The organism is Novosphingobium sp. Leaf2 (assembly GCF_001421325.1).
Classification (GTDB): Bacteria; Pseudomonadota; Alphaproteobacteria; order Sphingomonadales; family Sphingomonadaceae; genus Novosphingobium.
Map to the genome: position 1 here is coordinate 1 of NZ_LMJY01000020.1, position 57,671 is coordinate 57,671.

The window sequence follows — 57,671 nt, forward strand, 5'->3', positions numbered from 1 at the left end:
CATTCCTTGTCCGTCAGTTCATACCGCCGTCGCGTCATACATCCTCCGTTTCCGAAGGGCGCCTGAATCACGACAATGCCGACAGCTCAACCCAATTTATGAGTTCGCGCCCTAGTACACCCCCCGCGCGGCCAGGACTGCAGGAATCGTGCGCAGGCAGATCGAAACGTCGTATAGCGTAGACTTTCGCAGCGCATATAACGCGTCCAGGCGAACACGGGCATCGTAGGATACTTCGTTGCGACCGCTCACCTGCCACAATCCGGTCAAGCCAGGTCGAACCGAGCAATACGCATCAAAGCGCCTGCCGTAGCGGCGTATTTCCGCTTCCACGATCGGACGAGGGCCGACCACGCTCATATGACCTGCCAAGATATTGAAAAGCTGGGGTAGTTCATCGAGGCTGCTTTTGCGCAGCAAAGCACCGACCGGTGTGATGCGCGGGTCTGCCCGCAGCTTCTGGTCCCGTTCCCATTCCGACCGCGCTCCCGGCGAAGATTCCAGCAACGCTCTCAGCACGTCCGACGAATTGACAACCATACTGCGGAATTTGAAGCATGGAAAAAGCTTACCATTGCGGCCCACGCGGGGCTGCACGAAAAGAACGGGGCCTGGGGCGGATGCCTTGATCGCAATGGCCGCGAGGATCAGCAGCGGCAGGAAAACAAGAATTGCCAGCGTCGCGACCAGGATATCGAAGCACCGGGTCAGATTTAAAGCGCCCAGCCGCGTCGAAGGGCCTTGTCTCGCCTCATCCGAGACGGGCGGATTGCCTACAAAAAGCTTCAGCGGGGAGGTAGAACGGATCTGTCCGCGAATGTCCGATGGTTGCGCGTGCACATCGCGCAGCCCATCCCTGCTTTCCCTCAAAGCCGCTTCCATCATTCCACCCTTTTGAATGCCCCAGCGCCGACAAAATCGCGGCGCTTATGGTTTACGCCATGTTAATTAGCAATAAAGGTTGGTCAATACGGCTATGCTGCAATGCATTATGATATTGATCCAATGTGGACGATTAATATATATAATTTCGTGAATGTAATTATGGATTAATACATAAGATAGTAATGGAGATATACGTAGAGAATGGCGATAAATTCAAAAGTCACAGTGTTCATTCGATCGTCTGCTTCATCCCTCGCGAAACGCGCGTGCCAACTGGTCGCCCAATGGCTTCAGAATATAGCGCAACATCGTGCGTTGACCGGTCTGGATGAAAGTTTCAGCCGGCATGCCCGGCCTTAGTTTGAGGTCGCCCAGTTTTGCGATCTCTGCTGGGCTGAGGGCAATCGTGACGCGGTAAAAGGCGCTGTGGGCGGTGCGGTCGTCTGTCCGGTCCGCCGATACATGCGTAACCGTGCCCTGCAGTTCCGGTGTCGTTCTGGACGAAAACGCACTCAGCCGAACGATGGCTTTCTGGCCCGCATGAACCTGGTCGATATCGACGGGGGAAATCGTGGCCTCGACGATCATCCGGTCCTCATCGGGAACAAGCTCCATTATGGTTTGGCCCGGGGGGATCACGCCGCCCACAGTCCGGTAAGCGAGCTTATCGATCACGCCCGACTGCGGTGCGCGGATTACTGCGCGGTCGTAGCTGTCGTCTGCCGCCACCTTCTGGCGGCGCAAGTCGCTGATCTTCGCCGTGACATCGAGCAATTCGGATGCGGCGCTGCTGCGCGCATCAGCGTCCACCGATCCCATCTGCAGCTGCAGTTCTCCAATCCGGGCGGCACCCGCCACCGCACTGTCCCGAGCGCTACGGGCATCAGCGGAAAGACCGGAGGCCGAGCGTTGGAGTGAATTGAGCCGATCGAGCGTGGTGTAGCGCTTTTCGTACAGTTTACGAGTGGCGTCGAGCTCGTCATTGATCAGTCGCGCCTGGTCGGTGAAGCTTTGCGCTTTGGTGCGCGCGCTGGAAACGTCGGAGCGGGTCTGGCTGATCCGTTGGCCGAGTTGCGCCTTTGCTGCGCGGCGCGCATCGCGGCGCAGCACGAACGTGCGGCGTTCTTCGCGCATCAGGGCGCTAATGTTCGGGTCGGCGGACCTACGCATCAACTCGGCCGGAAACGTGACATCCGGGGCATTGTCGCGTTCCGCTGTGAGCCTGGCCGCGCGCGCCAACAACTGGTCTACGTTTTCGCCGGTGTAGTTCGCCGTCGCTCCCGACACCGTGGTATCGAGACGCATAAGGGGCTCACCTTTTTTGACCCGGTCGCCGTCACGCACCATGATATCCGCGATCACGCCTCCGGTAGGATGGCCGATTTCCTTGACGTATGTGGAGACGGTGACCTCGCCAGGCCCGATCACAGCGCTCGTCATCGGCAGAAAGGCTGCGAGCCCACCGAGCCCGAAGACAAGCGCCCCACACAACCAAAAACCGCTGCGAACATCCCGGCGCGCGCTGGTGGCCGGGTCATAGGCGGCTGATTTCGCCAGCGATTGGCGCTGATCTGGAATGACGATCTGACTGGCCATCGGGTTATACCTCTTCAGGCTGTGGTGGCCGCTGTGGCTCGGGTTTGAAATTGATGCGGCGCAGGACCTCGTCGCGGCTGCCCATCTGCGCCACCTGCCCATCAGCCATGATCATGATGTGATCCACATGGGCGAAGATCGTCGGCCGATGCCCGACGATGATGATTATCGCGCCTCTTTGCTTGGCGGCATGGATGGCCGCCAGCAAAGCGTCTTCGCCAGCCGCGTCGAGATTGGAGTTCGGTTCGTCGAGCACGATGAGAAACGGATCGCCATATAGCGCGCGGGCCAAGGCTATTCGCTGTTTCTGGCCTCCGGACAGCCCTCCGCCGGCAGGGCCGCCAAGCGCATATTCATAGCCGCCGGGCAAGGCCACGATCATGTCATGCACGTCGGCCGCGCGTGCGGCGGCAATTATCGCATCGGGGTCTGGGTCCGGTTCAAAGCGGGATATGTTCTGAGCGATAGTGCCTTCAAACATTTCGATCGATTGCGGCACGTAGCCCATCGCTATCCCCAGTTGCACCGGGTCCCATTGTTCCAGAGAAGCGCCATCGAGCCGCACCGCACCGCGCAGCAGTGGCCACGCCCCGGTAATCGCACGTACGAGTGACGATTTACCCGACCCGCTGTGACCGATCACGGCCAACGCCTCGCCCGGCGCAAGCCGGAAGGACACATTGGCAACGGTAACTTTCTGTCGGCCGGGCGGACCGCACACGATATTTTGCGCTTCCAGGTGGAGATGCGGGCGCGGCAGCGGCATCGGCGCTTCGCGCAGCGGCACGCTTTCCAGCAGCGCAGACAGGCGACGCCAGGCCTGGCCCGCTTCGGTCATGTTCTTCCACTGGCCGATGATCTGCTCGACCGGCATCAAGGCCCGCGCGCTCAGGATAGAACCTGCTATGATCACGCCGCCGGTGGCGTATCCGTCTATGACAAGGAACGCGCCTACAGCGAGCACAAATGACTGCAGAAACATGCGGAAAGCCTTGCCCATGGCCTGGATGCGCCCGGAGACATCGGAAAGCTCGTCATAGGCGGAGATCAGCTTGAAGCTTATCGAGTCCCAGCTGGAACGGCGGCGACCGGACATGCCCAGAACACGCAGCACCTCACCGTTGCGACGAACGTCCTCGGCCATAGTGAAACGGGCAGCAGCGATGGCGGCTGCCTGCAAGGCGGGAGACCGGGTGCGCCGGTCCCCGACGATCATCAGGGCGACCATCACGGCAACGCCCACCAATGTGGCTAAGCCCAGGGCCCAGTGGAACAGCACGAGAATGGCGAGAAACAGCAGCACATACGGCAGATCGAATATGGCAAGCGGCCCAGGCCCCGTGATGTAACCGCGCACCACGTCCAGGTCGCGCACCGGTGCAGAGCCTGAGGGCATTGGCCCCACTTCTTGCTCATAGCGGCTGATTACGTCGTAAAGCCGGTCACACAATCGTCGGTCTGCTTGCGCCCCGGTATGCAGCAGCACCCGCGCCCGGGTGACGTCGATCGCGCCTTGAAACGCATAAGCGACGGTTACCATGATCAGCAGTCCTGCCAGCGTGGCGCCGCTGCGACTGGCAAGCACATCGTCGTAGACCAGCAACATGAAGAACGAACCGGACAGCAGCAGCACGTTGAGCACGGCGCTGAACGTCACGATCGGCCACAGCACCGGAACTACCGTGCGCAACATGCTGCGCACGTCCGCAACGAGGTTTTGGCCTGCCGGCTTCATTCAAATGCCCTTTGAAGTTTGAAAAGAGGATGCCCGATAGCCGGCAGAGGCCGGTTGGCTGAAGGTCTTACTGGACATGATCATTGGCCAATCGGATCAGGCGCCATGTCATGGCCCGCCTCATCGTCATTTTCATGAGCTACAGGCAAGGACTTGAAACGGCCATCGATGGCGACTGAATCCATCGCCTGTATGACCGGCCCAGTCGGCAGGCCAACAAAGGGCAGGGTATCATAAGCGTACGGATCGAAAGGCGGTGTACCGGGTGCGAAGCTGTCAGCACGCAATTGCCCCATCGCGCCAAGCAGTAGCGCATGCTGGACATAAAGCTGTGCCTCCGCTTGGGCGAGCGCCTGCCGGGATGTTAACAGATCGCGCGCGGTGTCCAGCACGTCGAGCGAGGTGACCTGCCCTGCGAGTTGCTGCTGACGCACGCCATCCAGCGCTTGCTGCGCGGCCGCAACGGCGCGTCCGTAGGCCGGGAGCGCCCGTCGAGCCGCAGCGAGCTGATCCCAGTAACTGGCCACGTTCTCGCGCAAGTCACGCGCGGTCTGTTCCAATTGCTGCGAGGATGCATCAGCCAATTGTCGCGCTTCACGCACGCGCGATGACAAAAGTCCTCCTGAATAAAGCGGGACGGTCAAGCCAAACTGTACTTGCGCCACAAGTTCGCTGGGATCATCGGCAGCGATGGACAAAGGAGACCGGGCAAGGCTGCCTTGCAACCCGACATAAGGCCGGGAATTGCCACGGGCTTGCGCAAGACGCCCTTGCGCGGCGGCCAGTTCATAGCTGGCCCGCTCGATCTGCGGGCTGGACGTTACGCCTTGCGCCTGTGCATCCTCCACCGTTCGTGGCAGCGGCGGCAGCTGAGGCAGTTCTGCCAGATCTGCCGGATAGTGGCCTGTCAGGTTGCGGTACGTGTTGCGGCTGGCGAGCAAATTGCCCTTGGCCAGTTCCAGTTGCGCCTGCCCGCTGAAGATGCGGTTACGCGTTTGCTGCAGGTCCGTTTCGGTGGCGTAACGCGCCGCATAACGCGCACTCGTTTGGTCAAGCTGTTCGGTTAACTGCGACAGGTTTTCCTGTGCGATCCCGACAAGCTTCTGGTCGCGAAGCACCGCGCTATAAGCGATAATGACATTTGCCATCAGATCCTGCTCTGCAGAACGCATGTCCGCAACCGAAGCGCTATACCCCGCGCGTGCGGTTCTCAACTGCCCGCCAAGACGCCCGAATGTGAAAAGCGGTTGATCTACAGACAGTGAAAGCTGTGTTGTGGACCCGTTCTGGCGCAGAACGGTCATCTCGTTCTGCCGCACCCGACGCCACCCGAGCAGATAGCTTGCATCTGCGGTTACGGTCGGACCGAACTGGGCCTTCGCCTGTCCCACGCGTTCTTGCGCCGCGCGGGTGGAGGCGCGGCTTGCCTCGACCGCAGGGTTTTGACGATAGGCAATGGCTATCGCTTCCCCGAGGGTTTCTGCCTCCGCCTTGGGCGATGGTTCAAGGATTGTCGATGCCAGGGCCGTCGCAAGTATGGGCGCGGTTGCCGCACGCAATGCACAACGCATATGGCGCTTCGCCAATTTGGAGCACGACGTCAAAACGACTGATTTACGATTCATGTGACAAGTTCCCCTGGAACTTGATCCAACGGCGGTTGGCATCGGAAAGACACTGTGCATCGACCGGGCGGTTGTACCGCGTGCAATCCCACAGGACGACTTCTACCTTCGTGCGTTGATCGCGCACGTATAGGAATGCCACGCTGCGGATAAGCGGCTTTTCCGGCGATCCGTAGAGAATTGCATGCCGGTCCCACCCGACAACCTTACAGTACGTCTGGTTGCTACACTGCCTGAGGCCTTGCATCGCCAAAGTGCCACCGTCACCGCCGGCATCGACGAGGATGAAATGATCGCCTGCCACCGTAGCAAGCAATCCGTTGTTATCGCTTGTCGATCGCGCAGGCAGAACGGTCGGGCTTGGCAAAGGAGCAGCAATGGGACCGTCTCGGTGCGCGTCGGATAGGGTCGCCAGCTTGATTTCCTGCGGTTCGCCTCCCGCGTAGCGTGACGAAAACGCGGCGCGTTGGCCCCAAAAGCCGCGCCACCGGAAAAACAGGTGTGTTTGGTGGCGAGCGATCTTGTCCAGGGAGGGGCTCCAGTAAGGATGGACCCAGTCGGTGTGGTAATGGGTGGCCATTCCCACGCTCGGGTCAGTCGCTCCGGCCAGAAAACGCGCTGCGTTCCGGCGTGCACGCTGCCAGGCGGCATTGGTGGGCGCTCGCTGCAGGGCTCCGTCACACGTGAAGGTAAACTGACATCCCGTCGGCCGTTCGAACCCCTGATAGACAACAGCGCACACGGTGTGGGGAAAGGCGGGATGGCGCACACGGTTCAGAACGACCTGCGCAACCGCAGATTGCCCCTCGGCATCGTCGCCCGCTTCGTATGACATCGCGCTCGCCAGGCAATCGAGGGCACGCAGATAATCAGGTGAAGCAAGCGCCAGATGGAATGGAATAGGTTGATCTGCTCCTAACGGTGCAAACGGAAACGATGCGTTTACCGTCCGCGCCGTTTGGGGGCTGACTCTCTCAAGAACCAAGGCCTGGACCGTTGGGGGGGTACTGGTCAGGTGTCTGTTGTTCGAGAGGAGGACGGCTGCAACATGATCTGAAGTATACTGCCGAACAGGTGATTTGTTGGTCAAGAATGTGGCAACTATGATGGCGATCAATACCACAGCCACACAAAACTTGGTTACCGCCGGGACCCTACGGCGGGCCCGACCCGACCGGTCGGCTTGCACGACGTGGTCCTGGAGCCGCTGCGCTGGGGGCATGAACGCCCCCGGGGTGCCAGGGATTGTCGAAAATGCCGTCATCGCGCCAGAACCACCGAAACAAGGCCGTAGACTTGAGAGTACTTCTCGAACGGTGCCGCGCCGTTGACGAACCGTTGTGCGTAACCGCCGGTTACGTCCATCGATAGCCAGCGGTTGAAACGCAGGCGCGGGCCGCCGTTTATCTCCAGTCGCCTCGCCGAGTATTTTTGCTTTGCGTAGTCTTCAAGTGTAAATTTGATAGAGGATAGCCAAGACATGCTTCTGCGCATCTCGTATTCAACATCCAGTTTTGCTGTTGTTAGGGTAACTGCACCCACCAGATCGTATGGACTGGTAGTATTGCTCTGCTCGACAATTCCACGGACGGCCAGCAGCTTCGTAGGGAAATACCTGAGGTGAGCCGAGACGGCAACGCCGCTCACGTTGCCGAGCGTTCGATCCTTAAAATCGTACCGGCGATAACCTACAGATGCTTGGGCATATAGAACCCGGGTGATTTCGTAACGCAGCCCGGCCGTGACGCTGGAATTATGGGCATCCCGATTGATCAGGCCGCTGACACGAACGTAATCGAATTTGTCAAATTCGACGCTTCCAAAAATCGCGGTTCTGCTGCTTGCATCAAAGCTTACCACGCCATGCAGGCCGTAACGCGACACGTTGCGAAATTTTTGGTCAATGATACCCGAGGAACTTTCAATATTTTCGTAGCTTTGGGCTACAATCAGGGTTTGTGCGTCAATAGAGAGGCGATTGAAGCGCTTCCGTCCCGTAAGCGATCCTTGAGCGACTCGTCGCAGCAGAGGTCCGCTGTCGACAAGATCGTTTTCGACAGTCCCTCGTTGTATCGCCTCGCGGCGATAGCCTGCGTTTAAAGTCAATGAATTCGGAGTGGTGGTGCCGCGCGTATACGTGCCCTCAAAATGGTATTCGGCAGCGCTTTGATTCGGAAGTTTTAGGTACGAACTTTTCCTCGCTCCCAGATCAATCACAGCAGCTTGTCTGCGGTCTTCGCGACGGAGGCGCACACGTGGCTCGAACACCAGTGCCACATCTGCTTTTTTTACACTATTGCGAGAAAAAACATTGGTGTCCGCGTAGGCTCCGAACGCGACCGTGGGAAAAATATCGAATCCCTCAAGATTGTAACCTACGGCGCTGTATTCTGGGAAAGTCCGCTGGCCGGGAACGTCTTTCGGCTCTGCGATGAGCGGGCCGATTGTTTGCGCCTGGGTTGCATGTGAGCCGGTAATGCAGACGGCAACGACGGCCAAGGAGCCGCCACGATATATACGTCTCGTGCCTGCGACGGAGGCCAAGGCTCTGCAAACCGACAGCATCAGAAACGGCGCTCAAGCACGCGAATGGTGTCGCCCGGCTGAACAGGGGTCATTCCGTCGAGGCGGTACAGGATCTCTGCATCGCCGTTCTTGTGTCTGATGACGACACGTTTCTCATCCGCTCGGTACGTAAAACCTTCCGACTTCGCGACCGCACTGAATACCGTAAGACCTTCCACGAATGGATATTCCCCGGGCTTGTTCACTTCGCCTAAAATATAATATGGTCGGAAGTTAAGTACATCGATTGCAACGCTGGGGTTGTCGATATAGCCGTTCTTCAGTGCGTCAGTGATTACCTGGGCAAGTAAGGGGGGTGTTAGCCCTTTTGCCTTGATTGCACCAAGGAGAGGAAAGGCGATTGCGCCCGACCCATCGACCAGATATTCTCCGGTTAGTTTTTCTTCCCCGTACACAGTGATGCGCAACTTGTCTCCGGCGCCGAGGGTGTAGGCCCCTTCAGCAGACGAAATAGCCATATCCGGCAGCGGTCTACTGCCCGCGCAGCCGGTAACCGCTCCAAGCAAAAAAATCCCCGTTACTATGGTTCGGCTTACAAGCATGATTTATCCGGTCACAATCAATTGAAAAATTGGTGAATGTACGGAGGGATGTTTGTCATGAACGCGCATGTGTTTCAAAACAATCAACGTTCGATTATGCGCAAATTTTTAGATTTTATTGCCATATCGGATGAGATTCGATGTCTGAGTGAAAACCTTGTCTGGCGATATTCTGGAGGTCGCGCTGGTCAGGCGAATCCAGGCTGGAAAAATACCAAGTCGAGGGAAGCTGACGCTTCCCTCGACCATTTGTGCGTTCGAATTGACTTCGATCGATCAATTGTAAAAGTTGTAGTCGCCGATTATCAGCTGATTTCCGTTCACCGATCCCAAAGAGATGATGTAGGACTGTTGGGTCGTGGTGCTGTAAATTGAATAAAACTGTGCATGCACGTCGCCGTTCGGATTGGTGTCGTTGTAGCCGTAGCCGGCGAACGAGATAGTCGATCCTGCCCCGAATCCTTGAAGGTACAGGAAGTCATTGTTGCCTGCTTCATAAACGCCGGCACCATGAAAGTCGTAGATGACGTCCTGGGCTTTGCCGCCAAGTCCGCTGTTTGCATTCAACGATGAATCCATGTCGGACAGCCGGATGACGAATGCGTCGTTGCCGGCGCCGCCGTAGAAGTAATCGACGCCCTTGCCGCCCACCAATGCATCGTTGCCGCTGCTGCCACCGATGTGGTCACTACCGCTGGTCCCCGTAAAAGTTGGCATGTATTCCTCCTGAGTATAGATACTTAAAAGTTAAGCTCTATCGAGCTAAGTAGACCAATATCCGGATTAGTTGTTAAGGCAAAACGGCCTGTTTTAACGATTTCACGGACTGTTAATTATAGATCATTACAAAATTTAAACTCAAGGTTTTAACCGACCCATTTCCGATCCGGAGTGGTATTGATGGATCCGTTCTGGATTTAATCGGATGCGACCTATTGCGGTTCGCGATATATGTATCCAGACATAAATTGTCTGCGGTTTATTCTTGCGGCCGGCTAGTAGCTTGGCAAGTAAGTGTCACGTAAATCAGCTTTGTATGGTGATTTTACGATATGCGGCGAAAGAAAATAATGTGAAGTTGCTGAATTATTCACCACCGGTTCCCAACTTCGGCGACGATCTTAATCTTAAACTGTGGCCTGCAATGGCGCCTTCGTTTTTTTCGGATGAGAGCGGTGAAGAGGCCGAAGACGAGGCATTCGTCGGTATAGGCACGATCATCGGCATAGATCCTGGGCGCGCGACCAAGCTGCACGTATTTTCAAGTGGCGTTGGCTACACCCGGTTAGATCGCTGGCGGGGGCTTGCCGTTCGCTACCACTGTGTGCGTGGGCCGGTTTCGGCACGGATCTTGGGTCTGGAGGAGCGCTGTGCACTGACTGACGGCGCAATCCTTGCTCCGCTATTCGGCAATTTCGAGTGTTCGAGCAACGCGGCCCGGGGCGATGTCGTGGTGGTGCCGCATTTCGAAAGTATGCAATTTGCCGGTTGGGATAACGCCGTAGCGATGGTAGGCTTCAAACTGATTGATCCGCGTGGGTCTCCCGCCGAAGTCATTAAGGCGCTGGCTGGAGCACGTTTGGTGCTTACCGAATCGCTTCATGGCGCCATATTGGCCGACGCCTTTAACGTGCCGTGGCGCGGTTTTGCTGTATCCCGGAATTTCTCGACGGCGAAGTGGGCGGATTGGGCGGCATCGGTGGGTGTGGATGCGACAATAACGATGGTGCCACCACCAGATCCCATGCCGCTTTTGCAATTCGGAAAGCGTGCGGAACCATTCGGTGCGCGGTTGGAGCTTTCGCTTGAAGTTGCCATGCGCGAATTTACTGCCAGAGTGTCCAGTCCGGGGCAGGTTCCTTACCTCAAATTGCAGGCGAAGCGGGTGCTGCGCAGCGTTCCCGCGATGCGCAAGGTGCTCGGCTTCAATCCGGAGCGTACGGCGCAGGCCCTCGCAAAGCTTGCGGACGAAGCCCCGTATCTGAGCCACGAAGGATTGCGGCGCTCGCTAAGGGAGGAAATGCTCGAAAGGCTGCGTGCGTTGGAGCGCGAATATAGTGGCACTTCGGATGCTGTTTCGTGAGCTACGCGTTTCGCTGGCCGGCCATGACGCCGCAGGATCCTGACGATTGCTGCTTGATTGAAACCACATAGGTAAACATCCCAGGCACTGCGCTACCCGCAAGTTATTCTGAATTTATCTGGGTTTACCAGGATCGTTACGCCGACATTGGGAACAGCAATTCTAAACCACCGCCAACACGGAAAGCAATTTTGCTCTTGTGGTGGGGTTCCAGATCATGCCTTTTCCTTACATCAACGCGCATGGCGTTCAGCTGAGAAGTTCTGCATCTGCCGTCAAAACCTTTTTAGGGACAGCATCAGCTGAGGTGCTCAGAGGCACAGCGCAAGCAGATATCTTTCGCGGCTATGGCGGCGGAGATAGCTATTATGGCGGGCTGGGCGACGACACGTACATAATCTCGTCCGAAAAGGACAAAGTGTTCGAAATGGCGGGCGAGGGTGTCGATACCGTGCGCTCGTCGGTCTATCACATCCTCGGCGCCAACATCGAAAACCTTGTCCTCGAAGGAAAAGGTTCCTGGTACGGTGGCGGGAACGACCTCGACAATGTTATCATGGGCAACGAGTTTGACCAGCAGCTCAACGGCGGCGCAGGCAACGACGTGCTAATCGGCGGCGGCGGCGCTGACACCTTCATCGTCAATTCCGGGAACGGCAGCGACGTCATTGTCGACTTCGCTAGCGGGACGGACAAGATCCGTCTTGGCGGATATGGCGTAAGCAACTTCGGCCAGATCCAATCGATGGCCCGGCAGGTGGGAGCAGATACAGTCCTGCACTTTGGCAATGGCGAAGAACTGACCTTGCGCGATGTGAAGGCCACCAGCCTGATCGCGTCTGACTTTGCTTATGAAATCAACCGATCGGCACTGACTCTCAATTTCAACGACGATTTCAACGGCCTCAGCCTGTATTCCAAGGGTGGGACCTGGCGCACCGAATATGGGCATGGGGGCCCCGGCACCGTAGCTAGCCGCACGCTGAAGACCGAGTCCGAAGTTTACATGGACACAGACTGGGCGGGCACGGGCACGAAGGCGTTGGGAGTCAATCCGTTCGCTGTGAAGGATGGTATTCTGACCATTACGGCAAAGCCGGCCACAGCGGACGTCCTTCCGTATATCGACGGACACACTTGGACGTCAGGATTGCTGACCACCAAGTTCACGTTCGCCCAGCAATACGGCTTCTTCGAAATCCGCGCCGCGCTGCCGGCCGGGCAGGGGCTGTGGCCCGCATTCTGGTTGCTGCCTACGGATAATACCTGGCCGCCGGAACTGGATGTTTTCGAGATGCTCGGCAAGGATCCCAACGTGATCTACTTGTCCACCCACGGGATCGAGAAAGGCGCTAATACGCTGGCGCAGGACCGGGCGGTGCTCGATACCACCCAGTTCCATACGTACGGTGTCGATTGGAACAAGGACCGGGTGATTTACTACATCGACGGCGTTGAGGTTGCTACGCAAAAGACGCCGGAGGTGATGAACAAGGAAATGTACATGCTCGTCAACCTGGCGGTGGGCGGCAATGGCAGTTGGGGCGGCGCGGCCGACGCCACCACGCCGGTTGGCGAGATGAAAGTGGATTACGTGCGCGCCTATCGGACTGCCGATACCGTCTCGGCAACGATTAACGGCACGCATACCGTCTATGCCGGCGGCGAGGCCATTTCTAGTCCGATAGGTGGCGAGGAAACTGCGGTGACCGCGCCCGGGCCGGTGACCGGCACGCCGACGGGCAAGACCTACACCGGCACCGCAGGCAATGACACGTTCCGTGTGACCTCCGTGCTGGACAAAGTGGTGGAGACGGCGAACGGCGGCACAGATGCCGTCATATCCAGCGTAACGTATACGCTGCCGGATCATGTGGAGAACCTGTCTCTTACCACCGATCAGGCGATCAACGGCACCGGCAACGGTCTGGACAATCGCATCGTCGGCAATAGCGCAGCCAATGTGCTTACCGGGCTTGGCGGCAACGATTTTCTGGATGGCGCAGGCGGCGCGGACACCCTCTATGGCGGCTTGGGCGATGACACTTACAAGGTGGACAGCAGCGCGGTTAAAGTCATCGAACTTGCCGGCGAAGGCAGGGATTCGGTGATCACCACAGTGACCTACACCTTGACCGCGAACGTCGAAAACCTGCGTCTCGACGGCGTTGCCGACATTAACGGTACGGGCAACGCCGAGGACAATCGCATGATCGGTAATGCCGGCGCAAATGTGCTGACGGGGCTTGGTGGCAACGATTACCTGGATGGCGGCGCCGGCATCGACACGCTGGTCGGCGGCAAGGGCGATGACATCTATGTGGTCGATAACACCCGCGACAAGGTCGTCGAGCAGGCCAGCGAAGGGACCGACACTGTCATGGCCAGTGCGACGTATACTTTGCCCGCCAATGTCGAGATTCTGCGACTTACCGGAAGCGGGTCGATCCACGGCTCCGGAAACGCGCTGGCGAACAAGATCTATGGCAACGAGGGCGACAACAAACTGTTCGGATGGGCCGGCAACGACCTTTTGGAGGGCGGCGCAGGCAATGATATTCTCAATGGCGGCGCGGGCGATGACACGCTCACCGGCGGCGCCGGTGCGGATACCTTCGTGTTCGGCAGCGGCTACGGCAAGGATACCGTGACCGATTTTCAACATGGCATGGACAAACTGGTGCTCGTCAACGTGAAGGCTGCGGCAGTGTCAATCACCCAGACCGCGCTGGCCACTGTAGTCTCGATCGGTGCGGACACGATCACGCTGACCGGCGACCCGCATTTCGCTGCTTCCGACATCACGTTCCTGACCTCTGCGGCGTATGATGGAGGCCTTGGCCTTATGGTCTGAGCGCTCGCACAAAGTCGATCGGGATCGGACATAACTTCGGGCAGCGCCAGTCGACCCAGCCTGATGGTGGGACTATCAAAACCACGGCGCGTGCCTGCGTGCCGTGGTTTTCAAGGTTTCCGTCATGTCCGCAAGCATTTCCGATACGCAGTCGAACGGGCGGAGATCTTATCTATCCCCTACGAGCGGCACCAGCCAACTGGGGTTGCTGTTGCCCGATGTCGCGGTGCAGGACGGTGTGTTCGCCGGCCTGATCGTGTTCACGCGCATTCCAGCGAACTGGGGCATGCCCGGCGCGGCTGCCTGTCTGCTGCTGACCGCACTGTATGCCCTGATCCGGCCAAGCCAGACAGGACAAGCAGTAGTGCGAAGCTGGGTGCAGTTCGCCTTCCCGGTGTTCGCGCTGCTTTCGGTTACATGGGCCGTCTATCCCGTCGTTTCGCTGCGCGCCGCAGTACAGATGACGTTGACGGCATTTGCCGGACTGCTTCTGGCGCAAGCGCCGCGCCCGCGCGCCGTGCTGACCGGGCTGTTCGTCGCGCACGCGGTCTACACGGTCGCCTCTCTTCTGGCTGGCCAGACCCGACCCGACGGGATCGCAGGATTTCCAGCGCTGTACGGGCTTGGCGGAGAGGCGAAGAACTACTTTGCCGATACCTCGGGAACCGCGACGCTGCTGGCAATGGGCATGTTCGCGGTAAGCTTGGAGCGGCGGCGCCTGATTTGGTCGGCGTTGACGGCCATCACGGCGATCCTGTGCGCACTGGCGACCGTGCGCGCGCATTCGGCCGGCGCGGTGGCATCGCTTGCTCTAGCTGCTGCGCTGATGGCAGCGATGCTGGTGCTGCGGGGGCGCTCGGTTACGGCAAAGTTGATTTTTGCCGCATGTTTGATGTGCGCCTTACTATTGTGCGGATTGCTGTTCGAGCCGCTGATGGCAATCGTGCAAAACCTCTCCGCCAAGGATGCCGGCCTCACCGGGCGCGGTTACTTGTGGTACAGGGCTGATTTCATCATTGCCCAGCGTCCGTGGCTGGGGATGGGGTATTTCAGTTTCTGGACGCCTGCCAATCCGGACGCCATCGGCTTGTGGCGTTACTTCGACATCAGGCAGGAAGGCACGGCATTCTCATTCCACAACAGCTACATCCAAACGCTGGTGGAGACGGGTCGAATCGGGCTGGGGGTGATGCTCGCGTGCTGGCTCATCGGCCTTGTCGCGCTGCTGCGGCGCTTTGTGATGACCCCTTCGCTCGCGACTTGTTTTTGGGTGGGCTATCTTGCCTTGCAGCTTAGCAAGACCCCCGTCGAACCGATCCGGCCCGCAGCCCTCGTTGCGCCGACAATCATGATTTTCGCAGCATTGGGCTTCGGTAACTTCCCGGTCTATCTGCGCCGCCAAGCTCGCGAGCATTCGTGAAATGCGGATACCCTCAGCATCCAAAACGGAGATGCTTGAGGTTCTTATGGCGCACCCCCTGTTCTACGGATCCGGGGCGTTACCGGTATCGGAGACTTCCCATTTTCAATAGCCAGCTGCAATGAGCGCGCCTGTGGTGTCTGTCTTGATGGTCGCACGCAATGCTGCGCCATTTATCGATGCGGCAATCGGCTCGGTGCGTGAACAGACATTTTCCAATCTGGAAATCATTGTCGTGGATGATGCGTCCTGTGACGACACCGCCAAGATCGCATCGAATCACGCTGCAAAAGACCAGCGGGTCCGCGTCATGGAAGGACCTTCGGCGGGCCTAAGTGCTGTGCGCAATGCCAGCCTCGACGCCGCGCAAGGGCGCTTCGCTGCCGTTGTAGATAGCGACGATATTGTGCATCCTCGGCATGTTGAATGGTTACTCGATGGTCAGAAGACCTCGGGCGCGCAAGTCTGCGCGACCAACATGATCGTATTTCAGGACGGCGCTCCGGCAGCGGCTTTTGCCCAGGGCCTGGAGTGGCGGCAGCCACGCAGGATTGACGTGGGTGAGTTTATCGATGGGGGTATGATCGGCCGGGAAGGGGTGTCGCTGGGCTACCTGAAACCATTGTTCGATCTGGCCTTCTTGCGGCGTCATCGGCTCCGTTACGATCAAAGCCTTCGCATCGGGGAAGACTTCGATCTGGTACTGCGCGCGATGCTGGCAGGGGCCCAGTTTCAATTCCTGCCGCCTGCCACGTACTATTATCGCAAACACGCAGCATCAATATCCCACAGGCTCGCCGTGCATGACCTTGAAGGCCTGCTTGGCGCAATGGCCGGCTATAATCCAGGAGAGCGTGTATGCGCCACCGCATTGCAGGCGCGCCGCACGAATCTTGAAGCGACGTTGCAACACCTGAGGGCGATAGAAGCGATCAAAGCTGGACGGCCGTGGCGCGCGTTACCTTCGCTCATCAACAACAGCATGGCGCGCGCAATGACTTTCGCGGCAGGCAAGGAAGCTGTTGGCAAGCGAATAGCCGCCAAGCATGCCTTCAGACGGCGCATAAGCCCGGTCGATAATGCGTATGGCGCAATTGAACAGCTTCATGGCCTAACCAGCGTGCTTGGACGTATCGTTTCATGAGAGAGTCGCGATGCGTCCGTTGATCTTCCTGTTCCCCCATGATCGCATGGATATCGGCGGCAATTCCGCCCAAGTGCGCTTCATGAAGGCGTGTGGCCGTTTCACGCGCGCAGAAGCTGCGTTCTATGGTGAACCGGTTCAAGAGCAGCCGGATCTAGAGCAGATCCTGTCCGACTGCCGCAGCTTGGAAGCAGCACATCAACCTATCTTCATAATCCATTGGGGGCCTGACGTTGCCAGGTTGCTCAGCCGCTTGACCGGGTACGATGTCGTATATGTTGCCCATAGCACGGGCTGGGGCTTTACGCCGCCTGCCCACGTGCCCATTCTGTGCGTCAGCCGGCATACGATGGCCTACTGGGGTCGCCATGCGCCCAATTCGTACATAGCCTTGACGCCGAATGTAGTGTCCACCGTTGGGCACGCTTCACAAGAAGCGCGCGATATCGACGTGCTTGTGCAAACCCGCAAATCTTCGCACTACCTGCTGCATCGGCTGGTACCTGCATTGCGCACGCATTGCCGAGTCCAACTGCTCGACGGTTGGGTCGATGACTTGGGCGGCTGGTTTGAAAGATCCAAAGTATATCTCTACGATTCTGTGGAACATTGGATCGATGTTGGCGCCACGGAGGGCTTTGGCCTCCCGCCACTGGAGGCAATGGGGCGCGGTTGTGTAGTGTTTTCCAGCGTGAACGATGCGCTTGCAGACTATTGTGATCCCGGCGTTAACTGCCGCAAATTGCGGGTCCACTCACTGGCGTGGGACAAGAATGCGATATTACGAGCCGTTGCCGAAAGGGTGCCCTCGCCCCTGCCTACCCAATTGTTCGAGGCCTATTCTGAAAATGCGATCGCAGCGCGGTTGGAAACCCAGCTTGCGGAGATCGAACGCTTTTTTGCAGCAACCTCTCACACCAGCACCGACATTGACGATCTTTGGAAGGCCCGCAGACCCGGCGTACTTCAACGCGCAAAACGCGCGGCCAAGCTGCTTGCTGGCGTATAGTACGACGGTCCGCCAGCACGGCTTAAGCGCCTGTCATCGGTTTTATCGACACTGTATTTATACTGGTGTGACAATTGAAAACCGCGCTGACGGGGACGACTGGGTAGCACATAGGGTGTGTTGACACAGGGGCTTCCCGGTTCGTGTCGACTTTGGTTCGTGATTGAGCATGGCGCGCGGAGTGGACGGCGCCCGACGGATCACAGGCTTGTCGTGGGATTGTCTGGATTGCACGGACAGCCCTGGGTTGAGTAGCTCCTAGATTTCCGGACGCTTTCGATCCTGATTTTGAGGACAGGATACGATGAACGGGAGGCCTAATCTCGGCGATGAGTTCAAGCGTGATGCGGTGGCCCTGATCACCGAACTTGGGTATCCGGTAGCAGAACTTTCCGAACGGCTCGGCGTCAGTCAGCATTCGCTGTATGCCCGAAAGCGGCAGCTGGCGAAGGCGGTGCCGGGCGACGACGGCAAGGATGCAGATATCCGCCAGTTGAAGCGAACTGGCCCGGGTGACCGAGGAGCGCGACATCCTAAAAAAGCCACCGCGTATTTGACCTGCGGTCACTTCGTTCTGCCAGGGATGCAAAGTGAGATACGCATTTATTGCCGAGCATCGTGACCAGTGCGGGGTTCGATCGATGTGCCGGCGCCTGCGCATCTAGCTCAGCGGCTTCTATGCTTGGCAGAAGGGTCCGCTGAGCCAGCGAGCCCAGGAAGATGCTCGGCAGACAGAGTTTATCCGGCGGGCCTAGAACGACAACGGCTCAGAAAGTCTCTTGGGTCGATGGCTATCGCAAGCTGGGCAACGACCTGATGGATCAAGGCGAAACCTGCTGCCCCAACCGGGTCGCCCGACTGACCAGACTGACGGGTATAAAAGCGCAGATCGGCTACAAGCGCCGACCGGGCGGACATGGTGGCAAGCTATCCCCGGAGTCCGCCGATAACACTCTGGATCGACAGTTCGCCGTCGCTGCTCCCGATCCGGCCTTGGTGACGAAGCCGCAAGCCCGCGACGCTACATCACCTACATCCGCACACTTGAGGGCTTTGCCTATCCGGCTGCTGTGATCAATCTCTGTTCCCGCCGCGTGGTGAGTTGATCGATGCAGAGCAGGCGGACTACCGACGTGATGTTGCAGGCGCTGCACAAGGCGGTATTGCGACCCAAAGGGGGACTCATCGACCGCTCTTGGCCGCTCGCGGGGCGGGTTCACCAGTAAGCTTCACTACCCCGGCCGATGCCATCGGACGACCGCTCGCTTTCGATCTGACGGTCGGCGAGGCAGCAGATTGCGGTATATGATGCTTTGATTGGCCTACCCGAGCGCGCGCCTGAAGCGTTGCTCGCGGATAAAGGCTACGATGCCGACACCATTCGCGCCGATCTCGCCGAGCGCAACATCGAGGCCGTCATTCCGGGCCGATCAAACCGACGCGTGAAGATCGAGCATGACCGGCCGCTCTACAATCAGCGCAACCGCACCGAGCGCATGTTCGGTCATCTCAAGATCAACCGCGCCATCGCCACCCGGTACGGCCAGTTGGCCAATAGCTTCCTTAGCATGGTCCATCTTGCCACCATCAGATACTGGATCAAATTTTTCCACGCCGCCGAGGAGCTACGCAGCTTTAGTGTTTTGCGGGCTTTAATGACCGACCCTCGTAATTTTCCGGCGCGACGCCAGAATATCGCGCATTTGAACTATGATCTCGCGATCCTGCAGGACATAGACGCCTAAATAGATGCCAGCGCCGCATGTTCCCCAAAGGACTACGGTGAAGGCGTTATGCAGTATGCCCGCTGTTTTTGTCACACCCCCAATCACTGCAATTGCCATGACGGCAGCACTGCACAAGGCCGGTCTGACGCTTGCGATGACGTCTCTGAAACGGATGCCGGCGTGTTTTTTCAGTAGGTAAAACCCGTATGGCAGAATAAGGTAGCCCCGCGCGACGCCAGTCATCAGCATGGCCTGCCAGCCCCATTTATGAACAGCCCATGCGGCCAAGAGGCCTAGTGTGATTTGTGTCGCGGTCCATGACAGGACTTTGCCGGAATGCCCCAGCGCGGTAATCGCCGATACGATGAGGTTGTTCATCTGTGCCGCTGCAACCGCGCACGCGAAAATGCGGATGGCATCGGCCACAGCTTCCCATCCCGGCCCGAATACGACTGCTACCACAACGTCTGCTAAAGCCATGCAGCCCAGAAAAGCCGGGAACATGACGAATGCGGATAGCCGGCTCAAACGCAGGTACGTGGCTTTCAGTTCTTCGTTATTGGCACAACTGCGGGCCAGCAGAGGCATCGCGATCTGGTGGAAGGGTGCGTATGTAACCTGGTTGAGGACTTCGACGATCCGCGAGCCGGCACGAATGAACGCGACGGCCACCGGGCCGACCAATGCGCCTGAAATCACTTCTGCGATGCGGATGTTGATCTGGTTCAATGTCCCTGAAAGTCCGATATAGGCGCCAAATCTGACCAATTCGCGAAACGCATGGTACCGAAATCGCAGGCGGGGAAGCCACGGAAGACTGATCCAGGCGCAGGCCGAAAGTGCGATGATCACGGCAATTCTTTGTGCCACCAGCGACCAAATACCGTAGCCCGCCAGCGCCAGCGGCAGGCCCACGCCGGCGCCGACCAGAGCGGCAACTATGTTGCGCATTGCCACCGCATGAAAGTTGAGGCTACGTGTCAGCCGCGCCGTGTGGATCGCTCCCAACGGATTGATGACGAAGATCGTCGCGAGCGCCCGGATGATTGATGTTAGCTTGGGCTGGTCGAAGGCGCCGGCGATCAAAGGCGCAAACGCCATCGTCGCGATGCAAAAGAACAGTCCGCACAACAGGTTGGTCCAGAACGCAGTGTCTGCATCATCTTCACTGAGCGCGGGGCGTTGGACCACGGCTTCTGCAATCCCGGCGTTGCTGACGACCAGCAGCAGGTCGATGACCAGGGCGGCCAGAGCCACCAGACCGAAAGCTGGTGCGCCCAGGAGCCTGGCAAGGACGGCAAAGGTTGCGAAGGCAAGTGCCTGGGTGCCCAGGCTCGATGCGGTTGACCAGAGGAGCGGCGATGCGATGCCGGGGCGCGCGGTGCTCATGCAGCTTCGCCGACAGATGCAGACGTGATTGGACGATGGCGTTCAAGCCAGGCGACAAAATCTCCGTGGCAGGCCCGAGCCGAAAAATGCTGATCGGCGGCAGCAAGCGCCGCCGTTGCCATTTCCAGTCGGCGCGTATCGTCCATCAGCGCCACGATCCCGTTCATGAAATCGCGGGGGCTATCTGCCAAAATGACCACGTCTCGACATTCGTTTTCCACGCCTTGTAAGGTCACGCTTGTAACGACCAGAGCCTTCCCTTGCGAAAGCCCTTCGATCAACTTGATCTTGAGCCCCGAACCGAAGGTTAGAGGTGAAATGACGATGCCGGCCCGCGCGTAGAAAGGCTCTATGGCATTGACCTGACCATGAAATACGACGCCGGGAGGGGATTTGCCGAAGGCGTCGGACACAGAACCGACAATATCCAACGTAAGGTTGGGGATCTGGCGCCGGAGGTCAGGCCAGACGGCCTCAAACAGCCATTCCAGCCCCACGACATTAGGCGCGGTATTGCTACCCACGAACAACACGCGCGCCGCCTCACCGGGTTGTGGGTGGATGACCGGATTGGCAGCCATCGGCGCGAGGATCGGCTGGGCGGAAACATGTTGCTCGATAAAGCGCCGCTCGCTTGCCTGAATGGCGATCACCGCGTCTGCCTTCGATAGCAGGGCAACTTCCGTTTCGCGATCCAGAACTGCAACGGAATCGCGGCCGTTTGCGTCGGGTATGCGCGCATGGAAAAGATCGTGCATCACGATGGCGCGCGGCGCATCGGCCACCTCATCGAACGCCGGCGCTTGGAAAGCATAATCCGCGATCACGATGTCCGTGGCATCGCGGGCGTGGCGGCGAATATAGGCACGGTCCTTTTGGGTCCAAGGAGCCGAAATCGCATAAGGTGCCGGGCGGTCTCCCGCCCATCTGGCGGTGACGCCCGCTCGCCGCGCGCATCTGCAGACGACCGCGCGAATGGCCCGTGCCAAGACCGCCGGATTGGTCGAAAAGACCAGACATCCCAGCTTCATAACGCCGCGGATGCGGTGGGTTGCGAAGATATGGGTTGCGTGCTGAAGTCTCATGTACGGCCAGCGTCCCATCAGCGTGGGGGAGGGCTGAATCAGATGCGGTGTGAAGCCGGCGTCGCGGACCGCTTGCGCAAGATCGAGCAGATAGACGCTGCTGCCATTCGTGCGCCCCACGATCCGTTGGCGGCTTACGAACAGGACATGCCCTTTTGTCGCGGCTGGCTTTTTGACGCGCGGCCACTTCATGCGCGGTCTCGCATAGGCATGAGGTCGCGCGACGGCGCCCGCAATCGTGTCCGCTCACAGATCCAGGCACGCAGGGCCGGGTCGATCACGTAGCCGACCACGATTGCCACCAGCACCGAAACGCCGGCGCTCAAGGCTAACAACGACAGGAACGTCGTTGGAAAAAATGTCTCGATGAGGTGCTTGATGGGCGCATGCACAGCGTAAAGCGGGTAGGAAACGATCCCGAGCTGGGTGGCGACGCGGCTCCATCTGCCATGCAGGGTGGAGCGGGCCGCCAGCATCACCAGCATGGGCGACGCGAAGACGACGAACCCGACATCGTAGATCGCCCGGGCGCCGCCGGACCATTCAGGCGCCAGCAGGATCAGGCAGGCTGCGAGCAAGTACGGCATGGCCAGATCGGGCGTTTTTGTCAGCCAGCGATCGCGGGAGCGATGTAAAAGTAGGCCGATCGTAAAGGAGAACGTGATGCGTGCGAGAGCGACGGGCCAATCGCTCAAGACCACGCCGCGGTCCAGATCGCCCAGCACCGATGCCGACACGGCGACGCCGATCAGCCCGGCAAGCGCAATGGCGACAAGGAAATGATCGTTTGCGGCGGGGCGCTTGGGCACAGTGCGCGGCTGGCGACACATGGCTGCGGCATATGCTCCGTTCGCGATCAGTTCGTAGAACAGCGACCAGGCCGGAGGGTTGAACAGAAAAATACCCCATGGCACCAGCAGATTGGGCAGCATCATGAGGTTGGCAGGCAGCGACGTGACGATGGCGAACAGCCCTGGCGCATCCGGTAATCCCAGAATTCGGCAGCTCAATGCGACGCCCAAACCTATCAACGTTCCGATCGCGATGACTGGCTGCAGGCGAATGAAGCGGGCCCGGAGGAATTGCCGAATGCCCAAGGTTTTACCGAGCCGCTCGCCATAGGCATGCGCGATGACAAAGCCGCTGAGCACAAAGAACAGATCGACGGCCAGGTAGCCGCTGGCGAACACCGACCCCGCCCATGCGGGTCGATCAGCTGCGCTCAGATTCCGTAGATGATAGAAAAGCACGGCAAAGGCAGCTGCTCCGCGTAACCCGTCCAACACCGGATAACGGGGGTTCATGGCCACAAGCGGCGCATGTGCGGGGCTCTCAGTCCGCATAATAGCCCTTGAACTTCTTGTGGTAGCCGAAAGCATCGGTAAGGCCGGCGCTGGCATACTCGCGAATGTTCACAAGGCTAAGCGCTACGCCTGCGACGCGGCCACCGTTCTGGCCCAGAAGGTCGAGCGCCGTTCGCACTGCCTTGAGCGGCGTCGTGCGCCATCGGGCAATGACGAGTGTGGTGTCTGCGAGACGGGAGACGATGCGCGTCTCGGCGATCCCCAAAACCGGTGCGGAATCGATGATGATCAGATCGAAGCGTTGCCGCAACGCTGCGATCAGGCGGGCCATGGCGGGTTCGGTAATCACGTCTTCGGGGGCTGCGGGGCCCAGCGTGGAAAGAATTTGCAGGTTGGTGCGGTCGTCTCGGGCCAAGGCCTCATCCAGTGTAATCAAACCGCGAAGCACCTTAAACAACGCCTCGTCCTGGCGGTCAGGCAACAAGGCATTCGATGCTGAATGGTGCCGCACATCCGCATCAACCAGCACGACCCGTTTCTGGCTCATCGCCAGCACCCGCGCCAGGCACATGGCGGTGGTGGATTTTCCCTCGCGCGGTAGCGGCGATGTGATCGTCACCACGCGGCCATCGGGGCCACCAAGAAGGCCCAGGTACGTCGCGAGGTTGCGAAGGCTTTCCGCAAACAGCGACATCGGCTTGAGCACGACATAATCCTGCGGGCTCGTGCGTTCCGGATTGTTTCGGGTGGCCGACGCGAGCGAAGGCACCGCGCCGGCATAGACAGACTGGAGCCCGTTTTCGATGTCCGAGCGCGTCGCCACGGTGCTTTCGAAATATTCCGCAAGGAACGTGGCCGCGCATGCGACAAGCACGGCCATGCCCAGCCCGGCGATGGCGGCGATCCTGTAGTTGGGCGACGAAGGCGCGCCCGGCACCCGGGCCACGGAAGCAATGGTGGCATCTGCGTTCGGCAACTCGCCAGCCTGGGCGGTTTCCTTCGCGCGCGTCAGGTATGCGCTGTAGATGGCGCGGCTGGCTTCGGCTCGGCGTTCAAGTTCCAGCCTGCCGACTTGCGCCGAATTGTTCTGCTCAAGCGAGCCCTTCGCCCGGGACCGGCTCGCAAGCAGCGAGGCCAGCCGCGAACTGGCAATCTGCACGTCGGCACGCAGCCCCGATACGATCCGCGCCAGTTCTCCGGCCAGTTGCCGGCGCACGTCGGCAAGTTCGTCCCGCGCCTGAACCACGTCGGGGTGGAGATTGCCATAGCGGGCATCGAGCTGCGCCAGCTTCGCGCTTGCCTCGGATTCCTGCTGGCGCAACTGCCGGACCGTTTCCGACGCCAAGGCCGCGCCGATGTCCGCTCCGCCGCCGCCACGCGCAATCTGGGAGAGCGCAGCATTCAGCTTTCCGCGTTGTTCGGCGAGTTGCGCCTGTGCGTCTGCGATCTGGCGGTTGAGGCCGGACACTTCCTGCTCCGCCATCGTGGCGCCTTCCGCGCTCATCAGGTTGTTGCGGATCATGTAGGCTTGCAGTGCCCCATCATCGGCCACGGCCTGTTTCCGCAGTGTGGTGGCCTGGCCTTGCACATATTGGGCAGATTCGGAATTGCGCAGCTGCTTTTTGGCCGCATCGAGATCGATGTACCGCCGGGCCAAGGCGTTCGCCACGCGAGATGCCATTTGCGGGTCGCGCGAGCTTGCCGAAATTTCGACCAGATACGTCACGCCGACCCGCTTGACGTTACTGCTGCCCAGCAGCACCGATGCAGCGCGGCGTTCGGCTTGTGTCACCTGTACCGTGTCCGGAGAAAAGGCAGCCTGCGCGTCGGAACCGGTTGAAGCGGCGTCGGCGCCGCCGTATTCCGGAACCCGGTCGAGGTGCAGGCTTCGCACCACATCCAGCGTCAGCGTGGGCGACCGGATGATCTGCACGGCGGTATCGATCAGGTTATCGTCCGCCGGCGCCACGAAGCCTCGGTCGTTAACCTTGACCGGCTGTGCCTCGCGCGGTTCGAGCAGCAGCGCGCTCGTCGCCGTGTACGTGCGCGGGAGCGCGAGTGTGATTGCGATCGCTGCTGCAAGCGTGAGGGCAAACGCTACGGCACAAACCGTCCGATGCCGAAAAAACAGCGAAAATATATCGGATGGATCGGGCAGTAATCGTTTGACCGGCGCAGCGGAATATTCGTCCGCAGGCGCGTCGAGCGTCCGGTTGCTCAAGACGTTGCTCCAAATAGGATGCTCTACCGATTGATGTAGAGTTTGGCAGAAGCCTAAATAGCGATGCCAAGCGTTTATGGCGGCTTAGGTATAATGCCGATGCTTCCCCGCGCTGGATATACAATCTGGCTCCATTTGAGAGCGACTACCGGGGTTTTCATTTCGAAATGGATCAAAGTCGCAAGGCGCCGCTCGCCTATCTCGTCCATGACATCAACGACAGTGCCGTTCGACGGCGTGTAGACCTGTTTATCACGGAAGGTTTGTCGGTAGGCGTGGCGGGGTTTCACAGACATGCGGACACACCAGGCAGCGGGTTTGACCATCCGGCGATCGACCTTGGGCTGACCCAGGACGCGCAGTTAGGCCAACGCGCCCGCACGGTGCTGCGGCATCTGTTGCGACCAGTGGCGCTGCAAGGGCTGTGCGCACACGTCACGGTCATCGTCGCCCGCAATCTGGAAATGCTGATGCTCGCCCTCCGGGTGAAGCAGCCGGGCCAGCGCGTCGTTTACGAATGCCTCGACATTCACCGGCTGATGCTGGGTTCCGGACTCGCTTCACGCGCCATGCGTTGGCTGGAGCGCCGGCTGCTCGGGCACACCAATCTTGTGATCGTAAGCTCGCCAGCTTTTGCCGAGAGGTATTTTGCGCGCAAGCAGCGGCGCCGACATGGCGTGCTGCTGGTCGAGAACAAGGTTCCGCACCGGGTTGCGGCGCAGGGAAAATGCCTCGCAAAAGGCGCCCGGCGGGAAGGCCCCGGCGGTGTGCTGCGCATCGGCTGGTTCGGGATGCTGCGATGCCGACGCTCTTTGGAGGAGCTAGGCGAATTGGCGCGCCGTTTCCCAGGTCGGGTCGAGGTTCTGATTGCCGGGATACCCAGTCCCGCCGAGTTCCCCGATTTTTACGGCCAGGTCGCGGCCTTGCCCGGGTTGCGCTACGTCGGGCCGTTCGCGCCGCGTGATCTGCGAGACCTGTACGGCCGTGTCGATTTCGTCTGGGCGGTGGACTATTTCGAAGCGGGATTGAACTCTGACTGGCTCCTGCCCAATCGCCTCTACGAAGGACTGGCACATGGTGTAGTGCCGATAGCGCTGGCGCATGTGGAGACGGGCCGCTGGCTTTCGCGCCATCAGGTGGGTTTGCTGATCACGGATGCGCTGGCCGAACTTCCCGGTCGCCTGGGGTCGCTTACGGCGGACGCGTTGCAGTCGATGCGCGCTGCGATCGCCGCGTTACCCGATGCTGCCTTGTACCAGACCGAGGCGGAGAGACGCACCATCGCCAGTGCTGTTTTGGGTTACGCGCATGCCTGACGTGGAAGCCGACGATCTGTCACGCAATGCCGATGTGCTTGTCGTTATCCCGTGCTTGAACGAAGAGGCCCACTTGCCAAAGGTGCTGGGCGGGCTGTTGCGCGATGCGTTCGGCGCGACGATCGTGGTTGCGGATGGCGGCAGCACAGACGACAGCAAGCGCATCGTGGCCACATTGGCGAAGGCCCACGCCAACCTGGTCTGGGTCGATAATCCGATGCAGCGGCAGAGTGCGGCGGTCAACCTTGCAGTGCGCCGTCACGGTGCGGGGGTTCGGTGGCTGGTGCGCGTGGATGCGCATGCAGACTATCCCGCAAACTTTGTCGATCGTTTGCGTACCGCCGCTGACGCAAGCGGGGCGACCAGCGTGGTTGTGCCAATGGTTACGCAGGGCCTGACGTGCTTTCAGCGGGCGGCAGCTACCGCGCAGAATTCGGTGCTGGGAACGGGCGGCGCACCGCATCGGCATGTGACAAAAGGCGCTTGGGTCGATCATGGACACCATGCGCTGTTCGACTTGGCGGGTTTCATGGCGGTGGGCGGCTACGACGAAAACTTTGCCGCCAACGAGGATGCGGAACTGGACCGCCGGCTGCTTACCGCCGGCGCCCGTATCTGGCTGGAGCCAGAGGCGGCGATCACATATTATCCGCGCCGCAATCCCGTCGCGCTGTTCCGGCAATACCGCAGCTACGGTAAAGGACGCGCGCGTAACCTGCGCCGCCACCGTGCGAAGATCAAACTGCGCCAGATGCTGCCGCTGGCGGTTTTACCCGTCGCAATCTTGGCGGGCATCGGCGCGGTGCTTAGTCCATTTTGGACCAAATCGCTTGTCCTGACACTGCCTGCGCTGGCTTGGATGTTTGGCTGCGTGGTGGCGGGCGCGTGCCTGGGTATCCGTCAACGCTCATTGTGTGCGGGTGGATCGGGGTTTGCTGCGGCAATCATGCATCTGGCGTGGTCCATGGGATTTGTTGAAGAGGTCTTGCGGCGCCAGCCGTTGCCAGCGCCGCCGAACGTACTGACGTTCGAAAAGGCACCGGTATGTGAGGACCCGCGTGCTCTATCGGCGGCTTGACAGTTTCGCCGCCAGGCACTGCTGCTGCGGCTGAACAATTCGTGCAGGACGATGACGTGCATTGATGACGTTCACCCCGGACACCGGCATGGCGGGTTGTCGTTTGACCCAACTGAGCGCAGACGCTGTTTCGCCAACCTGGCCCGGATGTTACCGCCACAAGGGGGCTGCCGAAGATTTCGGCGAGCACGTCGATCTGGTCGTTAGGCGGCGTGGGCAAGACTGCGGCGCCGGACACGCACCGCTATAGTTGCCGCCGCAGCGCTGTCGTGCATGCGGACGAAAATGCTGTCGATCATCCTGATCTCGCCAGCGTACGATGGGGTTGTAGACGGTGTGGCACGGGCCTTACCGTTCAGCAGGTCGCGCATGGGGCACCGGATCGCTGCTGTCAGAAGGCGCCGTCCAACACTTGGGGGATGGGGGAGGGCGCCCACGCGCGGAGCATGGCGCGGATGGTTGGGCAACGACGTTCCATCATACGCCACGCGAGGTCGGTCAGATCATATCGGCGCCAGCCGACTTTCAATCAGGCGTCTACAGGCAGCGAAAGCGATTTGCGTACCTCCGTTTGAATGATGCTTGGCGCGATATCGTTCCAGCCGATGAATGCGGCTTTCAAACGACTTCGGCAGTCGGCAGGTCGGCGCGATCTTCAGAATCGCCTGGCAACGCTCGATCTACCGCATCCAGTTCGAAGACGCTGAGCTTGGCCAGACCTTCCTCATGGTCAATCAATAACGTCGCTACGTTTACCCATGCCGTCTTCTCTGAAGGGATGCCTGCGCGCGCCGTATACAGATTCACGAACTGATCCTGCGCCCCGGATGAAGCAGGAAGGCGCAGTGGTAAGACGTGCAACGGGTTGCCCGATAGCCATGAGCCCGATAGCATATTAGAATGTGCCGCGCAGGCGCTGCGGTCGTTAGCCCGGCGGCTGAACCGAATCGCGCATCACGATCTTAGCATCGAACTTCAGGTTCGCCGGTGCACGGCGTGCGAGGTGCCGCACGGCTTGGCGGGCTATGTGGGGCCAGGGTATTTCCACCGTGGTAAGGGCGGGAAGGGTACGCGCGGCGAGCGGGGTATCGTCGAAGCCGGCAACGGAAAGCCCGGCGGGGACGGCGATGCCTGCTTGCGCTGCGGCGTGCAGCACCCCGGCAGCCATTTCATCGTTGCAGGCAAAGATCGCCGTCGGCCGTGGGCTGATCTCAAGCAGCAGGCGTCCTGCGGCTATCCCGGATTCGAATGAGCCGTCGCCCGGGACGATCAGGATAGGGCCACGATCAAGCCCCTGTTCGGCGATCGCATCCATGTAGCCCAGTTCACGCCGGGCCGCACTGGCGGAACCGTCCTGTCCGGCGACAAGGCCCACCCGCGAATGTCCCAAAGCGATGATTTGGCGGACCAATGTAGCGGCGGCGTCCCGCTCGTCGCACGAAAATCCGTCCTCTCCCGATGCAGCTCCCAAGCGAATGCACGATACGGTGCGCGCGTGGCAGACGTCCGCGAGGGCAGCGGCATCGCGAAGCCCAGGTGCCAGCACCACGCCGGCCGGACGATGCAGGTCGAGGAAAGCGGCCATCTCATCCGCACTGCCATTCAACTGCTGCAGTGCGAAAACCGCCTTGCTGCCTTCCAGAGCGCTGGCCATGCCCTCTGCGAGGAGAGGCAGGATAGGGCCGTCGGTCCCGCCATGTGCCAGCAACACGATGGGGTTGCGACGGTCGGCTGCCTTAGCAGTGCGCGCTTGTGGCGACTGAAGCGGACCGAGGCCAGTCTGGCGCTGGAGGGCCGCGCGTTCCACCGTGCTGGCAGAGGCATCGCCGAACGTATCGGCGACAGTGATGAAGCGGTGCACGGGTGAGGTCATGCCGCATCGTCTGGCCGTATCATCTCTGCGCCAAGCTGAATTTGACCCGAAACGGATCATTTTGGCGCGCCCTTTGATTACCTTGTATTACAACCACGGCGTTGCAGCGTCGTGACAAGGTGCCTAATGGCGGTGTTCAGCCCGCTCGCCGGCGGGACGTTGATGCAATGGATCGCGATGAACCCCGCCCTCAGCCAGCGCCACTACGGAATGGATTGGCTGCGCATTGGCGCTTTCGTACTGCTGATTTTTTACCACGTCGGCTTCTCGTTCACGCCCTGGGGTTATCAGACGCCGACGCGTGGAGTGGTGCAATGGGCGGAAATTCCGCTGCTGGGGTTAAGCGCCTGGCGCCTCGCGCTGCTGTTTGCGATTTCCGGCTACGCCAGCGCCGCGCTGATGGGAAAGGCGGGGGCCACGGGTGCGTTTCTGAAAAGCCGCATGCTGCGCCTTGGCATTCCCTTGCTGTTCGGGCTGACCGTGGTGGTGCCGCCGCAGCCTTACATGGGCCTTATTCATAGCGGCTACCGGCACGGTTACGGCTATTTCCTTTTCCATGACGCTTTCAGTTTCAGGCAGGTCCTGCATGAATACCTGCCGGCGGTCATGCATTTGTGGTTCGTGATTTACCTGCTGGCTTATACCATCGCGCTGTGCCTGGCGTTGATGCTGATGCCGCAGAGTTGGCGACGCAAGCTGGCGAACGGTGCGCAGGCCGTGTTTGCCGGTCCCTGGCTGGTGCCTGCGGGATGTCTGGCGATCTATGCCGTGCGCGCGCCCGGAGACGGCTGGACCGACACGCACAGCGTCTTCACCGACGTGATCGCCCATCTGCACTATGGCGGCATGTTTCTGTTCGGGTTTCTGCTGCGCCGATCGTCGGCGGTCCGGGCGGCCATCGCGCGGCAATGGAAGCTGGCGCTGGCGGTTGGCCTGCTGGCCTACGGCGGGGTCGCGCTGGAAGCATGGCACTTCCCCGGCAACGTACAGACGCCGGAGCCCTGGATCGAGCCGTTGGACTTTGCCAAGGCGGTGCAATGCTGGGGCACTGTGATCGCACTATTCGGAATCGCCGACCGGTACTGGAACCACGATCACCGTTGGCGCACGACTTTGGTCGAGGCAGTGTTTCCGGTATTCATCGCCCACCAGACGGTGATGGTGCTGGTCAGCTACTGGTTGCGGAACAAGGGCCTGGGTGCGCTTGCCGAATTCCTGATCCTGTGCGTGTCGGTGGCGGGCTTTTCCTGGCTGTTCTATCTCGTTGGCCGCGAGGTGGGGCCGTTGCGACCGCTTATCGGCCTCAAGCGGGACAGGGCGCCGCGACGTATCGATCAGCCCGAGGTGCTACCTTCCACAACGCTCTGATAGGGCACTACCTCGCCAGAAACCGCAAGATGTCGCGCGCAATCGCATGCGGCGCCTCCAGATTGAGCATGTGGCCGATGCCGGCATAGTCGATCCGCGTGACATCGGGGGCGCGCGTGGTGATGGTATAGGCAATGCCACGGAAATCGGGCAGGTCCCGCTCCCCGACCAGCAACAGCATAGGCATGCGCAGGCCGGCAAGCCGGTCCGCATCAGGTCCGCTGGCCCGCTGATCGTCGCGGATCCACTGGTCGCCGTGGTATTGCGCGATCGCGCTATGCTGAACTGCGCCGCCGGGTGTTTCGCGCACGCTGTCGAACAGCGGATGGTGCCACCAGAGTGCGCGGGCCAGAGCTAAATCGCCAGCGCGCGCTGCGCGCCCGATCGCCTTCCACCGCTCGATCCAATCGGCTGACCATCTCCACCCGGCCAGCAACGGACTTGCCAGCACAAGGCGGCGCACGCGTTCAGGATGGTCGAGCGCAAAGCCGGTCACCGTGGCCCCGCCCAGCGACATGCCGCACAGGTCCGCGCGCTCGATCTCCAGGCCATCGAGAACCGCCAGAAGATCGTCCGCGTGGGAAAATGCCTGACCCGATGCCGTGGTCGATTGCCCGAAGCCGCGCTGATCGTAGGTCAGCAGGGGACGGTCTCCTGCAAGATCGGGGATCAGCGCATCCCAGTCCCTGCGCGTGCCACCAAATCCGTGGACGAGCACGAGGGGAACACCGTCGCGCGCATGTAACTCGCCTTCGATTGCGGCACCGTCTACCGGAATGCGGAACGGGACTGGCATTGTTTTCCGGCCGCCTTTGTGAACGGCGCGGTCAGATGGTTTCGGCAAAGCTGCCGTAGCGACCGCGATGGAACAGCATCGGGCCATCGTCGCGCACCGTTTCCATCCGCAGGACCTGGCCGAGTACGAACCAGTGATCCCCCGCTTCCGTTACCGAATACAGCTTGCATTCGATCGCCGCGATCGAGTCGGCAATTACCGGCAGACCGTGGTCGGACACGTGATAGTCCACCCCTAAGAATTTCGCGTCGCCCTTGGCGGTGACGGCGCGGCATACCGCTGCTTGGTCGCTGGCCATGACATTGACACAGAAATGACCCGCGCTTTCGATGAGTGGCCAGGACGTGGAGGACTTGTCCGGGAAGAAGCCGACCAATGGCGGATTGAGCGATACCGAGGTGAAACTGCCCACGACCATCCCTGCCGGCAGCCCGTCGGCCATGGCGGTTATCACGCAGACCCCGGTGGGGTAACTGCCCAGCACCCTGCGAAATTCGGCCGGATCGATAGTCGTCTCGCTCACTTGCACGTTCCCTGTGTCCGTTCCGGGGCAGGTACTGGGGCTGCCCCTTTGCATTGGCCCTAGTGCCTGCCCTCCGTTCCGCAGGCAAGCGCGTAAACGGGGGCGATGCCAGGGATTTGCGGTTGCAAAACTTAATTGAGCGGTTAATTAAATAAGCATTCTCCTGCCCAAAGGTGCAGGGGACAAGAAGACAGGAAATGACCTAATCGGAGAACCGAAACGGTCATGGACGCTATCATGCCGTCCGATCGCCTGCTGGGATGAAGGAACTTTACATGGCCACTGCCGAACTCGTCGCCGAAAAGACCGTATCGCAGGAAGTTGCGGACATTGTCGCGCGCTCGCGCAAGGCGCAGGCGCAGATAGAGCACGCAACGCAGGAGCAGGTAGATCGCTGGATCCGCGGCATGGTCTATGCGGTGTGCAAGCCGGGCATGGACGAAGAAATCGCGCGCGAGACGGTCGAGGAAACGCAGCTCGGCAATTACGAGGGCAAGTTCAAGAAGATCTCGGTGAAGACCCGCGCCACCTTGTATGACATCATCGATGACAAGTCTGTCGGCGTGATAGAGGAAGACCCGGTTCGCAACATCGTGAAGATCGCAAAGCCGGTTGGCGTGATCGGCGCGCTCAGCCCCTCCACCAACCCCGAAGCGACGCCGGTGATCAAGGCGATCAGTGCGGTCAAGGGCCGCAATTCGATCATCATCTGCCCGCACCCGCGCGCCAAATTCATCAACGCCAAGATCTGCAACCTGATGCGCGACGCGCTGGTGAAGATGGGCGCGCCCGCCGATCTGGTGATCCCGATCGAGAGCCCCTCGGTAGAAAAGACTAACGAAGTGATGAAGCAGTGCGACCGCATCCTTGCGACCGGCGGCACGCCGATGGTAAAGGCGGCCTATTCGTCAGGCACACCGGCGCTGGGTGTGGGCGTGGGCAACGCGGTGATCACCGTGGACGATACCGCCGATCTGGACGATGCAGCGGCCAAGATCCTGCTGTCCAAGACGCTGGACTATGCCGCATCGTGTTCGTCGGACAACGCCGTTATCCTGCTCGATGCCATCTACGACACGATGCTGGAAAAGCTGAAGGCTAAGGGCGGCTTCGTCATCGAGGGCGAGAACAAGACGAAGCTGCAGAACGCCATCTGGGAAGACGGTGAGCACATCAACGCCAAGGTCGTTGCCCAATCGGCGCAGTTCATTGCCGACTATGCCGGCTTCGAAATCCCGGAGAACACCGCCTTCTTCATCGTGCCGGAAACCGGCTACGGCCCGGATTACAAATTCTCGGGCGAGAAGATGACCGTTACCATGGCGCTGTACCGCGCCAAGGACATCGACGATGCGATCCGCCTTACGAACGCGATCCAAGGATATCAGGGCCAGGGCCACTCCTGTGGAATCTACTCGACCAGCGATGCCAACATCATGAAGCTGGCTGAGGGCACCAAAACCAGCCGCGTAATGGTCAACCAGCCGCAGTCCGCATCCAACTCCGGCAACGTATGGAACGGCATGCGCCAGACTTTCTCCCTGGGCTGCGGCTCGTGGGGCGGCAATGGCACGAACAACAACGTGACCTGGCGCGATCTCATCAACGAGACCTGGGTGTCCAAGCCGCTGGCGAAGCACAAGGTCATCCCGTCGGATGAGGCACTGTTCGGCAAGGATGTAATCGAACTGGTCGGCTGATCCCATTGCGGCAACCGGAAGAGGGGGATAGGCGTTGCCTCCACCTTTTCCGATGCCGTGAATGGAGACCGATGATGAACCGCACGCTTCCTGCCGTTGCCTTGGCTGCTGTGCTTGCGCTTGGGGCGTGTTCGAAGCAGCCCGACGCGCCCGCGAGCCAGTCACCATCTGACGCTGCCACCCAGGCGGTTTTTGATGAGACAACGGAACCTTCCGCTACGGCTACGGAGGCTAATGAAGCGGCGGTTTCTACGAACGAAATTCCCGAGGCTGTACGCGGGCGTTGGGGCATGGTTCCGGCCGACTGCACCAGCACTAGGGGCGATGCCAAGGGCCTGATGGTGGTGTCTGCAGACACGCTCAAGTTCTACGAGTCGGTGGCGAAACTGGGCGAAATCAAGGAAGCTGGGGAAAGCCGCGTACGCGCAACGTTCTCCTACACCGGCGAGGGCCAAAGCTGGACGCAGGACGTTGTGCTGGATGTCGCCCTGAACGGGAAAACGCTGACCCGCCGCGAATATGGCAAGGACGCCATGCCGGGGCCGCAGAAATACACGCGCTGCATCTGAGGGTGACAGCCAAACGCATGAGCAAACGGGGTAACCAATGACGCAGCAGTTCGGACTGACTGATGACCAGCTTGCGATCCAGGACATGGCCCGCAAGTTCACCGCTGACCGCATCACGCCTTTCGCGGCGGAGTGGGACGAGAAGCATCATTACCCGGTAGACGTGTGGAAGGCCGCGGGCGAACTAGGCTTCGGTGCGATCTACGTGTCGGAGGAGAGTGGCGGCATAGGGCTGTCACGCCTCGATGCGGCGCTCATCATGGAAGCGATGTCCTACGGCTGCCCCGCCACCAGCGCCTACATCTCAATCCATAACATGGGCGCCTGGATGATCGACGCGTTTGGCGATCAGCAGCTCAAGGATCGCTATCTCCCCGATCTGGTGTCGATGGAAAAGTTGGTATCCTACTGCTTGACCGAACCCGGATCGGGGTCGGACGCGGCGGCGCTCAAGACGTCTGCACGGCTGGACGGCGACCACTATGTGATCAACGGCACCAAGCAGTTCATCTCGGGCGGCGGGGTCAACGACGTTTACGTGGTGATGGCGCGAACCGGCGAGCACAAGTCGCGCGGGATATCCTGCTTCGTCGTCGACAAGGACACGCCGGGGGTCCACTTCGGAGCGCCCGAACGCAAGCTGGGCTGGAACGCCTCGCCCACCGCGCAAGTGATCTTCGAAGATGCGCGCATTCCGGTGGAAAACCGGGTCGGCGCCGAGGGTGATGGCTTCAAGTTCGCGATGGCGGGGCTCGATGGCGGGCGCTTGAACATCGGTGCCTGCTCGCTGGGCGGGGCGCAGCGGTGCCTTGATGAAGCGGTGCAGTATGCCAAGGACCGCAAGCAGTTCGGCCAGGCGATCGCCGAGTTTCAGAGCACGCAATTCCAGCTTGCCGACATGGCCACCGAACTGGAAGCGGCGCGTGCGCTGCTGTATCTTGCCGCCGCCAAGGTTTCCGAAGGTGCACCGGACAAGACGCGGTTCTCGGCGATGGCCAAGCTGCTCGCCACCGACACCGGTTCATCGGTGGTGGACCGGGCGTTGCAGATATTCGGCGGCTACGGCTACCTCAAGGACTACCCGATCGAGCGCTTCTGGCGCGACTTGCGCGTGCATCGCATCCTGGAAGGCACCAACGAGGTCATGCGCATGATCGTTGGCCGCGAGCTGGTGAAGTAAGGGGCCATCATGACTGACGAAGTGCTGTTCCGGCGCGAGGGTGTGGCGGGCGTCACCTCGCTCAACCGTCCCAAGGCCATCCACGCCCTGACGCTGGCGATGTGCGAGGCGATGACAGCGCAACTGGCTGCCTGGGCTGACGACGCGGCGATCAAGGTTGTCCTGATCGGCCATGCCGAAGGCCGGGGGTTCTGCTCGGGCGGCGACATCAATCTGCTGCGCCATTCGGCTTTGACGGATGGTGGCGCAGCGGGGAAGCGGTTCTTCTTTGAGGAGTACCGCCTCAACGACCTGCTGTTCAACTACACCAAGCCCGTGGTCGCTTTCATGGACGGGATCACCATGGGCGGCGGCGTGGGCATTTCGCAGCCGGCGAAATACCGCGTCGCAACGCCGGCCACCCGCTTCGCCATGCCGGAAACCGGCATTGGCCTGTTCCCCGACGTCGGCGGCGGCTGGTATCTGTCGCGGCTTGAAGGCCACGTGGGGCAATATCTGGCGCTGACCGGAGCGCGCCTCGATGGTGCCGAATGCCTTTGGGCGGGCCTGGCCACGCACTATCTGCCGGCCGAGGCGCTGGCGGAGGCGAAAGCGCGGATCGCCAAGGGCGAGAGTGCGGACACTGTGCTGCCGGACCTGTCGGTGGTTCCCCCAGATCCGAAGATTGCAGCCCATGCAGCAGATATCCGCCGCCATTTCAGCTTCGATACCCTTGAGCAGGTTCTGGCGTCGCTGGAAGCTGACAGTTCGCAGTGGGCGGCCAGCCAGCTTGCGACGCTGCGTTCTAAAAGCCCGCAGGCCTGCAAAGTCGCCTTACGCCAGCTCGCGCAATCGCAAAAGCTGGACACCTTCACGCAGAACATGGCGATGGAATATCGCATCGGCAGCCGGGTGCTGGTCCTTCCCGATTTCGCCGAAGGCGTGCGTGCGGTGATCGTGGACAAAGACAACGCGCCGCGCTGGAACCCTGCCACCCCCGATGGCGTGACTGACGAGATGGTGGACGCGATCTTCGCGCCGCTTGCCCCTGCAGAGGAATGGAAACCGCTATGAGCTACGAGACGATCCTTGTTGACCGAAAAGGGCCGGTAACCCTCTTTACGCTTAACCGGCCGCAAGCGCTCAACGCCCTCAACAGCACCGTGCTCGCCGAACTGATCGAGGCATTCGCCGCGTTCGAGGCCGATCCGGAGCAGCGCTGCGCGGTGATCACCGGTTCGGGCGAAAAGGCGTTCGCTGCCGGAGCAGACATCAAGGAAATGTCCGACAAGCCGGGCGCTGCCTTCTATGCGGAAGATTTTTTCGTTGGCTGGACGAGCCGCATCGTCAAGACCACGCGCAAGCCCTGGATTGCCGCAGTCAACGGGTTTGCGCTGGGCGGCGGGTGCGAGCTGGCGATGATGGCGGACTTCATTATCGCGTCTGAAAACGCCAAATTCGGGCAGCCTGAAATCAAGCTGGGCGTAGCGCCCGGCATGGGCGGATCGCAGCGGCTGGCCCGCGCGGTGGGCAAGTCCAAGGCGATGGACATGTGTCTGACCGGGCGCATGATGGACGCGGCGGAGGCCGAGCGAGCGGGCCTCGTCAGCCAGGTCGTCCCGCTCGATGCGTTGCTGGACACCGCGCTCAAGTCTGCTGCCACGATTGCCGGCATGCCCCCGCTGGCGGCGATGATGAACAAGGAAATGGTCAACCTGGCGTTCGAGACGACGCTGGATACCGGCCTGATCGTCGAACGTCGCATGTTCCAAGTGCTGACCGGCACCGAAGACCGGGCGGAAGGCATGGCTGCATTCGTAGAAAAGCGCCCGGGCGTGTGGAAAGGCAAGTAACACCATGAAGATCGCATTCATCGGGCTTGGCAACATGGGCGGCGGCATGGCCGCGAACCTGGTCAAAGCCGGGCACGAAGTCCACGCGTTCGATTTGTCCGCCGATGCGCTGGCCAAGGCTACGGAACACGGCTGCCAGACGCACACCGCCGTTCCCGATGCGGTGGCCGGCGTTGATGCCGTCGTTACGATGCTGCCCAACGGCGGGATCGTGAAGGCGGTGTACACGTCAGACGTGATCGGCAAGGCGCCAGCAGGCGCGCTGTTCCTCGATTGCTCTACGATCGACGTTGAAACCGCGCGCGAAGTGGCCGATCTTGCGCGCCAGGGCGGCTACGAGATGGTCGATGCGCCCGTTTCCGGCGGCATCGCGGCGGCCAATGGCGGTACGCTCACGTTCATGGTCGGTGGTCCGCAGGCCGTGTTCGACAAGGCGCGCGCGGTACTCGATCCGATGGCCAAGGCGGTCATCCACGCCGGCGAAAGCGGCGCGGGGCAGGTGGCCAAGATGTGCAACAACATGCTGCTGGCGATCCACATGATCGGCACGTGCGAAGCACTGGCGATGGCGCAGAAAGCCGGGCTGGATCCGCAGAAGTTCTATGAAATCAGCTCGAAATCTACCGGCTATTGCTGGTCGCTGAATGACTACACTCCGGCACCGGGTATCGGCGCGGCAAGCCCGGCGGACAACGACTACGCGGGAGGCTTCGCGTCTGCGCTGATGCTCAAGGATCTGCGCCTTGCGATGGCCGGCGCGAGCGGGGCAGGGGCCACGGTGCCACTGGGCGAGCACGCGACCAAAATCTACGAAACTTTCGTGGAGGCCGGTAACGGCGGCAAGGACTTCGGGGCGATCTTTACGACGCTGTGATCGCAGCGCGCCGGGCCTGTTCGAACCGGGGCAGTTTCATGCCTTTGGTTCGGCCGGTGAGGTGAAAGTGCCGGCACAGTTCGCAGCGATAGCTGCGTAATGGGAATGGCGCTTTGGCCGCAACGGCCAGGGCGTCCACCTCGTCGGTAAAGCGCGCCTTGCGGCGGCACACACCTGGCTTGGTGCGCATCTTAAGCAACCAGAGAAGGGCCGAGCAGCGCCAGCATCTTGACGTCCATCGCATAACCCCGCTCGCGCCACGTGGCGACGCAATCCACTAATCCCGCCAACGCGACCCGGTGGACTATTATATCCTCACCGTCCACGCCGCCGCCCTTGCTAACTTTTTCAAGCTGGGTGGCGCGAAACAAGCTGAAGCTTTCGCTCACCATGCCCGGGGAGGAGTGGAATTCCCCGATCCGCTCGATCTTGCCGGCGCGGTAGCCGGTTTCCTCCTCCAGTTCGCGCGCAGCGGCGATCGCGGCATCCTCGCCGGATTTGCCATCGTCGTCACCGACGAGCCCGGCGGGCAGTTCGATGGTGCGGCAACCCAGCGGCACGCGAAACTGTTCGACGAGAATGACGTTAGCCTCGTCGTCGATCGCAAGGATTACCGCCGCCTGGATGCCGCGCGCGCGGCCCACATATTCCCATCGACCCCGGCGTTTGGCGGTGATGAAGCGACCCTGCCACATCACTTCTTCGGGCTTGTCGGCATCGTAATGATCGGGAAGGGTCACAGTTCAATCAACCTGTCGGGCAGTTCGTTCACATCGCCCTCATGCCGGGGAACGTGCAGCGCCAGAATCGCGCCGACTTTGCCAACGCCGGCGACCATCGCGTCGGCAATGCGGTCATCGGCCAAGTGGGCCACCATCGCGGCCACGGTGTCGTGCCAGACACCGGGTTCCACCTTGCTGGCGATGGCGTCGTCAGCGATCACCTCCACCCGCCGCTCGCGGATCGAGATATAGATCAGCGTGCCGGTGCGCCCGGCAGTGCGCGCCTCGGCGCCGATATGGAACGCCTGCATGGCGCGGCCTCGTACGCGGGCTGTCCGCACGGGGCCGGGGATCAGGAAGAACTTGAGCGGATCCCACATCTGCAACAGCAGCATCGCGCCAAACTTGATCGCCGCCACCCCCAGGGCCAGCAGGAACAGCAGGCGCGGGGTCCATTCGTGCCCCCAGTCCGCCAGCAGGTGTTCGTACAGGCCCATGTAGAAATCGGGCAGCAGCGCCAGCGCCGCCAGGCCCAGGAAGGCGACCAGCGCTGACCAGGCGAGCGCCACGTCGGTATATCCGTCCGAACGCTCGGCCAGGATCGTCACGATTTCGCCGGAGCTCAGCGTTTCCGCCCCCGCCACGGCTGCGCGGATGCGTTCATGGTCGTGCGTGGAAAGGCGTTTCGTTACTGCCATGCTACCAGCTCCCGCTTGCGCCGCCGCCGCCGAAGCTGCCGCCACCACCGGAGAAGCCGCCTCCGCCTCCGCCTCCGCCGCCGCCCCAGCCGCCACCGCCGCCCCATCCGCCATGGTCATCGTCGTCATCGCCGCCGCCGAAACCGGGCATCCAGATGAACGGCAGGCCGAAACCGCCGCCACGTCCGCCCACCGCGCGCAGGATCGGCAGTACAACGAAGAAGATGATGAACAGGATGAAGATGACCGTACCGATCGACAAGTCGCCGCCGTCGCCCTTGCGCATCTGCGCGTCGGCCTGCGCCGCCACCTTCTGCGCCTGGTCCGGCGGCAGGGTAAGCTGCTTGATCAGCGCGTCAGTGCCCGCAGCGATGCCGCCCGGAATGTCGCCGGCCTTGAACCGCGGCAGGATCTGCCCGTTGATGATCAGGAAGCTCATGCCATCGGTGATGGTGCCTTCAAGGCCGTAGCCAACCTCTATGCGGACCTTGCGCTCTTTGGGTGCGACCAGCAGGATCGCGCCGTCGTTGCGGCCCTTGTCGCCGATGCCCCAGGCCCGGGCCAGCTTGTAGCCATAATCGGAAATCTCGTAGCCTTGCAGGTCCGGGACCGTCACCACCACCAGTTGGCGCTGGGACTGCTTTTCCAGTGCTTCCAGCTTCTGGGTAAGCTGCGCTTTTTCGGGGTCGGGGATGACGTTGGCAGCATCCACCACCCGCCCGGTCAGCTGCGGAAATGTCTGCGCCCACGCCTGTGGCCCGGCGAACAGCGCGCACAGGGCCAATAGGGCGGCAAGGGCGACGGCCCGGGTGCGGGCCATCGGGATCAGAGCTTACCCGTGAGGTCCGGGGCCTTTTCGGCGCCGGGCGTGACGGATTTGTACAGCACCATCGGCTGGGCGCCGCGCAGCCGCGCGCCGATCATCGAGGGGAAGGTGCGCACGTCCGTGTTATAATCCTGCACCGCGCCGTTGTAATCGCGGATCGCCACGCGGATACGGTTCTCCTGACCCTCCAGCTGGCTTTGCAGCATCTGGTAGTTCTGGTTCGACTTGACCTCCGGGTAGGCTTCCACGCTGGCGAGCAGGCGGCCGATGTTGGCGCCCAAGTTGGCCTGCGCTTGCTGGAACTGCGCCATCTTCTGCGGATCGTTAAGGTCATTGGCAGTGACCTGCACCGAGGTAGCCTTGGCGCGCGCTTCGGTGACGCCGACCAGAATGCCTTTTTCCTGCTCCGCCGCGCCTTTGGCCACGGCCGCCAGATTGGGCACGAGATTCGCGCGTTCCTGGAAAGCGGCTTCCACGTCAGCCCACTTGGCCTTGGCGGCTTCCTGCTTGGTCGGCACGGAGTTGAAACCGCAGGCGGCGAGCGACAGGGCCATGCCCATGGCGAGCGTATTGCGGCCAAGGCGGGCGTTGAACAGCGTCATCGACTTCGATCCTCCAGTGCACACCGGCTGCGCCGGCATCATCCATGTCGATAGATAGCGCACCCCGGCCCTTGATCAAGCGGTGCCTGCAACACAGCACGTGAAATGCAAGCCAACAAATGTTTGAGGGGAGAGATTTCCTATGGCAAACAACACCCAACAGCCACGGCAGGAAAGAGCAAGCGGATGCCCCTGATCGACGAGTTCAAGAAGTTTATCGCCCGCGGCAACGTGCTGGACCTCGCGGTCGGTGTGATGATCGGTGCGGCCTTTGGCAAGATTGTCACTTCGCTGACCGAAAACGTCATCATGCCGGTGATCGGCTGGCTCTTCGGCGACATCGACTTTTCGACGTATTTCGTGCGACTTGGCGCCATTCCGGCGACGTATAAAGGTAGTCTGACAGACTATGCCTCGCTGAAGGCGGCGGGCGTGGCGATGATCGGCTACGGCGAATTCATCACCCAGGTGGTGAACTTCCTGATCGTAGCGCTGGTGCTGTTCCTGCTGGTGCGCTCGATCAACAAGATGATCGAAAAGGTACAGCGCCAGCAGAAGGAAGCGGACGCTGCCGTCGTCGCACCGGTCGATCCCCAGCTTGCCACGCTCAAGGAAATCCTTGAGGAAATGCGCCGCACCAAGGCCGTCTAAACCTTTGCGGACAACCGCTTGGTATCGCCTCTTCACATCCGGCGCGAAGCCTCTATATGAGGTTTCGCCGGCTTTGGCCGGATATGATGATAAATTGCGCCGTGCAATAGATGCAGCGGACCCGGGGGCGGTACCCGGCGGCTCCACCATCACCCGTCCCTTCTCGCAAGGGGCTACCCTGTTGTCGCAGGGGTGATGACGGGGCCGAACTAGGATCGACGTGTGTTGAAAAGCGGTGTTTTCATCCGGGCTGAGTAACCCGTTCAAGGCTCAAAACTCATAAGTGCCAACGACAACGAAGCACTTGCTCTCGCGGCGTAATTCTAGGGCCTAACGGCCTGAAGTTACAAAGTCAGAACACGGTTGGGCCCACCGGGTAACAGAAGGGATTCCAGGGGCCCGGGGTGAGCCTGTCAACAGAATCGCCCCACCTTTCCGCATTCGTCGGCCATATCAGGCGGCGGCTTTGCGTGGCGCGTCTGCTGCATCCGACTTTTGCGCCAACGCAGCCTTTTCGTACTTGATGCAGTCCAGGATCTTGGCGCCAGCCATGAACACCGCGCCGGTGCAGGCCAGAAACAGCAGCTTGCCGCCAAAGCCGGGGAACCGGGTCAGGTAAACGCTGCCGCGCTCCACCGCGCCAAGAGCCAGTGCGTAGATGATCATGTACGCTTCCCAGTTGGTCTTGATGACGAACAGCCGCGCAATCTTGCCGAGCATTTCCATCCCTTTGTGCCGATCGCCCAAAACGGCGCCGATAGCAGGCGGCGGTTGAAGCCAACTGTAGCGGTTAACGAATGCCTGAATGTAAGGGTTTCCGACGTAGGCTGTAAATCCAGGATAACACCCGGGCTGTCCCGCAACGCGACACAAATTTAACCGCATATTAGGTATTTGACGTGAAAATTCGCCCGTTCAGGCGGGGGCGATTGCATGTTCATTCACAGGCAGCGGATGGAACCACGCACGGTGCTGGCGATCCAGTCCACCGTGCATTTCGACGGACACGCGGTACAAGCGACGCTTGCCAATGCATCCTCGCGCGGGGTGCTGGCGCTGTTCCCGTCACCGCCGCAGCGTGGAACGGCGGTCGCGGTGGAGATCGGCGGGCGCGTCCTGCACGGTCAGGTCCGCTGGCGCAGTTCGGACCGGTGTGGTCTGGCGTTCAAGGATGTGCTGGATATCGAGGCACTGGCCGAAGTTGAAGGGCCGGCTGTGCAAAAAGTCGATGCGCGTCTGGTCCGGCGCAGTGGCATGGACATACTGCGCAGCCTTTTGCGCTAACGAAGCGCAGCGTCAGGGTTTCACGCTAAGCACCTTTGCGATGGCCACGAATTCGTCCACCGACAAGGTTTCGGCCCGGCGCTGCGGATCAATGCCCAGGCTCGTCAGCGCATCGAGCGCACCGGCCACGCCTTTCAGACTTTGCCGCAGCATCTTCCGGCGCTGCCCGAACGCCGCTTCGCTCACTCGCTCCAGCACCCGCATCGAGACACCCGCAGGCGCTTGCGCCGGCTCGACGTGGATGATCGCGGACATGACCTTGGGTGGGGGGGTAAAGGCGCTGCGGTGCACTTTCATCGCCAGGCGGGGGTGAGCGCGCCACTGCGCCAGCACCGCAAGCCGGCCGAAAGCGGATGTGTCTGGCTCCGCCACGATGCGGCGGGCGACTTCCTCCTGGAACATCAGCGTAAGCGAAGACCAGCGCGGTGGCCACGCCTCTCCAGATAGCCAGCCGACGAACAGGGCAGTGCCCACGTTGTAGGGCAGGTTGGCGACGATGTGATACGGGCCCGCGAACAAGGTGGCCGGATCGATCTTCATCGCGTCACCCTCGATCACCGTCAGTTTGCCCGGGAACGCCGCTTCCAGTTCGGCTAGCGCAGGCAGGCAACGGCGATCCATTTCGATCGCGGTGACGGTAGCGCCGGCGCGCAGCAGCGCCCGGGTCAGGCCGCCCGGGCCGGGGCCAACCTCCAGTACGTCGTGGCCGTCCAGCGAGCCGGGAATGGCGGCGATGCGATCCAGCAGGTGTTCGTCTAGCAGGAAGTTCTGGCCCAGCGCCTTCGAGGCGGAAAGCCCGTGGCGCGCAATGACTTCGCGAAGGGGCGGCAGCGCGCTCATGCGGCCCGGCGCGCCGCGCATTCACCGGCCATGCGCAGCGCCGCGATCATCGCCCCGGCGCTTGCCGTGCCAGTGCCCGCGATGCCGAACGCGGTGCCATGATCGGGCGAGGTGCGCACGATGGGCAGCCCCAGCGTGACATTCACGCCCTGGTCGAAATCCAGCGTCTTGATCGGGATCAGCGCCTGATCGTGATACATGCACAGCGCCACATCATAGCGTGCGCGCTCATGCGCCGCGAACAGCGCGTCGGCAGGGTGCGGGCCGGTCACGCATAGTCCTTGCGCTCGGAGCGCCGCGATCGCCGGGGCAATGATGTCGCGGTCTTCGGTGCCCATCCGTCCGTCCTCGCCGGCATGAGGGTTGAGGCCTGTCACGGCGATGCGCGCGTTCGGCAGGCCGAAATCGCGTGCCAGTGCGCGCGCTATGATCCGCGCCTTGCGCACGATCAGGTCATGACTGATGAGGCCCGGAACCGCCGCAAGCGCGGCATGGACCGTCAGCGGAACCGTGCGCAGGGAAGGGCCGGCCAGCATCATCACCGCATCGTCGTGGGCAACCCCGCAGGCATCGGCCAGGAACTCGGTCTGGCCGGGCTGGGTAAAACCGATCTGGGCGAGCCGGGACTTGGCCACCGGACCGGTGACGACCGCCCCGGCGCTGCCGCCCAGCGCCAACTCCACGGCGCGTTGAAGCGAGTGAAGTGCCAGCGCCGCGCCGTCTCGCGACGGTGATCCGGGGCAGGGCGCGCAATCCTCGGAGCCCAGAACCGGAAGCGATTTTCCGAACTCTGCGGCGGCTTGCGACGGATCCGAAATCACCGTGACGGGCAGCGCGATCCCGAGCGTGGAGGCCGCCGCCTGCAAGACGCCCGCACCGCCGACGACGAAGAACGGGGCGAGGGCCTGACCTTCCCGCTCAAACCAGGCCCGCGCAATCACTTCCGGCGCGATGCCGGCCGGGTCGCCGAGCGATACCGCAAGCGGCGCGCCGGGCAGCGGAGCCGCCACCGTCATGTCACCGCTCAGTTGTATTCGATGACGGCATCGCGGCGCAGATCGCGCAGATAGGTTTGCGCGCGCTTGTTGACGCGATCGTCTTCAAGCTGGGACTGCAGCTGCTCGAAGCTGGGGCCATCGGACGCTTGCGCATCGTCGCGACCGCACAGCATCAGGATGCGCAACCCATCCTCCAGCGAGCCGAACGGAGGCAGCGTTTCGCCGGGCGACAGCTTGAGCACGGATTGCTGGATCTGGGCGGGAAGATCGCGCGCCTTGACCTGATCATTGGTGACCACCTGTGCCCCAATGCCTTGGGCGACCTTGTCTACATCGCCGCAGCCCTTGGCTTTCTTGATGGCGGCGGAGAACGCTTCGGCGCGCTTGCTCGCGTCAGCTTCGGACAGACCCTTGGGGAAGGGCAACGAGATCTGCTTGAGCGCCAGCACCGCATCGCGCGGATCGGCGGTGAGGACTTGGCGCTTGTCGATGAGGTACAGGATGTCAAACCCGCCGGGCACTTCGATCGGGCCGACGAGCTGACCGGTCTGCAGATCGCGCGCGGCAGTTTGTAGTTCCGGCGGCAGCTGGGCCAGGCGCACCCAACCCAGGTCGCCGCCAACCGACGCGGTCGACGCTTCGGAGTATTGGCGGGCATAGGCCACGAAGCTGCCGCCCTGGCGAAGCTGCTGCATGATCTTGGTGGCGTTCTGGAACACCTGCGGGCGGGCATCGGGCGCTGCCGAAAGGTAGATTTCGCCCAGCCGATATTCCTCGGTGCCCTTCGCTGCCTTGAGGCGCGCCAGCACATCGTTCACTTCATCGTCGGAAACGTTGATGAACGGTTGGACCTTGCGCTGCAACAGGCGCTGCCATGACAACTCGCCACGGATTTGGCGCTTGAGCGATTCGGGCGAAGATCCCACGCGGCGCAAATAGGCGTCCATCGCGCTGGTGTTCTGGCCGAAGTTCTGCGACGCCACCCGGGCGTATGACTGGTCCACCTCGGCATCGCTGACGGCGACGTCGGCAGCCTTGGCTTCCTGGATCTGCAGGGTTTCATCGATGAGATTGCGCAGGATCTGCAGGCGCAGGCGCTTCATCTCCTCCTCGTCGATCTTGCCCTGGTTGGCGGCGACAAGAAGCGCGAGGCGCTGATCGACATCGGTGCCGGTGATGACATCGCCGTTAACCACCGCCGTGGCGCGGCGCATGTTGGGATCGTCATTGCCGAAAATCTTGACGTTGTCAGGAATGACGATGTCGCCCTGGACCGGCGGAGGCGCCGGCGCTTCGGACTGGGCGCCGGCGACAGAGCCGCACATCGCCGCCGAGAACGTAGCCAGGCCGCTAACGCAAAAGGCCGCGCGGGCTAGCAGGCTGCTGCGCCGGAACCTGTTATTGACTGCTTGCACCGTGATCTCAATCCCGTCTTCGACCAGCCCGCAGGCCGGAAAATTCCTGTGCATATGGTCCGCCAAGACCACCTGCTGCATCGTACCTGCGCACCTGCCCGGCGGCGGCTTAACGGAAAATGAGCGCAGCCGATAGCGGCTTTGCAAAACCCCGCCCATGTTTCCGCCGCGTATCCTCTGCCGCACGCTTTTTGCCGCGAGCTCCAAGGCTCAATGGTTGCCGACGTTCTTGAGGCTGAAATTGAGGGCGAACGAGTTGCCGGCCCGCACATCGCCCAAAGCCACATAGTCGCGCCGCCACGTGACCGAGATCTGCAGGCAGTCGTCCTCGTAGCCGAAGCCCACGCGGGTGCGCAGCGGCTGGAAACCGTTGGACCCGTTGATCGGGTCTTCCTGCTTGCTGGTCATGTTGACCACGGCAGACCCGAACATCGACCAGTATTTCGCGAACGCCAGACGCCCCGCAGCGCGCAATTCCTCGCGATCCTGCAGATCCTCGATGTCCGGCGAGATGTTGCGGTTCAGCTTGGTATAGCCGACTTCCAGATAGCTGCGGGTGTTGCCGATCACCGCGTCGAATTCGTTGCGTCGGACCGCGAGGGTGTCCTTGTCCACCCGGAAGCGGTGAATAAAGTTGATGAAATCGCGGTACCGGATTTCGGTGCGCCCGACGATGTCGGACGCCTTGCCCGCGATGCCGGTGCCGTCCGGGATCACTGACGTGGCCTTGGTCAGGCGGACGGACTGGCCGACCGTGGTCTTCACCCGCCAGCGGGCGGCTTCGAACTGCCAGTCGAAGCCGTACGTCACGCGCACCCCGTCCTCGATCCGGTCGTAGCCGGGGAAGCGGTTGAGCGCGAACAGGTTGCCTGTATCGAGCTCCAGCGCGCGCGAATCCTCGTTCGGGATGTCGAAGTTGTTGGTCCGGGGCGTGGCGACCAGCTGGATGCGCGGGGTGAGCACCTGGGTGCCGCCGAATGCCTGACCCACCAGCGCCCACTTCACGTCAACCGCCGCAGTGGCCACCGCCCGGGTCTGCCAGCCGGGCAGACCTTGGTACAACACCGTGGAGGTCGCCTCGTTGTCGTCCGAGTGATAGACGTCGCCGCGCACCAGCCCGGTGAAGGTGATCTCCTGGCCCCATTGCGTCAGGCGGCGCAGCGACCATTGGCCGGAGGCGAAGGCGCGCTGGGTATCCTGACCATCGGTGCGGGTAATGCCCAGCGAGTTGACCTGGATTTCGAACTTGCCGCCCAGCAGCGGATCATCGATCCGGCGGCGATAATCGAGCACCGGCAGCGCGATGGGTATCTGCCCCTGGGTGCGGTCCGCCACCATCGTTTGCGTGGCGTAGCCCGCCAGCGAGAAGTAGCTGTCCTGATCGATCCGCTCCACGTCGATCATGGAGCGCAGACGGTCGTCGCGGCTGATGTCGTACCGGCGCAGGAATGTGCGGTCGGTGGCCCGCCGGATCGAGGCCGTCACGCTCCAGTTGTCGTCCAGCTGGAAGCGGCCATTGGCGAAGATATAGCCGCGAAACGCGCGCGTGCCGTTGGGAAGTTCGACGTCCGTCCCGTCGGTAAGCGGGATCTTGCTGCTGGAGGTAGCGTAGCCGGTGATCTGGTACGCGCCCTTGTCGGTCAGCGCGCGGTACTGAATCTGGGCCATCGGTGCGGCCCGCGTAAACGCCGAAAGGGTCCCGGTCAGGTCGCGGTTCTCGGCGATCTTCCAGTAGTAGGACTGCGCGATCTCGATGCCGTTGGACGGGCTGGACTTGATATCCGGCACCAGGAACCCGGACACCGACTTGCCATCGGTGCTGATCGTCAGGCCCAGCAGCGGAATCTGCACCACGCCGAACAGTTCGATTCGCGCGTCCTTGAAACGCACGCGCTTCTGTTCGTCGGAGTAGATCACCTGCTTGGCGATGATGCGCCAGGTCGGCTTCTTGGGGCAGTTGTCCTCGTCCGTCACCTCGCAGCCGGTGTACGCGGCCTGGTTGAGGATGACGTCACCGTTGGCGATCCGCTCGCCCTTCAGGGCTGCAAGCCGCCCGCCTTCGCGGATGACGAGAAGCAGGTTCTCCATCATCCCGGTCTTGAGCTGGTCGGTCAGCTCGACCTGCTCGGTGTACAGCTGGTTGCCGTCCTGATCGACCATGCGCACGTTGCCGTCGGCCAGGATCTTGCCGGTTTTGCGGTTCCAGGTGACCTTGTCTGCCCGCACGGACTGCGGCTGCCCGGACTCGTCGCGGCGGCGCAGCACGACGTTGCCGGTGGCGGTGACGAGTTCGGCGTTCTGGTCGTACTGGACGTCGTTCGCTTCGAAAGCGACCGGTTCGGTGTCGCCGGTGGCGGCAGGCGGCGTGGCCGGCGCACCGGCGATCGGGCCGGTATCCACCGGACGCGACAGGTCTTGCGCCAGCGCGGTGTGCGGGAGCGCAAATGAGGATATCGCGACGGCAAGCGCGCACAGCGAAAGGTTTGGCAAGCGGCGGTCCGTAAGGCGGGTCGGGGCTTGCAGGGTTGTCTGCGCGGCTGGGAGCATGGCTTGCCTATCGCACCGCCTGTGCCTAACTGCAATCCAGTGATGCGGCGAAGCGCACAAGATCGCGGTTTCGCGGCCAGAATCCAGGAGAATCCATGAAAATCCAGTTCCTTGGCGCGGCCGAATTGCCCAGCGCCCCCCTGATCGTCCACCTCGTCGATCAGGACGCCATCCCCGCCGACATGGAAACCGCGCTGGTCGAAGGTGCAAAACGTGCGCGTTTCACCGGCAAGGCGGGTCAGGTTTTCGACGGATTCGTGGAGCGTTCGGGCACTGTCGTGCGTGTGGCGCTGGCGGGGCTGGGCGAGGCATCGGCCAAGGATCGCCGCAGCAATGTCGAGCGGGCGGGCGGCGCCATCGTCGCGCGGTTCCTGACCAGCGGCGAGACCGCGCTGACCATCGATGGCAGCGGCGTTTCGCTAACCGCGCAGGAGGCAGCCGGCGCGCTGCTGGGCGCAGTGCTGCGTGGCTGGCGTTATGACACCTACCGCACCAAGCTGGCTGACGACGCCAGGCCGACGCTGGAGGACATCACCTTCGTCGGCGCGCCGGAAGGCACCGAAGCGCTCTGGCAGGTGGAGCAGGCGATCGTGCAGGGCGTGTCACTCACCCGCGAACTGGTGACCGAACCGGCGAACATCATCTACCCCGAAAGCTTCGTCGAACGCTGCAAGGCGCGCATGGAAGGCGCGGGCCTCAAGCTGCGCGTGCTGGACGAGGCGGAGATGCGCGGCCTTGGCATGGGTGCGCTGCTGGGTGTGGCGCAAGGCTCGGTGCGGCCCGCCCGCATTCTGGTCATGGAATGGCTGGGCGGCGCGAACGGCGAAAAGCCTGTCGCCTTCGTCGGCAAGGGGGTGACGTTCGATACCGGCGGCATCTCGATCAAGCCGGCCGCCGGCATGGAAGACATGAAGTGGGACATGGGCGGCGCCGGCGCGGTGGCCGGGACCATGCTCGCGCTCGCGCTGCGCAAGGCGAAAGCCAACGTGATCGGGGTGTGCGGGCTGGTCGAGAACATGCCGGACGGCAATGCCCAGCGCCCCGGCGACGTGGTGACGTCGATGTCCGGCCAGACGATCGAGGTCATCAATACCGATGCGGAAGGGCGGCTGGTGTTGTGCGATGCGCTGACGTTCGTGCAGCGCGAATATGCGCCTGCCCGGATCGTCGACCTTGCCACGCTGACCGGCGCGATCATCGTCAGTCTGGCGCATGAATATGCCGGAATGTTCTCCAACGACGATGCGCTGGTGGCGGATCTCAACGCGGCTGGCGATGCCACCGGCGAGCGGCTGTGGCGCATGCCGATGGGCCCGGCATATGACAAGATGATCGACAGCCCGATCGCCGATATCCGCAACGTCGGGCCGCGCTCCGGCGGATCGATCACGGCGGCGCAGTTCCTGCTGCGCTTCATCGAGAACGGCACGCCCTGGGCGCACTTGGACATTGCCGGCACGGTGTGGACGGACAAGCCGGGCGCGACCTGGGAGAAGGGCGCATCGGGCTTCGGCGTGCGCCTGCTCGACCGCTTCGTGCGCGACACTCTGGAAGGCTGAGCGCGATGCCCCGCATGCGGCGCAAGGCGGATCTGCCCGAAAAGATCTGCGCCGCATGCGCCCTGCCGTTTTCCTGGCGCAAGAAGTGGGAGCGGGACTGGGACAACGTGCGCTACTGTTCGGAACGGTGCCGCAGGGCAGGCGCGGGGGGTAAGCCAGCGTGAGAGTGGACTTCTACCAGCTCAGCCGCGATCCGGCCGAAACCGCGCTGCCGCTGATCGCGCGCAAGGTGGTGTCGGATGGCGGGCGGCTGCTCGTCGTGTCGGGCGATGCCGAGCAGCGCGAGCGTATCTCACGCGGGTTGTGGTCGCTCGCGCCCGAGGCTTTCCTGGCGCACGGGCAGGCGGGCGAGGGGCACGAGGAGCATCAGCCGATCCTGCTTTCGGAAACGCCCGATCCCGTGAACGGCGCGGCCTTTCTGGCGATCGCGGACGGGCAGTGGCGCGAAGGGCCAACGCCTTTTGCGCGCACGTTCTATCTGTTCGACGATGCCGCAGTGGAGCAGGCACGCGGCGTGTGGCGCGATCTGCGCGCGCGTGCCGGAGTCGAGCATTTCTACTGGAAGCAGGAGGGAGGCCGTTGGGTGCAGGCGGGCTAGGCGGCGTGGACAAATTCCGCAACGCCACGATTTGCCTGTACAGGGCCCCGGCAAGGCGCGATGCCGAAGGAAGAGCGGGCCTCTTTCAAGGCGGAGCAACGCTGCCGGGGCCCTGTACAGGCAAACCCCGAAGGGGCTGGACCAAAAGCCGCCACTTCCGCGTCGGCTCGGCTCGAAATATCGACATATTCCATCACCTCTCCTCCTTGAACTGACGGCTTTTGCCTCCAGTCGTGGCGCTGCGGAATTTGTCCACGCCGCCTAGGGCTCCAGGGCTTTCGTTCGGCCCGGCTTGCCGGTTTGCGCAAACCCCGCTAGGGGCCCGCGCAACAGCAGTTTCCCTTTCTTGCAAGGACACGTCCCATGGCGGTTACCCGCACCTTTTCGATCATCAAGCCTGACGCGACCCGCCGCAACCTGACCGGTGGCGTCACCAAGCTGCTGGAAGATGCGGGCCTGCGTGTCGTTGCGTCCAAGCGCATCCAGTTGACTAGGGAACAGGCCGAGGGCTTCTACGCCGTCCACAAGGAACGCCCGTTCTTCAACGACCTGGTGTCGTTCATGATCTCCGGCCCCGTGGTGGTCCAGGTGCTCGAAGGCGAAGACGCGGTAAAGCGCAACCGCGATGTGATGGGCGCCACCAACCCGGCAGACGCTGCCGAGGGCACCATCCGCAAGACCTTCGCGGAATCGATCGAGGCCAACTCGGTCCACGGATCGGACTCGGACGAAAACGCGGCGATTGAAATCGCCTACTTCTTCAAGCCGGAAGAAATCGTCGGGTAACGCCGCCGATTAACTCTTGTTCATACCGAGGAAGGTCGCCGATTTCGGCGGCCTTTTTCTTTGGCGAAACCGCGACGGCCCTTTATCGCGCAAGCCGAATCCAGACAGGCCGGACAAGGAGCCCCGCGATGGGAAAGACGATCATCATTGCCGCCTGCCTTTCTTTCCTGGCCGCGATTCTGACGGCGCACGCAGCCAGATCCGGTGGCGCCAGCCAAGCCGGCCGGCCGATGAGCGCACTGGCAGCTACCTGGTCAAACTAGGCGCGCGGTACCAACGGGCGGCAGGTCAGCCGTGCAGGCGCACCCGGGGCTTGCGCTGCGGCGCAGCGGGCGCGGGGCTAGGATCGTTGATCGTCACGCTGCCGGATGCCAGGTGCGCCAGCAGGCGCTTGCCGTCATCCCAGCTGCCCAGATGCGAATCGGCATTGATGTGGCCCAAAGCGCCCGCATGCACGAACGTGCTTCCCCACTGATCCGCCAGGCGCTGCGACGTGGCAAAACCCATCCAGGGATCGTTGCTGCTGGCCACCAGCATGGAGGGGAAGGGCAGCGGCGTCTGCGGCGTGGGCGCGAAGCTGGTGAGCCGCTCGTCGCGTGGAAAGAAATCGACTTCCGGCGGCGCGACCAGCAGCGCGCCCAGCACGCGGTTTTCGGGCTGCTCGAACTTGGCCCACCATGCGGTGAGGATGCAGCCCAGGCTGTGGGCGACGAGGATTACGGGCCGCGTTCCGGCACGGTGGACGGCCAGGTTCAGCCGGTTGATCCACGTGTTGCGGTGCGGATTGTCCCACGTGACGAGTTCGACGACCTCACAGTTGTCGAACTCCTGCGCCCAGCGGCGCTGCCAGTGGCCGGGGCCGCTGCCGTCAAGGCCGGGGATCAGCAGGATCAGCGGATCTTCGTTATCAGCAGCGGTGGTCAGGCTTGTAGGGAACGAATGCGCCATGGGTCATCTCCCGATCTGAGGCCTTGAATATAACTCTACTCCATCGGTTGACAATAGGGTTGCGGCGGACTGTTCATCGCTCGGGGCGATTGGAAAAGCGCGATGGATGCCACCGCCGGTCATAGCAATCGGCCCTGCCATGGCCCATATGCCGCTCCATCCCGATCAGACTACGCCGGAGCATTTTTTCATGGCCGACTACGATTACGACCTTTTCACCATCGGCGCCGGTTCGGGCGGGGTTCGGGCCAGCCGCGTCGCGGCGGCGTATGGCGCGCGCGTAGCGGTGGCAGAGGAGTTCCGGGTCGGCGGTACGTGCGTGATCCGCGGCTGCGTGCCCAAGAAGATGCTGGTTTACGGCGCGCACTTTGCCGAGGATCTTGAAGACGCCAAGCGTTTCGGCTGGGACGTGGGCGAATGCACGTTCGATTGGGTGAAACTGCGCGATAACGTGCTGGGCGACGTGGATCGCCTGAACGGGCTGTATACCCAGACGCTTGAGAACAACGCGGTGGAGATTTTCCACGAGCGTGCGACGATCACCGGCCCCAACGAAGTCACGCTGGCAAACGGGGAGAAAAAGACCGCCAAGTATATCCTGATTGCTACCGGTGCGCGTCCGTCGGTACCGTCATGCCCGGGGCACGAACTGGGCATCACCTCTAACGAGGCCTTCCACCTCGATGCCATCCCCAGGCGGGTGCTGATCGCCGGTGCCGGTTACATCGCCAACGAGTTTGCCGGGATTTTCCACCAGTTCGGCGCCCGGGTCACGCTCATCAACCGCTCGGACACGCTGCTGCGTGGATACGACGAAAGCGTGCGGGACCGCCTGCTGCAGATTTCGCTGACCAAGGGCATCGATTTCCGCTTCAACGCGGCGTTCGAAAAGATCGAAAAGCAGGACGATGGCTGCCTGCGCGTGTTCATGAGCAACCATGACCCGCTGGACGTGGATTGCGTGATGTTCGCCACAGGGCGCGTGCCGAACATCGAAGGCCTGGGGCTGGATACCGTGGGCGTCGAACTGAACGAGCGTGGCGGTATCGCCGTCGACGAACATTCGCGCACCAATGTGGAAAGCATCTATGCGGTAGGCGACGTGACCGACCGGGTGCAACTGACCCCGGTCGCCATTCGCGAAGGGCAGGCGTTTGCCGATACGGTGTTCGGCAACAAGCCGACCACGGTGGATTACGGGTGCATCCCCTCCGCCGTGTTCAGCCATCCGCCGATCGCCGCCGTCGGTCTCACCGAAGCACAGGCGACGCAAAAGTACGGTAGCGTGAAAGTGTACACGAGCGATTTTCGCCCCATGAAGAACGTGGTGGCGCACCGTAACGAACGCTCGCTCTACAAGATGGTGTGCGAAGCGCAGACCGAGCGGATTCTGGGTATTCACCTGATCGGTCCGGACGCGCCGGAGATCATGCAGGCGGCTGCGGTGGCGGTGAAGGCGGGGCTTACCAAGCACGACTTCGACGCGACGGTTGCGATTCATCCGACCATGGCGGAGGAAATGGTGCTGCTGAAATGAACCGCATACGTCCAAGGCATCGTGATACGGATGGATGACGTAAACCAACCACAAACTGTTTAATCGCTCGATTAAAACGGTTGACCTTGGTGGTTTCCGATGCCTTAGCAGTCACAGCATTTTTGCATGCTTGTGTCCACGCGAGGGTCGAGGGAACCGGATGTCAGCCAATATCGCCGAAATGGAGAAGCGTCGGGATGCCGCCAAGCTGGGCGGCGGGCAGAAGCGGATCGACGCGCAGCACGCCAAGGGCAAGCTGACGGCGCGTGAACGGTTGGACGTCCTGCTCGATGAGGGCAGCTTCGAGGAAATGGACCTTTACGTCGAGCATGACTGCGTCGATTTCGGGATGCAGGACCAGAAGATCCCCGGTGACGGGGTGGTTACCGGATCGGGCACGATCAATGGTCGTCTGGTCTATGTGTTCAGCCAGGATTTCACGGTGTTCGGCGGTTCGCTTTCGGCGCGCCACGCGCAGAAGATCTGCAAGGTGATGGATGCGGCGATGAAGGTCGGCGCGCCCGTTATCGGCCTTAACGACAGCGGCGGCGCGCGCATCCAGGAAGGTGTCGCCTCGCTGGGCGGCTATGCGGATGTGTTCCAGCGCAATGTGCTGGCATCGGGCGTGGTGCCGCAATTGTCGCTGATCATGGGGCCGTGCGCGGGCGGCGCGGTCTATTCGCCGGCGATGACGGACTTCATCTTCATGGTGAAGGACAGTTCGTACATGTTCGTCACCGGGCCGGACGTGGTGAAGACGGTGACCAACGAAGTCGTGACGCAGGAGCAGCTTGGCGGCGCCATCGTCCATTCCAGCAAGACGTCAGTCTCCGACATGGCGCTGGAAAACGACATCGAGGCGCTGCTGGCGGCGCGCGATTTCTTTGATTTCCTGCCGTCTTCCAACCGCGACGATGTGCCGGAACGGCCAACGGCGGACGCGTGGGACCGGCTTGAGCACAGCCTGGATACGATCGTGCCGCCCTCGGCCAACCAGCCCTACGACATGCACGAAGTGATCCGCAAGACGGTGGACGAGGGGGAGTTCTTCGAGCTTCAGCCGCTGCATGCCGGCAACATCCTGATCGGCTTTGGCCGCATCGAGGGGCGCACAGTGGGCATCGTCGCCAACCAGCCGATGGTGATGGCCGGCGTGCTCGATATCGATTCCTCACGCAAGGCGGCGCGCTTCGTGCGTTTCTGCGATGCGTTCGGGATACCGATCATCACCTTCGTGGACGTGCCCGGCTTCCTGCCCGGGACCGACCAGGAGCATAACGGCATCATCAAGCACGGTGCCAAGCTGCTGTTCGCCTATGGCGAAGCCACGGTGCCCAAGATCACCGTCATCACGCGAAAGGCTTATGGCGGCGCGTATGACGTGATGAGTTCCAAGCATCTGCGGGGCGATCTCAATTACGCATGGCCCACCGCCGAGATCGCGGTGATGGGTGCCAAGGGCGCGGTGGAGATTATCTTCCGGGGGCTGGACGCCGATGGCATCGCCGCCAAGACCAAGGAATACGAGGACCGCTTCGCCAATCCGTTCGTGGCGGCGAGCCGGGGTTATATCGACGAGGTGATCTATCCGCATTCCACCCGGCGCCGCATTGCGCTGGGCTTGCGCAAGCTGCGGAACAAGTCCCTCGAAAACCCTTGGAAGAAGCACGACAACATTCCGCTGTGACGCGCAGCGCCCGGCTTGGCACTTGTGAGAGTAGGATGACCGGCGCTTCGGGCCGATGTGATCTGCAGACATAAAACGTAGGATTGGACGGCAGTTCATGGAAGACATCTACATCGTCGGCGGCGTGCGTACCGCTGTTGGAGACTTTGGCGGCTCGCTCAAGGGCTTCATGCCGGCAGAGCTGGGTACACTTGTTGCGGTTGAGGCGCTCAAGCGCGCGGGGGTTGAGCCCGAGGCGGTCGAGCATGTGGTGATCGGCCAGGTGATGCCCACCAGCGCGCGCGACCAGATGCTGGCCCGTGTCATCGGCATCAACGCAGGTGTGCCTGTTGCAACGCCCGCGCTCACGCTTAACCGGCTGTGCGGTTCGGGCGTGCAGTCGATCATTTCCTCGGCGCAGATGATGAAGCTGGGCGAAGCGTCGATCACCCTGGCGGGCGGCGCGGAATCGATGTCCAACGTACCGTATCATGACCACGGCGTGCGCTGGGGCAGGAAGATGGGCGCCAACACCCAGGAAGACGCACTGACGCTCGGCCTGTCCGATGCGATCGGCGGCTATCACATGGGCATCACCGCCGAAAACATGGCGGAGCGCTACGGCATCACGCGAGAGGCGATGGACGCGCTGTCCGTCACCAGCCACCAGCGCGCTGCGCACGCGATCGCGGAAGGCCGCTTCAAGGACCAGATCCTGCCCGTGGAAGTGAAGACCCGCAAGGGCGTCACGGTGTTCGACACTGACGAGCACGTCAAAGCGGACACCACGATGGACGTGCTTGCGAAAATGCGCCCGGCGTTCAAGAAGGACGGCAGCGTTACCGCCGGCAACGCCAGCGGTATCAACGATGGCGCCGCAGCCGTCGTTCTGGCGACGGGCACGGAAGTGGAAAAGCGCGGTCTCAAGCCGCTGGCGCGTATCGTCGCCTGGGGTCATGCCGGCGTTGAGCCGGAATACATGGGCGAGGGGCCGATCCAGGCCGTTCCCATCGCATTGAAGCGGGCTGGACTTGCGCTTGACCAGATCGACGTGATCGAAAGCAACGAGGCTTTCGCCGCGCAGGCCTGCGCAGTGATCAACGCCCTCGGTCTGGATCCGGACAAGGTCAACCCGAACGGTTCGGGCGTATCCATCGGCCATCCGGTCGGGGCAACGGGCACGATGCTGACCGTGAAATGCGCCTACGAACTGCAGCGCATCGGCGGCCGCTACGGCCTGATCACCATGTGCATCGGCGGTGGGCAGGGCATCGCCCTCATTATCGAGAATGTGGAGCATGCCGCATGAAGCTGGGCCGGCTCAATCACATCGGCGTCGCCACGCCCGATCTTGATGCCGCGATCGCGTTCTACAAGGACGTGATGGGCGCGACGTACGTGACCGAGCCCTTTGTGCTGGAAAGTCAGCAGGTGCGCGTGTGCTTCGTCAATACGCCTGGCGAAGACGGCACGGCGGGCACGCAGATCGAACTGCTCCAGCCTACCGTTGCGGATTCCGCTGTTGGCAAGTGGCTGGAAAAGAACCCGCTGGGGGGTCAGCATCACATTTGTTACGAAGTGCCGGACATCCACGCCGCCAAGGCCTGGTTCGAAAGCAAGGGCAAGCGGGTGCTGGGCGAGCCGCGCATGGGCGCGCACGGGACGCTGATCTTCTTCGTC

Annotated in this window: 53 protein-coding genes, 1 other RNA gene and 1 pseudogene (1 of these 55 running past the window's edge); 28 read left to right on the forward strand and 27 right to left on the reverse strand. The window is 61.6% G+C overall.

The annotated features are described in order from the left end of the window. Positions 1-111: 111 nt before the first annotated feature. The 8 genes from ASE49_RS15440 to ASE49_RS15480 form a co-directional block, all read right to left on the reverse strand. Entirely contained in the window at positions 112-882 is a 771-nt protein-coding gene (locus ASE49_RS15440) for a sugar transferase (protein ID WP_082456527.1), read from the reverse strand. Between the two features lie 249 nt (positions 883-1,131). Continuing rightward, complete coding sequence (locus ASE49_RS15445) at positions 1,132-2,481, reverse strand: HlyD family type I secretion periplasmic adaptor subunit (RefSeq protein WP_082456510.1); 1,350 nt, start codon at positions 2,479-2,481, stop codon at positions 1,132-1,134. A 4-nt stretch (positions 2,482-2,485) separates the two neighbouring features. Beyond that, the gene (locus ASE49_RS15450; protein WP_056774540.1) at positions 2,486-4,216 is read right to left on the reverse strand and encodes a type I secretion system permease/ATPase; all 1,731 of its coding nucleotides are present in this window, start codon (positions 4,214-4,216) and stop codon (positions 2,486-2,488) included. 80 nt (positions 4,217-4,296) lie between these two features. Next, the gene (locus tag ASE49_RS15455) at positions 4,297-5,883 is read right to left on the reverse strand and encodes a TolC family outer membrane protein (protein ID WP_162234261.1); all 1,587 of its coding nucleotides are present in this window, start codon (positions 5,881-5,883) and stop codon (positions 4,297-4,299) included. Next, complete coding sequence (locus tag ASE49_RS15460; protein WP_056774545.1) at positions 5,831-6,676, reverse strand: cell wall hydrolase; 846 nt, start codon at positions 6,674-6,676, stop codon at positions 5,831-5,833. Before ASE49_RS15460 ends, ASE49_RS15455 begins: the two co-directional genes overlap by 53 nt. Before the next feature lie 425 nt (positions 6,677-7,101). Then, positions 7,102-8,340, reverse strand: a complete 1,239-nt coding sequence (locus tag ASE49_RS17905) for an outer membrane beta-barrel protein (protein ID WP_162234262.1) — start codon at positions 8,338-8,340, stop codon at positions 7,102-7,104. Positions 8,341-8,405: 65 nt separating this feature from the next. Then, a complete protein-coding gene (locus ASE49_RS15475) occupies positions 8,406-8,969 on the reverse strand; it encodes a polysaccharide biosynthesis/export family protein (RefSeq protein ID WP_056774554.1) in 564 nt (187 codons plus the stop codon). A gap of 276 nt (positions 8,970-9,245) precedes the next feature. Further along, the gene (locus ASE49_RS15480) at positions 9,246-9,686 is read right to left on the reverse strand and encodes a hypothetical protein (RefSeq protein WP_056774558.1); all 441 of its coding nucleotides are present in this window, start codon (positions 9,684-9,686) and stop codon (positions 9,246-9,248) included. A 319-nt stretch (positions 9,687-10,005) separates the two neighbouring features. On the opposite strand from ASE49_RS15480, the gene ASE49_RS15485 reads away from it, so the two are divergent. The 7 genes and pseudogenes from ASE49_RS15485 to ASE49_RS17915 all read left to right on the forward strand — a co-directional run bounded on the left by ASE49_RS15485 (position 10,006) and on the right by ASE49_RS17915 (position 19,224). Continuing rightward, a complete protein-coding gene (locus ASE49_RS15485; RefSeq protein ID WP_056774561.1) occupies positions 10,006-11,052 on the forward strand; it encodes a polysaccharide pyruvyl transferase family protein in 1,047 nt (348 codons plus the stop codon). Positions 11,053-11,269: 217 nt separating this feature from the next. Beyond that, positions 11,270-13,906 (forward strand): family 16 glycosylhydrolase, encoded by a 2,637-nt coding sequence (locus ASE49_RS15490; RefSeq protein ID WP_156370348.1) that lies wholly within the window; start codon positions 11,270-11,272, stop codon positions 13,904-13,906. A 124-nt stretch (positions 13,907-14,030) separates the two neighbouring features. After that, entirely contained in the window at positions 14,031-15,326 is a 1,296-nt protein-coding gene (locus ASE49_RS15495; protein ID WP_082456514.1) for an O-antigen ligase family protein, read from the forward strand. A gap of 121 nt (positions 15,327-15,447) precedes the next feature. Then, a complete protein-coding gene (locus ASE49_RS15500) occupies positions 15,448-16,470 on the forward strand; it encodes a glycosyltransferase family 2 protein (protein WP_056774573.1) in 1,023 nt (340 codons plus the stop codon). Between the two features lie 10 nt (positions 16,471-16,480). Next, on the forward strand, positions 16,481-17,479 hold the full coding sequence (locus ASE49_RS15505) for a glycosyltransferase family 4 protein (protein WP_056774576.1): 999 nt from the start codon (positions 16,481-16,483) through the stop codon (positions 17,477-17,479). A gap of 304 nt (positions 17,480-17,783) precedes the next feature. Further along, positions 17,784-18,654, forward strand: a pseudogene (locus ASE49_RS18795) (transposase); the annotation flags it as partial. 138 nt (positions 18,655-18,792) lie between these two features. Continuing rightward, entirely contained in the window at positions 18,793-19,224 is a 432-nt protein-coding gene (locus ASE49_RS17915; protein WP_162234263.1) for a transposase, read from the forward strand. Here ASE49_RS17915 and ASE49_RS15510 read toward each other — a convergent pair. From ASE49_RS15510 to ASE49_RS15525, 4 genes are read right to left on the reverse strand one after another with little or no spacing between them, the layout of a single operon-like run. After that, entirely contained in the window at positions 19,132-20,595 is a 1,464-nt protein-coding gene (locus ASE49_RS15510; protein ID WP_056774578.1) for a lipopolysaccharide biosynthesis protein, read from the reverse strand. The genes ASE49_RS17915 and ASE49_RS15510 overlap by 93 nt on opposite strands. Further along, positions 20,592-21,872 (reverse strand): glycosyltransferase, encoded by a 1,281-nt coding sequence (locus ASE49_RS15515; protein WP_056774582.1) that lies wholly within the window; start codon positions 21,870-21,872, stop codon positions 20,592-20,594. The genes ASE49_RS15510 and ASE49_RS15515 overlap by 4 nt, the downstream gene beginning before the upstream one ends. After that, positions 21,869-23,080 (reverse strand): acyltransferase family protein, encoded by a 1,212-nt coding sequence (locus ASE49_RS15520; RefSeq protein ID WP_082456515.1) that lies wholly within the window; start codon positions 23,078-23,080, stop codon positions 21,869-21,871. The genes ASE49_RS15515 and ASE49_RS15520 overlap by 4 nt, the downstream gene beginning before the upstream one ends. Further along, on the reverse strand, positions 23,013-25,205 hold the full coding sequence (locus ASE49_RS15525) for a GumC family protein (RefSeq protein ID WP_056774587.1): 2,193 nt from the start codon (positions 25,203-25,205) through the stop codon (positions 23,013-23,015). The genes ASE49_RS15520 and ASE49_RS15525 overlap by 68 nt, the downstream gene beginning before the upstream one ends. A gap of 167 nt (positions 25,206-25,372) precedes the next feature. Between ASE49_RS15525 and ASE49_RS15530 the strand changes: the two genes are divergently transcribed. Both ASE49_RS15530 and ASE49_RS15535 read left to right on the forward strand, forming a co-directional pair. Beyond that, positions 25,373-26,521, forward strand: a complete 1,149-nt coding sequence (locus ASE49_RS15530; RefSeq protein ID WP_056774590.1) for a glycosyltransferase — start codon at positions 25,373-25,375, stop codon at positions 26,519-26,521. Next, a complete protein-coding gene (locus tag ASE49_RS15535; RefSeq protein WP_056774591.1) occupies positions 26,514-27,599 on the forward strand; it encodes a glycosyltransferase family 2 protein in 1,086 nt (361 codons plus the stop codon). Before ASE49_RS15530 ends, ASE49_RS15535 begins: the two co-directional genes overlap by 8 nt. 618 nt (positions 27,600-28,217) lie before the next feature. Here ASE49_RS15535 and ASE49_RS18365 read toward each other — a convergent pair. Further along, positions 28,218-28,406, reverse strand: coding sequence for a hypothetical protein (locus ASE49_RS18365; RefSeq protein WP_156370352.1), 189 nt, complete (start codon positions 28,404-28,406; stop codon positions 28,218-28,220). A 118-nt stretch (positions 28,407-28,524) separates the two neighbouring features. Beyond that, entirely contained in the window at positions 28,525-29,472 is a 948-nt protein-coding gene (locus ASE49_RS15540) for a substrate-binding domain-containing protein (RefSeq protein WP_056774594.1), read from the reverse strand. A gap of 111 nt (positions 29,473-29,583) precedes the next feature. On the opposite strand from ASE49_RS15540, the gene ASE49_RS15545 reads away from it, so the two are divergent. After that, the gene (locus ASE49_RS15545) at positions 29,584-30,840 is read left to right on the forward strand and encodes an acyltransferase family protein (RefSeq protein ID WP_235523013.1); all 1,257 of its coding nucleotides are present in this window, start codon (positions 29,584-29,586) and stop codon (positions 30,838-30,840) included. Positions 30,841-30,847: 7 nt separating this feature from the next. On the opposite strand, the gene ASE49_RS15550 is transcribed toward ASE49_RS15545, so the two are convergent. Both ASE49_RS15550 and ASE49_RS15555 read right to left on the reverse strand, forming a co-directional pair. Beyond that, positions 30,848-31,636, reverse strand: coding sequence for an alpha/beta fold hydrolase (locus tag ASE49_RS15550; protein ID WP_056774597.1), 789 nt, complete (start codon positions 31,634-31,636; stop codon positions 30,848-30,850). 31 nt (positions 31,637-31,667) lie between these two features. After that, positions 31,668-32,159: a flavin reductase family protein gene (locus tag ASE49_RS15555; protein WP_056774600.1), complete on the reverse strand. Its 492-nt coding sequence runs from the start codon at positions 32,157-32,159 to the stop codon at positions 31,668-31,670. A 275-nt stretch (positions 32,160-32,434) separates the two neighbouring features. Here ASE49_RS15555 and ASE49_RS15560 point away from each other — a divergent pair, with 275 nt between their 5' ends. From ASE49_RS15560 to mmsB, 6 genes are all read left to right on the forward strand, one after another. Then, entirely contained in the window at positions 32,435-33,859 is a 1,425-nt protein-coding gene (locus ASE49_RS15560) for an aldehyde dehydrogenase family protein (RefSeq protein WP_056774922.1), read from the forward strand. A gap of 290 nt (positions 33,860-34,149) precedes the next feature. After that, positions 34,150-34,428, forward strand: coding sequence for a hypothetical protein (locus tag ASE49_RS18800; protein ID WP_235523014.1), 279 nt, complete (start codon positions 34,150-34,152; stop codon positions 34,426-34,428). Between the two features lie 37 nt (positions 34,429-34,465). Beyond that, positions 34,466-35,608, forward strand: coding sequence for an acyl-CoA dehydrogenase family protein (locus tag ASE49_RS15570; protein WP_056774603.1), 1,143 nt, complete (start codon positions 34,466-34,468; stop codon positions 35,606-35,608). A gap of 9 nt (positions 35,609-35,617) precedes the next feature. Further along, positions 35,618-36,661, forward strand: coding sequence for an enoyl-CoA hydratase/isomerase family protein (locus ASE49_RS15575; RefSeq protein ID WP_056774606.1), 1,044 nt, complete (start codon positions 35,618-35,620; stop codon positions 36,659-36,661). Then, the gene (locus tag ASE49_RS15580; RefSeq protein ID WP_056774609.1) at positions 36,658-37,440 is read left to right on the forward strand and encodes an enoyl-CoA hydratase-related protein; all 783 of its coding nucleotides are present in this window, start codon (positions 36,658-36,660) and stop codon (positions 37,438-37,440) included. The genes ASE49_RS15575 and ASE49_RS15580 overlap by 4 nt, the downstream gene beginning before the upstream one ends. 4 nt (positions 37,441-37,444) lie before the next feature. Beyond that, positions 37,445-38,314 (forward strand): 3-hydroxyisobutyrate dehydrogenase, encoded by an 870-nt coding sequence (gene mmsB / locus ASE49_RS15585; protein WP_056774612.1) that lies wholly within the window; start codon positions 37,445-37,447, stop codon positions 38,312-38,314. On the opposite strand, the gene ASE49_RS15590 is transcribed toward mmsB, so the two are convergent. From ASE49_RS15590 to ASE49_RS15610, 5 genes are read right to left on the reverse strand one after another with little or no spacing between them, the layout of a single operon-like run. Then, the gene (locus ASE49_RS15590; protein ID WP_056774614.1) at positions 38,301-38,504 is read right to left on the reverse strand and encodes a hypothetical protein; all 204 of its coding nucleotides are present in this window, start codon (positions 38,502-38,504) and stop codon (positions 38,301-38,303) included. The genes mmsB and ASE49_RS15590 overlap by 14 nt on opposite strands. A 1-nt stretch (position 38,505) precedes the next feature. Continuing rightward, complete coding sequence (locus ASE49_RS15595; RefSeq protein ID WP_056774927.1) at positions 38,506-39,009, reverse strand: NUDIX hydrolase; 504 nt, start codon at positions 39,007-39,009, stop codon at positions 38,506-38,508. Between the two features lie 41 nt (positions 39,010-39,050). Further along, positions 39,051-39,734 (reverse strand): TPM domain-containing protein, encoded by a 684-nt coding sequence (locus ASE49_RS15600; RefSeq protein ID WP_056774617.1) that lies wholly within the window; start codon positions 39,732-39,734, stop codon positions 39,051-39,053. 1 nt (position 39,735) lies between these two features. Beyond that, entirely contained in the window at positions 39,736-40,554 is an 819-nt protein-coding gene (locus ASE49_RS15605) for a TPM domain-containing protein (RefSeq protein ID WP_056774620.1), read from the reverse strand. 5 nt (positions 40,555-40,559) lie between these two features. After that, positions 40,560-41,162 carry a LemA family protein gene (locus tag ASE49_RS15610; RefSeq protein WP_056774623.1) on the reverse strand — a complete coding sequence of 201 codons (603 nt, stop codon included), beginning with the start codon at positions 41,160-41,162 and terminating at the stop codon, positions 40,560-40,562. Between the two features lie 186 nt (positions 41,163-41,348). Here ASE49_RS15610 and mscL point away from each other — a divergent pair, with 186 nt between their 5' ends. Continuing rightward, complete coding sequence (gene mscL, locus ASE49_RS15615; protein ID WP_056774626.1) at positions 41,349-41,813, forward strand: large conductance mechanosensitive channel protein MscL; 465 nt, start codon at positions 41,349-41,351, stop codon at positions 41,811-41,813. A 27-nt stretch (positions 41,814-41,840) separates the two neighbouring features. After that, positions 41,841-42,207: a transfer-messenger RNA gene (gene ssrA / locus ASE49_RS17920) on the forward strand. Between the two features lie 59 nt (positions 42,208-42,266). Here ssrA and ASE49_RS15620 read toward each other — a convergent pair. Beyond that, the gene (locus tag ASE49_RS15620; protein ID WP_056774929.1) at positions 42,267-42,533 is read right to left on the reverse strand and encodes a hypothetical protein; all 267 of its coding nucleotides are present in this window, start codon (positions 42,531-42,533) and stop codon (positions 42,267-42,269) included. 234 nt (positions 42,534-42,767) lie between these two features. Here ASE49_RS15620 and ASE49_RS15625 point away from each other — a divergent pair, with 234 nt between their 5' ends. Next, positions 42,768-43,097: a PilZ domain-containing protein gene (locus ASE49_RS15625; RefSeq protein ID WP_235523015.1), complete on the forward strand. Its 330-nt coding sequence runs from the start codon at positions 42,768-42,770 to the stop codon at positions 43,095-43,097. A 12-nt stretch (positions 43,098-43,109) separates the two neighbouring features. Here ASE49_RS15625 and rsmA read toward each other — a convergent pair whose 3' ends face one another. From rsmA to ASE49_RS15645, 4 genes are all read right to left on the reverse strand, one after another. Next, positions 43,110-43,937 carry a 16S rRNA (adenine(1518)-N(6)/adenine(1519)-N(6))-dimethyltransferase RsmA gene (gene rsmA, locus ASE49_RS15630; RefSeq protein WP_056774930.1) on the reverse strand — a complete coding sequence of 276 codons (828 nt, stop codon included), beginning with the start codon at positions 43,935-43,937 and terminating at the stop codon, positions 43,110-43,112. Next, positions 43,934-44,953, reverse strand: coding sequence for a 4-hydroxythreonine-4-phosphate dehydrogenase PdxA (pdxA, locus tag ASE49_RS15635; protein WP_056774631.1), 1,020 nt, complete (start codon positions 44,951-44,953; stop codon positions 43,934-43,936). The genes rsmA and pdxA overlap by 4 nt, the downstream gene beginning before the upstream one ends. A gap of 8 nt (positions 44,954-44,961) precedes the next feature. After that, positions 44,962-46,260, reverse strand: a complete 1,299-nt coding sequence (locus tag ASE49_RS15640; RefSeq protein WP_156370353.1) for a peptidylprolyl isomerase — start codon at positions 46,258-46,260, stop codon at positions 44,962-44,964. Positions 46,261-46,560: 300 nt separating this feature from the next. After that, complete coding sequence (locus ASE49_RS15645; protein WP_056774635.1) at positions 46,561-48,897, reverse strand: LPS-assembly protein LptD; 2,337 nt, start codon at positions 48,895-48,897, stop codon at positions 46,561-46,563. A 95-nt stretch (positions 48,898-48,992) separates the two neighbouring features. Here ASE49_RS15645 and ASE49_RS15650 point away from each other — a divergent pair, with 95 nt between their 5' ends. From ASE49_RS15650 to ASE49_RS18850, 5 genes are all read left to right on the forward strand, one after another. Continuing rightward, complete coding sequence (locus ASE49_RS15650) at positions 48,993-50,456, forward strand: leucyl aminopeptidase (RefSeq protein WP_056774637.1); 1,464 nt, start codon at positions 48,993-48,995, stop codon at positions 50,454-50,456. Positions 50,457-50,461: 5 nt separating this feature from the next. Further along, positions 50,462-50,620, forward strand: a complete 159-nt coding sequence (locus ASE49_RS17925; protein WP_082456517.1) for a DUF2256 domain-containing protein — start codon at positions 50,462-50,464, stop codon at positions 50,618-50,620. Beyond that, positions 50,617-51,054 carry a DNA polymerase III subunit chi gene (locus tag ASE49_RS15655; RefSeq protein WP_056774639.1) on the forward strand — a complete coding sequence of 146 codons (438 nt, stop codon included), beginning with the start codon at positions 50,617-50,619 and terminating at the stop codon, positions 51,052-51,054. The genes ASE49_RS17925 and ASE49_RS15655 overlap by 4 nt, the downstream gene beginning before the upstream one ends. 363 nt (positions 51,055-51,417) lie before the next feature. Further along, positions 51,418-51,840 (forward strand): nucleoside-diphosphate kinase, encoded by a 423-nt coding sequence (gene ndk, locus ASE49_RS15660; RefSeq protein ID WP_056774642.1) that lies wholly within the window; start codon positions 51,418-51,420, stop codon positions 51,838-51,840. Between the two features lie 128 nt (positions 51,841-51,968). Further along, entirely contained in the window at positions 51,969-52,103 is a 135-nt protein-coding gene (locus ASE49_RS18850; protein WP_268778256.1) for a hypothetical protein, read from the forward strand. Between the two features lie 25 nt (positions 52,104-52,128). Here the strand turns inward: ASE49_RS18850 and ASE49_RS15665 are convergent, their stop codons facing one another. Then, entirely contained in the window at positions 52,129-52,788 is a 660-nt protein-coding gene (locus ASE49_RS15665) for an RBBP9/YdeN family alpha/beta hydrolase (protein ID WP_056774646.1), read from the reverse strand. Between the two features lie 190 nt (positions 52,789-52,978). Between ASE49_RS15665 and gor the strand changes: the two genes are divergently transcribed. The 4 genes from gor to mce all read left to right on the forward strand — a co-directional run. Further along, entirely contained in the window at positions 52,979-54,325 is a 1,347-nt protein-coding gene (gene gor / locus ASE49_RS15670; RefSeq protein WP_056774934.1) for a glutathione-disulfide reductase, read from the forward strand. Between the two features lie 160 nt (positions 54,326-54,485). Next, entirely contained in the window at positions 54,486-56,012 is a 1,527-nt protein-coding gene (locus tag ASE49_RS15675; protein ID WP_056774648.1) for an acyl-CoA carboxylase subunit beta, read from the forward strand. Positions 56,013-56,109: 97 nt separating this feature from the next. Next, the gene (gene bktB / locus ASE49_RS15680; protein WP_056774652.1) at positions 56,110-57,300 is read left to right on the forward strand and encodes a beta-ketothiolase BktB; all 1,191 of its coding nucleotides are present in this window, start codon (positions 56,110-56,112) and stop codon (positions 57,298-57,300) included. Then, positions 57,297-57,671 carry the 5' portion of a methylmalonyl-CoA epimerase gene (mce, locus tag ASE49_RS15685; RefSeq protein ID WP_056774655.1) on the forward strand. 63 nt of this gene lie beyond the right edge of the window, so the window shows 375 of its 438 coding nt (coding positions 1-375); it begins with the start codon at positions 57,297-57,299; its stop codon lies beyond the right edge, outside the window. The genes bktB and mce overlap by 4 nt, the downstream gene beginning before the upstream one ends.

Coding starts and splice junctions, on each gene's coding strand:
- ASE49_RS15460 (WP_056774545.1), bottom strand. CDS start 6,676: ATGTCATACGAAGCGGGCGACGATGCCGAGGGGCAATCTGCGGTTGCG.
- ASE49_RS15530 (WP_056774590.1), top strand. CDS start 25,373: ATGGATCAAAGTCGCAAGGCGCCGCTCGCCTATCTCGTCCATGACATC.
- ASE49_RS15575 (WP_056774606.1), top strand. CDS start 35,618: ATGACTGACGAAGTGCTGTTCCGGCGCGAGGGTGTGGCGGGCGTCACC.
- ASE49_RS15490 (WP_156370348.1), top strand. CDS start 11,270: ATGCCTTTTCCTTACATCAACGCGCATGGCGTTCAGCTGAGAAGTTCT.
- ASE49_RS15675 (WP_056774648.1), top strand. CDS start 54,486: ATGTCAGCCAATATCGCCGAAATGGAGAAGCGTCGGGATGCCGCCAAG.
- ASE49_RS15450 (WP_056774540.1), bottom strand. CDS start 4,216: ATGAAGCCGGCAGGCCAAAACCTCGTTGCGGACGTGCGCAGCATGTTG.
- ASE49_RS17925 (WP_082456517.1), top strand. CDS start 50,462: ATGCCCCGCATGCGGCGCAAGGCGGATCTGCCCGAAAAGATCTGCGCC.
- ASE49_RS15445 (WP_082456510.1), bottom strand. CDS start 2,481: ATGGCCAGTCAGATCGTCATTCCAGATCAGCGCCAATCGCTGGCGAAA.
- ASE49_RS15495 (WP_082456514.1), top strand. CDS start 14,031: ATGTCCGCAAGCATTTCCGATACGCAGTCGAACGGGCGGAGATCTTAT.
- ASE49_RS15620 (WP_056774929.1), bottom strand. CDS start 42,533: ATGCTCGGCAAGATTGCGCGGCTGTTCGTCATCAAGACCAACTGGGAA.
- ASE49_RS15520 (WP_082456515.1), bottom strand. CDS start 23,080: ATGCCAGCGCCGGCCTTACCGATGCTTTCGGCTACCACAAGAAGTTCA.
- ASE49_RS18800 (WP_235523014.1), top strand. CDS start 34,150: ATGGTTCCGGCCGACTGCACCAGCACTAGGGGCGATGCCAAGGGCCTG.
- ASE49_RS15540 (WP_056774594.1), bottom strand. CDS start 29,472: ATGACCTCACCCGTGCACCGCTTCATCACTGTCGCCGATACGTTCGGC.
- ndk (WP_056774642.1), top strand. CDS start 51,418: ATGGCGGTTACCCGCACCTTTTCGATCATCAAGCCTGACGCGACCCGC.
- ASE49_RS15580 (WP_056774609.1), top strand. CDS start 36,658: ATGAGCTACGAGACGATCCTTGTTGACCGAAAAGGGCCGGTAACCCTC.
- ASE49_RS15515 (WP_056774582.1), bottom strand. CDS start 21,872: ATGAAGTGGCCGCGCGTCAAAAAGCCAGCCGCGACAAAAGGGCATGTC.
- ASE49_RS15500 (WP_056774573.1), top strand. CDS start 15,448: ATGAGCGCGCCTGTGGTGTCTGTCTTGATGGTCGCACGCAATGCTGCG.
- pdxA (WP_056774631.1), bottom strand. CDS start 44,953: ATGACGGTGGCGGCTCCGCTGCCCGGCGCGCCGCTTGCGGTATCGCTC.
- ASE49_RS15590 (WP_056774614.1), bottom strand. CDS start 38,504: ATGCGCACCAAGCCAGGTGTGTGCCGCCGCAAGGCGCGCTTTACCGAC.
- ASE49_RS15455 (WP_162234261.1), bottom strand. CDS start 5,883: ATGCCAACCGCCGTTGGATCAAGTTCCAGGGGAACTTGTCACATGAAT.
- ASE49_RS15550 (WP_056774597.1), bottom strand. CDS start 31,636: ATGCCAGTCCCGTTCCGCATTCCGGTAGACGGTGCCGCAATCGAAGGC.
- ASE49_RS18850 (WP_268778256.1), top strand. CDS start 51,969: ATGGGAAAGACGATCATCATTGCCGCCTGCCTTTCTTTCCTGGCCGCG.
- bktB (WP_056774652.1), top strand. CDS start 56,110: ATGGAAGACATCTACATCGTCGGCGGCGTGCGTACCGCTGTTGGAGAC.
- gor (WP_056774934.1), top strand. CDS start 52,979: ATGGCCGACTACGATTACGACCTTTTCACCATCGGCGCCGGTTCGGGC.
- ASE49_RS15645 (WP_056774635.1), bottom strand. CDS start 48,897: ATGCTCCCAGCCGCGCAGACAACCCTGCAAGCCCCGACCCGCCTTACG.
- ASE49_RS15440 (WP_082456527.1), bottom strand. CDS start 882: ATGGAAGCGGCTTTGAGGGAAAGCAGGGATGGGCTGCGCGATGTGCAC.
- ASE49_RS15480 (WP_056774558.1), bottom strand. CDS start 9,686: ATGCCAACTTTTACGGGGACCAGCGGTAGTGACCACATCGGTGGCAGC.
- ASE49_RS15625 (WP_235523015.1), top strand. CDS start 42,768: ATGGAACCACGCACGGTGCTGGCGATCCAGTCCACCGTGCATTTCGAC.
- ASE49_RS15665 (WP_056774646.1), bottom strand. CDS start 52,788: ATGGCGCATTCGTTCCCTACAAGCCTGACCACCGCTGCTGATAACGAA.
- ASE49_RS15610 (WP_056774623.1), bottom strand. CDS start 41,162: ATGACGCTGTTCAACGCCCGCCTTGGCCGCAATACGCTCGCCATGGGC.
- ASE49_RS15570 (WP_056774603.1), top strand. CDS start 34,466: ATGACGCAGCAGTTCGGACTGACTGATGACCAGCTTGCGATCCAGGAC.
- ASE49_RS15475 (WP_056774554.1), bottom strand. CDS start 8,969: ATGCTTGTAAGCCGAACCATAGTAACGGGGATTTTTTTGCTTGGAGCG.
- ASE49_RS15595 (WP_056774927.1), bottom strand. CDS start 39,009: ATGTGGCAGGGTCGCTTCATCACCGCCAAACGCCGGGGTCGATGGGAA.
- rsmA (WP_056774930.1), bottom strand. CDS start 43,937: ATGAGCGCGCTGCCGCCCCTTCGCGAAGTCATTGCGCGCCACGGGCTT.
- ASE49_RS15640 (WP_156370353.1), bottom strand. CDS start 46,260: ATGTGCGGCTCTGTCGCCGGCGCCCAGTCCGAAGCGCCGGCGCCTCCG.
- mmsB (WP_056774612.1), top strand. CDS start 37,445: ATGAAGATCGCATTCATCGGGCTTGGCAACATGGGCGGCGGCATGGCC.
- ASE49_RS15600 (WP_056774617.1), bottom strand. CDS start 39,734: ATGGCAGTAACGAAACGCCTTTCCACGCACGACCATGAACGCATCCGC.
- ASE49_RS15605 (WP_056774620.1), bottom strand. CDS start 40,554: ATGGCCCGCACCCGGGCCGTCGCCCTTGCCGCCCTATTGGCCCTGTGC.
- mscL (WP_056774626.1), top strand. CDS start 41,349: ATGCCCCTGATCGACGAGTTCAAGAAGTTTATCGCCCGCGGCAACGTG.
- ASE49_RS15535 (WP_056774591.1), top strand. CDS start 26,514: ATGCCTGACGTGGAAGCCGACGATCTGTCACGCAATGCCGATGTGCTT.
- ASE49_RS15485 (WP_056774561.1), top strand. CDS start 10,006: ATGGTGATTTTACGATATGCGGCGAAAGAAAATAATGTGAAGTTGCTG.
- ASE49_RS15560 (WP_056774922.1), top strand. CDS start 32,435: ATGGCCACTGCCGAACTCGTCGCCGAAAAGACCGTATCGCAGGAAGTT.
- ASE49_RS15650 (WP_056774637.1), top strand. CDS start 48,993: ATGAAAATCCAGTTCCTTGGCGCGGCCGAATTGCCCAGCGCCCCCCTG.
- ASE49_RS15510 (WP_056774578.1), bottom strand. CDS start 20,595: ATGAGCACCGCGCGCCCCGGCATCGCATCGCCGCTCCTCTGGTCAACC.
- ASE49_RS15505 (WP_056774576.1), top strand. CDS start 16,481: ATGCGTCCGTTGATCTTCCTGTTCCCCCATGATCGCATGGATATCGGC.